Source organism: Paenibacillus chartarius (assembly GCF_042432825.1).
Taxonomy (GTDB): domain Bacteria; phylum Bacillota; class Bacilli; order Paenibacillales; family NBRC-103111; genus Gordoniibacillus; species Gordoniibacillus chartarius.
In genome coordinates, this window is the sequence record NZ_JBHLWN010000077.1 from 344,267 (window position 1) to 389,299 (window position 45,033).

Consider the following 45,033-nt stretch of genomic DNA (forward strand, 5'->3'; position numbering starts at 1 on the left):
TTGAAAAAGCGGTTTGAAGCGATGTCCGCCAATCCGTTGTTCAAAGGAATGGAATATTCCGACGATCCGGCGAAGCTGAAGGAATGGATTCCGCTGATGATGAAGGACCGGACCGTGAACAAGCCGATTGCGGCAACGAGAATCGAATCCGGTACCGATGTGAATTTCGGCGCATTAACGCGCATTTTGTTCGCCCATTTGAAAAATCAGAACGTCGATATCCGTTACAATCAAAATGTCGATGATATTAAACGTACCGGAGACGGCCTGTGGGAATTGAAGGTACGCAATATTGGCACCGGTAACGTGGAGCGCCATACGGCCAAATTCGTCTTTATCGGCGGCGGCGGCGGCAGCCTCCATTTGCTGCAAAAGTCCGGTATCCAGGAAGGCAAAGGAATCGGCGGCTTCCCGGTCAGCGGACTGTTCATGGTGTGCAAGAACCCGGAGGTCGTAGCGCAGCATCGTGCCAAAGTATACGGCAAGGCTTCGGTCGGCGCCCCTCCGATGTCCGTACCGCACCTTGACACAAGGGTGATCGACAAGCAGGAATCGTTGTTCTTCGGTCCGTTTGCGGGCTTCTCGCCCAAGTTTTTGAAGTTCGGCTCCATGTTCGATCTGATCACTTCCGTGAAGCCGCACAATCTGTTAACGATGCTGGCGGCCGGCGTGAAGAACGTCCCGCTGACCACATACTTGATCAAGCAAGTCATGCTGTCGAAGGAACAGCGCATGGAAGCGCTGCGCGAGTTCGTGCCTAACGCCAGAAGCGAAGATTGGGAGCTTGTTGTGGCAGGCCAGCGCGTGCAAATTATTAAAGATACCGCGGCCGGCAAAGGAACGCTACAATTCGGTACGGAAGTCATTAGTGCCGCCGACGGCTCGGTCGCTGCCTTGCTCGGCGCATCTCCGGGTGCTTCCACCGCCGTTTCCGTCATGCTGCAGGTCATTGAACGCTGCTTCCCGCAGCACATCAAAACGTGGGAGCCGAAACTCAGAGAAATGATTCCTTCTTATGGCCTTTCACTGCTCAAACACACGGATCTGATCCGCGACATTCATACGTCGACGGCTCAGACACTCGGCCTAAGCGATGAAGTGCCGGTGCAAATCGGACACCGAACCGTATCGTAATAACTCCATGAGGCTGCTGACATGTGTCGGCGGCCTTTTTTTGCTTTCCGAACGAATCCGGCAGCACATATGACCTTGTTGCTCTTTCCATGCGCGTCACTGCCAGCAACACCGTTTCGGACCTTGTTATCCTCACGGACGCATCTGCTTGCAAGTAAGTTCCCCTCGTTAATCCTCTGTTATCCCTTTCCCTGACTTGGGTGTACCGGCTGCACACTACGATGGCTCCATCAGTTGACTTGCTTCAATTCGTGACTTACTATAAAAAAAGAAGCGACATGGGCAAAGGAGGCTGAAACGCTTGGAAAACGACTTGCTGCGAAGCTGTCAATCCGATTCAACGATGCATTTCTGTCCGGTTTCGTTACGAAAATACGGAGCATGGTTCTGGGGATCCATTTTGGTCCTGTCATTTATTTCCGTCATACTGAACGTTTGGCTTCAGGAGCCTCTTCTTTTGGTGCTGCTGTCGTTTCCGGTCGCGTATTTGGCGATGAGCCTGCTCCCGTTGCAGTGGACGGCATTGGCTGCCGCCGTTCTGATCGGTACGATCCCGTTATACGCCGAACCGTCGCCGCCGCTCTGGATCGCCATGCTTGGACTGGCCGGTCTGTTCGCGGTTATCAAGCGGGTTGTTTACATATCGGGACGCAATTTTAATCAAAAGCAGGCAAACGACGAGCTGCTGCTGAATACGGTGCTTTCATTCGCCAAGACGATTGATGCTCGCGATCCGTACACAGCTTTTCACTCAAACAATGTAGCGAATTATGCAAAATCCATTGCGGAAGAAATGCGGCTGCCCCGGCAGCAAATCCAGTCGATTTATTTGGCCGGCCTCATCCACGACATCGGTAAAATCGGGACGCCCGAGACGATCCTGCAAAAAGAAGGCCGATTGACCGACGAGGAGTTCGAGACGATGAAGAGGCATGCCGAGGACGGCTACGAAATTGTCAAAGGCATGAAGGCATTGCGGGACATCGGGGTTCCCGATATGGTGCGCCATCATCATGAACGAATCGACGGCCGCGGCTACCCGCTTGCTCTGAAGGGAGACGAAATTCCGCTCGGCGCGCGCATTTTGGGTGTGGCTGACGCCTTTGACGCGATGACGACGAACCGTTCGTACCGGGCCAAGCTGTCCGTGGAGACGGCAGCTTCCGAGCTCGAGCGGCACAAAGGCACGCAATTCGATCCTGCGGCAGCGGAGGCGTTCCTCGCCGTGCTTCGCCGCGAGGGCAAGCTGGCCCCTGCGGCAGACGACAGCTACGCGCCTGCGCTGGTTATGGCTGCGTCCCGCTAACTACGATGACGGCAAGTACGGCCGCTTCATTCCCCCGTACTTGCCGATTTTTTTACGTTCAATCAAAGAATCGCTCCATCACGACATAATCGATTCCGCCTTTTGTAAACGTTTGTTCCGTTGCGGTTAGTCCGAATTTCTCATAAAATGGCGCCTTGTCGCGTCTGGCATTGCAAAAGATCCGCTTTACACCCGCCGCCTGAGCAATTCCAAGCGCATATGACAGCAGCATGCTGCCATATCCTTTATTTTGATAAGGGACTGCGGTTGCGAATTTCCGGAACTGTGCCTCCGTGCCTTGTACGAACAGCGATACGACCGAGATAAGCCGCTCTTCCTCCATAAGCCCGTAATGCGTTCCTTCTTCATCGTCGGCCAGCTTGACATAATCCAGTTCCTTATCCGGCCACATCACTTCATGACGCAGCTGCCACGCTTGTTCTTTCGGAATGATGCGAATTTCCTCCACAGCTTCTGCTCCCCCAGTACAAGTATTCTTCCACTGTATGCCCTGTCCTCATTATGACATATCGAACCGGACTCAATCTACGCGCCCTCCCTCCCCTGACATCGAAATTGAATACACTTAGACTGCAGCTGTAGCGCTCCGGGCACCGATATCACGCCCATACCGAATTATGCTACTATGGGAGCAGCACATCGGCACAACCGATAGGGGGATTCTGTTCTATGAGCAAGATCGTTGTTGCAGGCAGCATCAATATGGACATCGTCAATCGTGTCCGCCGTCATCCAAAGCCCGGCGAGACGATTCACGGACTCGGCACCGCCTACCATCCCGGCGGCAAAGGCGCCAATCAGGCTGTTGCCGCCGCACGCGCAGCCGGACATACGGACACCGCGGTTATGATCGGCGCTGTCGGCACGGACGCCTTCGGCAGCGTACTGCTGAACGCGCTGAGAGATAGAGGTGTCCGTACCGAACACGTACGCGCGGTAGACGGCTCTTCCGGACTCGCTTTCATCACGGTGAGCGAAGACGGCGAGAACAATATTATTTTAAACACCGGGGCGAACGGCTTCGTGGCCGCTGAGCAGCTGACCGACGACGTATGGCGCGGCGCTGCTGCAATTTTACTGCAGAACGAAATACCATGGGAAACGAACCGGGCCATCCTGCATCTAGCCGCCGAACGAGGCGTCCCCGTCTATGTCAATCCCGCACCGGCGTTCCGCCTCCCGGACAGCGAGATGACCTACGTTTCTTGTCTGATCCTGAACGAATCGGAAGCGGAGCTTATGACCGGCATTCCCGTAACCGGTCCCGTTCAAGCGGAGGAAGCCGCCGGCGCCCTGCTGGCGCGCGGTGTCCGATCGGTTATCGTGACGCTCGGCCGCCACGGCTCGGTGTACGTAGGACCGGAGGGCAGCATAAGGACTCCGGCATTTCCCGTACAGCCCGTAGATACGACTGCCGCCGGCGACACGTTCATTGGCGCCTACGCCGCCGCCCGCGCCGAGGGCATGCCGCTGCATTCCGCTCTTCGCTTCGCTTCCGCAGCAGCTGCACTGACGGTAACTCGCGAAGGCGCTCAATCATCCATTCCGTCACGCTCCGACATTGACGAGCTGATGAGGGCTTGATACAAGTCCCTCTTCCCCATTGCCAAAATGCCCAAAACGGAGTAAAGTGAACGTATATGCACCATATTTAAACCAATATGAACCCAAAAGGAGCGATTTTGAATGGAGATCCGTTATGCCAACCATCCGAACGAAGTGAAGGGCTTTGACACGACCCGCCTCCGCAGTGAATTCCTGATGGAAAAGCTGTTTGTTCCTAACGAACTGACCATGGTATATACGCACGTAGACCGCTTTATCGTCGGCGCCGCCGTTCCGGTCGGCCAAACGATCAAGCTGGAAGGCGACAAGAAGGAGCTCGGCGCCGACACGTTCTTGGAGCGCCGCGAAATCGGCATTATCAATATCGGCGGCCGCGGTACGGTAACCGTTGACGGCGAAACGTACACCATGGAGTCCAAGGACGGCCTGTACATCGGCCTCGGCGCGAAGGATGTTGCGTTCTCGAGCGAAGATGCGGCGAACCCGGCCAAATTTTACTTCAACTCTTGCCCTGCCCATAAGACATACCCGACGGTCAAGATTGCGATCTCCGAGGCGTCTCCGAACCATCTCGGCTCGATTACGAACTCCAACGAGCGTACGATCTACCGCTATATCCACACCGGCGGCATTCAAAGCTGCCAGCTCGTAATGGGCATGACGCTGCTGAAGCCGGGCAACATGTGGAATACGATGCCTTGCCATACGCATAACCGCCGCTCGGAAATTTACCTGTACTTCGATATGCCGCAAGACGGCGTCGTGTTCCACATGATGGGCGAGCCGACGGAAACCCGCCATCTGGTCGTCCGCAACGAGCAGGCGATCATCTCCCCGAGCTGGTCGATCCACAGCGGTGTAGGCACAAGCAACTATACATTCATCTGGGGCATGGCCGGCGAGAATCAAATCTTCGAAGATATGGACGCCGTTGCAATGACGGAGCTGAAGTAAGGAATCGAACGCCCCTGCAGGAACATCTTTCAATGAAACGGATGCGAGAGCGGTGAACCAACTACGGCGTTACGAAATCATCATGGAGCTGCTGCTCGAGCGCCGGGAAGTATCCGTTGCCGAGCTTAGCGACAGGCTGCAAGTAACCGGGAAGACGATCCGCGAAGACCTCGCCAAGCTGGAAGAGCGGGGTCTGCTCGTTCGTGTTCACGGCGGCGCTATGCTGGCCCAAAGCGACCAGCTCGGCATCTTGAGATCGAACGTATCCGACGGGCTGTACGGCGAGGCCAAAGCCGAAATTGCCGGCATCGTCCAGCGCCATATCGAGCCAGGCGACATCGTTGCGCTCGACGGCGGCAGCACGACGCTGGAGATCGCGAGGCGGCTCGACAATATTCCGATAACCGTCGTGACGAACGATCTGTACATTATTAACGAGCTGACGCGCAAAGATCAGATTCGGCTCGTCGTTCCCGGCGGCTACCGGGTCCGCAACATGCTGACCGGCCCGGAAGCCGTCCATTTTTTGCAATCGCTCAACATACACAAGGCGTTTCTGTCCGCTACCGGAATTCATCTCCAGGACGGACTCTCGATCTACACCAGTGATTTTATCGAATTCAAGATGGCCTTGCTGCGTGTATCGCGCGTCGCATATGCCGTCGCCGATCACCGCAAGTTCGGCCGGACGGCGCTGCGCACGTTCGCCCCGCTTACGGACGTCAAGGCGATCATTACGGACAGCGGACTGTCCCTGGAAACAGCCGCCCATTACCGTGCAGCCGGAGTCGACGTGATCACGCCGTAACGGACATCCCCACAATAAATAACAGGAGGCTCCTTTCTATGAGCTTATTTGACCTTACAGGCAAAACCGCCCTCGTCACCGGCGCATCCGGCGGCATCGGACAAGCGATCGCCATCGGCCTCGCCGAAGCCGGCGCCAACGTCATCGGCGTCGCTTCCTCCAACTGCGACGCAACCGTAGCCGCTATTGAAGCGGCCGGCGGCAAAGCGAAGCAAATCAAAGCCGACCTCAGCGACGAAAGCAAGCTCGAAGCCGTTGCCGCTGAAGCGATCTCCCTCTTCGGCGCCGTCGACATTCTTGTCAACAACGCCGGCACGATCCGCCGTACGCCGGCAGCCGACCACGCCCGGGAAGACTGGCATGCCGTCATCGACCTGAACTTGAACAGCGTGTTCTTCCTGAGCCAGCTGATCGGGCGCCATATGATCGAGCGCGGCAGCGGTAAAATCATCAACATCGCTTCAATGCTCTCCTTCCAGGGCGGCATTAACGTACCGGGCTACACGGCGAGCAAGCACGGCGTAGCAGGCCTGACGAAGGCGTTCGCCAACGAATGGGCGGGCAAGGGCGTTCAGGTCAACGCAATCGCTCCGGGCTACATTGAAACCAACAATACGGCGCCGATCATCTCCGACGAGAAGCGCTACAACTCCATTCTGGAGCGCATCCCTGCAGGGCGCTGGGGCGTTACCCAGGATCTGAAGGGTCCTGCCGTATTCCTCGCTTCGAGCGCTTCGGATTACTTGAGCGGCCACGTGCTTTGCGTGGACGGCGGCTGGATGGCGCGATAAGACGATGAGTCAAGCACAGTCCTCCCTATCCACGGCCAAACCGTTCGACGTCATCACCTTCGGAGAGACGATGGCCTTGATGTATCCCGAAGGAAGCCGCGGGCTCGGTACGACCGGCAAGCTGGAGCAATCGTTCGGGGGCGCCGAGAGCAACGTCGCGATCGGACTGGCCCGTCTCGGCTCCAAGGTCGGCTGGTTTTCCAAGATCGGCGACGACCCGGTCGGCGCCGGTATCGTCAAGACGATCCGCGGCGAAGGCGTCGACGTCTCGCGGGTGCGCACGACGAGTGCCGCTCCGACCGGACTGATGCTGCGCGAAGCGGTGCGCGGCAAGCTGTCCGTGTATTATTACCGCGCCGGATCGGCGGCCAGCAAGCTGACGCCGGACGATCTGGATCACGATTACATCGGCCAGACGTCGATCCTGCACCTGACCGGCATTACGCCGGCGCTAAGCGCTTCGTGCCGGGAAACCGCCATTGCGGCTGTCGCGTCCGCCAAGCGGCAAGGCGTCAAAGTAAGCTTTGACCCGAATCTGCGGCTGAAGCTGTGGTCGATCGACGAAGCCCGTCCCGTATTGCTGGAGCTGGCCGCGCAAGCGGACTACTTCCTGCCCGGCTATGATGAGCTGAAGCTGCTGTACGAAACCGAAGACGAAGCCGTCATTCTCGAGCAGCTGCGCAAGCTGCCCGGCATCTCGATCGTGAAGAGCGTCGGCGAGGAGAATTGGATCGTGAACGGCGGCAGCGTCGTTAAGCTGCCGTTCGTGAAAGCCGACCGCGTCGTCGACACCGTCGGTGCCGGCGACGGCTTCTGCGCCGGCTTCTTGAGCGGTATCAGCCGCGGCTATACGCTGGAGCAAGCCGTCCGGCTCGGCGGTCTGACCGGCTCGCTCGTCGTGCAGGCACCGGGCGACTGGGAAGCGCTGCCGACGTGGGCCGATGCCGAGCGTCTGCTTACCGGCGCGCGGCATATTGAACGGTAACAACTATCAGGAGGCTTCCGATCCCAATGAAAAAAATCCGACTCATCCAGCAAATCCACGAAGCCGGCGTCGTCGCCGTGCTTCGCGGCGATTCCCCGGAGGAGGTCGTCCGCATGGCGGACGCCGCTATCGCCGGCGGCATCCGCATTATCGAAATCACGATGACCGTACCGTTCGCACTGGAGGCGATCTCCGCCCTCGCGAAAAAATATCAGAGCGATCGTCCGGAAGCGGACGATTACGCCGTCATCGGTTCCGGTACGGTGCTCGATCCGGAAACCGCTCGCGCCACGCTGCTGGCCGGTGCCGAATTCGTCGTCGCTCCCAGCTTCAACCGCGATACGATTCTGCTCTGCAACCGGTACCGCGCACCGATCATGCCGGGCTGCATGACCATACAAGATATCACTTCGGCGCTGGAGCTCGGCGTCGATGTCGTGAAGCTGTTCCCGGGCAATCTGTTCTCCCCTTCGATTATCCCGACGATCAAGGGACCGCTGCCGCAGGCGAACCTCATGCCGACAGGCGGCGTTTCACTGGCCAATCTGAAGGAATGGATCGCCGCAGGCGCCTTTGCCGTCGGCATCGGCTCCGACCTGACCAAGGAAGCCGTCCAGAAGAACGACTTCTCGATCGTTACGGCGAAGGCTCAAGCTTACGTGGAAGCGTTCCGTCAAGCGAAACAGCGTTAATGCCCCTGCCCCCGGTTCGGCCTCGAACCGGGGGTTTATTTTTACTCCTTCCTCCCCTTGCGCTTCTCCCGTATCCAGGTGCAGACAGAGCCCGCGAGCGCTATACCAGCCAGGAAAACCTGCATTTTCCACGGACTATGCAGCATTTCCTGGGATTCCCAGGGCCACCCCATCATATCCCGGTTCACCTCCTCGATAGTAAAGCGGAATACCAACGACGAATCAAAGCGACGATGACCAGCAGCGCGGGAGCCACAATGTACAGCGGCACCCAGAAATACGGCGAAAGAATGTTCATATGTACACCAAAGATGTGCTCCTGAATGCTGTCCGACATCGTCAGCCCCATGAACAACACGGCCGCGGCGAACGGAATCGGTAACATTCGTCGGTTCGTCATCAAGAGAAGTCGTTGAATGCCGTACATGGCGGCCAACATATAAATCGCAACCTTGAAAAAAGCCGTGTTAATAAAATAAAGGACAGCAATAGCGTCAAGATGCTCAATAAATTCCGCAATCGAGATGAGCCGGATGACCGTATACATCGGATAAATGCTGGCGGCAAACATTCCTTCGCCAAGAGTCGTAATGCATAACAAATCAACGATAAGAATAAGCAAGCTCGAAGACAGAGTCGCCATTACAACGGTTTTCGAAATTTGACCCTGCTGTTTCACCATCGGCCAAAACATCGCAAATACGATCGTTTCGCCGAATGTTTGGGTTACCCCCGCAGGCCATACCGAGGTCCATACTTCGCCGAATCCTTGCTCCATGATCGGGAACAGATGCTTTAACCGAATGATATCGGAGCCGATGAGAAGAATGACAACGACGACAAAGCTGCCGATGATGATCGGAAACATAATTTCGCAAAGTCTGCCGAAAGACTCCAGACCGTGATACAACGCATAGGCAATGAAACACATAAATACACCGAGAAAAAAATACGGCGGCGTAGAGGGTAAGATCGTCGTCGGTATCAAGTCCCTCAAATCGGCAAGCACCCGGCCGCTGACATACAAGAACATGAGCGGGTACAGCCAGGAAATCGGCACTCCGAACCATTTGCCCAGAACGGCCGGATACCACTCCATCAGCGTTAGCCCCGGCAGCAGCTTCATTAAGGCGAGATATATGCCGATAGCCAGCAGCCCGAGCCCGACAGAAACAAGCACACCGAGCCAAGCATTCCGGCCTGACTGGGCGGAGAATCCGAATATAATCGTCGTGCCGATCTGAAAATACATGATCATAATAAACAATTGTTTCTTCGAGATTCGTTCCATTCCGTCATCCCCTCTTCCGGATCTTACTCGAGGAGCCGTCCAACCGGCCTGAATACGGCTTCGATCCAAGCGGTCGGTCCCGGCATCTCCGGAAAAGCCAGCAGCAGCACGGACAGCGTAAAGCCCGAAATAGCCAGCAGCAAGTAGGCGGCCCGCAGCTTCGCTTGGCGAAGGCGGGGCCACTCCAGCAGCGTCATGAGAACAACCGACGCAGCGATCCCTGCGATATAGCCCCATTTCACTGCTTCTTCACCTCATCCTTCGGCCGGTTCCCTCCTGACGTAATCATTCCGGGTCTGCGGACGATCGGCCTGATATCCAGCTGCACATCCACTTGCGGAAAAATTTCATTCCAGCGGCCTTTCATCGCCTTCCATTCCCGAGGAAACTTCCGGTGGAATATTTCGGAAAAATCGAATATATCCGCTTTCAAGTCCTTCTGAGCTTTGTCCAGAGCCAGCTGTACGCGCGATCGAATAGCGTCCTTGATCTCCTCTTCCAGAGCTTGATTGACATCGGGATTCCCCAAGTCCAGATCGGATGTGTTCTGCAGCACGTTCGCTTCCGCTTCGATCTTGGCCGTCACGCTGTAAGCCCCGTCCTTGATTTGAGGAAACAATTCCGTACGGCTGTTCAGCAAATAAAAGGACACCAGCTCGTCGTCGCTGCCCACCTTGGCGGTAATTACCGCATTTTTAATTTCATTCCTTAGAATCAACATTCCCCGCGTGATCTTATCGTCAATTTGCCCAACGAACCGGTCCTTCTTTAACACTGCCGTTCCAAAAATATAAGGTACCTCCCGATTTCCGGGATTCCGATCGGAGCCAAGCGTTTGCACCATCGGCAGGACGGCGGCACCCGATTCGCCGGACAGCATCTGGGTCAAATCGATGACCGTCACCTGAACGCCCAGCTTCGATTTGGCCATTTCTCTCAGCGCTTCCGAACTCGCGCGTTCCAGCGGCGGCATGAGCTCCAGCACACTCTTGGCACTGCCCTGGCTGACCAATATATCCGCACGCTCGCGGGTTTGCGGAACTCGCAGGATGAAGTCCAAATGGTCGCTTATACCTTCTCTGGCGAGCTTCTCTCCAAATATGAAAATGTCCGTATGTCCCCAAAAAAGCTTGCGCGGCAGTTCCTCCTGAAGCCGAGACATCGCATCGGCAATCGTGATTCCTTTCGCAGCGCGAACGAACGTCTGTCCGCCTCCGGACTGCCCTTTGCCGGCGTTGCTCCCCATCCCTTGGGAACCGCCGCTGGTTTTTGGGATAAATACTTGCACCGAAAGCTCGATGGTCCCATCCTTCTTATCGATTCCCGCCCCGGTAACGAGCGCCAAATCATTCACTTCCGTTCGATCCCAGCATCCGGCAAGAGGCAGGATGGAAGCAAAGAGACAGATGCATGCGATGCTCCTCCCGGCTGTCGAAGCCAGCTTCATTCCGGAACCCCCTTACCGGCTGCGAAATGTTTTCGCAAAAGAGCGATAGCGAGTAAAAGCAACGGAACGAGCACGAGCATCAGCATTACATAGAAAGGTGCGGCAGTCGCCAGGAAAAGGCTGATTTCGCCGAACGATTTCCCGGACCATAGGCTGAACACGACCAGAAGCAGCGCTAACGGCATAACGAGCGGCCGATGGTCGGTCATATCCAGCCACTGGGCGGTGCCCGCCGCAAGAATGTAATAGAAAAAAGTGATTTTGATAAATAGTCCCGCCACCCAAATGGCCATCACGATGGACTCTACATGCGAAAGAAAATCGGCAAGACTGATGTAGCGGGCGAGCAGCAATACAGGATACGGCAGCGCACTCGTGATGCCTCCGAACAGCATGAGAGACGAAGCGGCGGTCAGAATGAATATGAACGATACGGAGACGACGCTGGCGAGCCCCCACTTCCAAGCATGCTGCCGGTCACTGATGTGCGGAAGCAGAAACGAAACGAGCGTAAATTCGCTGAACCAGGCAGCGGGAAAGAGAGCGCCTTTCAAGGAAGGCCATAGGCCGTTCTCCAGCATCGGAAGCAGCTTCGTCACTTTCATATCCGGAATCAGCATAGCGACGATGACGATAAAAAGCAGCCCTACAACGGGAACGATGATTTGGGCGCTTCTGGCGATTGTCTCCAGCCCGCATCTTACGGCATAGGCGCATACGATCATCATGCTGACGATAATAACGACAATGGGCGTTTCCGTAAGAAAAGTACTCACCACGAATTCGCCGTATTGCCTGATGATGATGCCGGTAATGTGCAAAAGAAACATCAGAAACACGAGCCCCAGCAGCTTGCCTGCGAACTTGCCCAATATGCGTTCATAATATTGAATGGCTGTTTCCGACGGATACAGCCGATTTAACCGGCATGCGATGTACACCGACAGCATTCCGATCAAAGAGCCCCAGAGCGGCGACAGCCACATGTCTCTATCCGCATGTCTGGCGATTATCGCGGGTGCGGACAGAAGCGCAGTGGAAGAAATAGCGGGATGCATAATGACCGCCATTTGCGAAGCGTTGATTTTCATGGAAGGCAGCACCGTCGTTAATCACTTCCTTTGCCCGGTCCCGGCTTATTGCCTTGGGATTGCCGATAAGGATCGTACTCGTCCGTCAAATGCGGACGTGTTTTTAACGCCCACCACGGCGCCCTGAGCAGAACGTCCTTCATGTCGCGCGACTTCATCGGGCCCATAGGCGATAAATAAGGAACGCCGAAGGAACGAATCGAGCTGAGATGGATAATGATGCCGATCAATCCCAGCATAATGCCAAGCAGTCCGAGCGTACCGGCAAGCAGCATGATCGGAAACCGCAGCATGCGAAGCGCCATGCCGGTCGCATAGCGGGGAATCGTGAAGGATGCGATCCCCGTCAAGGCGACGACCATCACCATCGGCGACGATACGAGTCCGGCCGACGTGGCGGCTTCTCCGATGACTAAAGCGCCGACGATACTGACCGCGGCGCCTACCTGTTTGGGAAGCCTGATGCCCGCCTCACGCAAACCTTCAAAAGCGATTTCCATCAACAGCGCTTCCACTAGTGCCGGGAAAGGAATTTCTTCCCTTGACTTCGCTATGCTCAGCAGCAGCGTCGTAGGGATCATCTCCTGATGAAACGTTAAGATTGCGATATAGATGGACGGCAGCAGCAGGGCGATCAAGAAAAACGTATAGCGCAGCCAGCGGATCAAAGTCGAAATTATGTATCTTTCGTAGTAATCCTCCGAAGACTGAAGCATCGAGTACATCGTCGCCGGGGCGATTAATACGAACGGAGTTCCATCCACCAATATCGCGACACGGCCTTCGAGCAGATTGGCCACAACGACATCCGGTCGTTCCGTGTTGAGAATTTGAGGAAACGGAGAAAAAGGAGCGTCCTCGATCATTTCCTCGATATATCCGCTTTCCAGCACGCCGTCGATGTCGATGCGCTGCAGACGCGCCTGCGCTTCTTCGATCAGCGTGTCTGCTGCAATCCCTTCGATATAGGCGAGAATAATTTGCGTCTGGGTGAACCGTCCTATAGACAACGCTTGCATCTTCAGCTTCGGGCTTCGGACTCGTCTGCGAATCAGGGAGCAGTTGACCGCGATGGATTCCGTAAACCCTTCCCTTGGACCGCGAATAACCGATTCGGCGGCAGGCTCTTCGATCGACCGCTTCTCCCACTTGGGAAGACCGATGATGAAGCCGCGCGGTTCACCGTCGATAAGAATTAACGAGGCTCCCCCCGATATTTGCTTAATGACATCGGTAAAGGTCGTAACCTCCGACACCTTCGAAACGGCGACTTTCTCCCGAACCAAAGCGCTTATGTCTGCGCATTGCGGCGTATGCGCCTCCATTAGCTTCTCGAGCACATGCCCGTTAATTTCTGCCGTGTTGGACAAGCCTTCGATATACAAAAGCAGAGCGGCTGTCCCCTGTCCTATCGTAAAATCGTGAAAAACGACGTCGGAGCAATTGGCATAGATGGTGCGCAGTTCATTTTCGTTCACCGCCAATGCGGATGAGAGCTGATCCTGTTCGATCCGTACATCTTCCTGAATCACGGCGTTCATGGGAAGCTTTGACATCAATAATTGTTTCAACAGCCGGTCAAAGCCTCTCATTCGCGCTTCACCTCTGAACGATCATGATGCGCATAGGGTGAACGAGAATATACCGATTTATTCCTCATTCACCTGAACGGAACCGCCGGGCAAGCTCACGCCAATCCTCCATATATACGTTCCGCAGAGAGGGTCTGCGGCGAACCGCAAGCGGATGATACGTGACGATGGTCGGTATCCCCCGTACTTCATGCCAAGCTCCCCGAAGCCGCTTTACCTCCGCTTCCTCATCCCCGAAGAACGACTGCACGGCTATATTTCCGAAGCAGATGGCCAGTCTGGGCCGGACATCCTCCAGCTGCTTCTGCAAATGACTCATGCAAGCGTCTCTGCATACCTGCTTGTCGTAGGCACGGATCGGCCGGCATTTCAATACATACGTCACGTACAAGTCAGCTTCGCCTAAACCGACCTCGGCGGCGGCCTCCTGAAGCGTTATTCTTGTTCCGCAGACGAACGGCACTCCATTCGCATCCTCTCTGGCGCCGGGATTGTCGAGCAAAGCGAGGATTGCCGCATGCGGATTGCCTTCTCCCCATATGACGCGTCTGCGCTGCTTGGCCAGCTCGCATAGCTGGCACGATTCCAAGCCTTCGGGCACTTCATGCTCGTTCCATATACGCGTACTCATGAACCTGCACTCCTTCCGCTTTCACCTGAAAGTCGTATCTTTAACATGTCCATTCGCACAATTGTAAGTATTGGGGAGCAAATTCCGGTTTACTTGCGAATACATATAATGTCGTTCACAATAAAGAGAGGAAAGGCGGGGGTAGTGAATGGATTCCAACTTCGGCAGCCGTTATACCATGAATGGCGCTGTCAAGGAGCTGACATACGGCCGTTTGCACGAAGCCGACGATCAAGCGCTGAGCAGGCGTGTTTATCTTTATGAACTACGGGGCGGGCAAACCGGTCCCGAGCGGCGCGATGCGCTGCTGCGCGGGGCCTCTTTCAATCACGACGCCTTCATGCACATATTGGACGTAGGGTTTGTAGGGAACAGCAGCTTTGCCGTATTCAAAGCGGATGGAGGCGCACCGCTGCTCGAGGTGCTGCGCAGACACGGCCTTGATGCGGAAGACGTCGTCAAGCAAGTCTACGAGCTTGGACTGGCGATGCTGGAAGCTGCGGAGGAAGGCGTCTTCGGTTACGGAGTATTGGCCGATAACATTTGGCTGGGCAGCGGCGGTCGTCTTATGCCGATTCATTATTGGGAGCCGGGCGAGGAACGCGCCAAAGGTGCAGCCGGCTTATGCGGCTTGCTGCGCCAGCTCCTCCTTAAGGATGCTGCGGCAGCAAACTGGAGAACCGTATCGGAGCCGCGTCTGCGCATTGCGCTGCACAGGCTGCAGCTAGACCGCATGGAGGCGCTGCTCAGCGTCATGGACCGCGTTCATCGGGAGAAGCTCGCGCTGGCGAACTTCCTCGTACTGCTTCAAGGCTGCCTGCCGGATACAGCCCCTAAGGAGGAGCTTGCGGCACAGCCTCCAATTGAAGACCATGCCGCCGCTCAGCCGGACGTACTGCCGTCGCTTTCCGCACGACCCTTTGCGGAGCCCGTCCGGCCAACTCAATCGGAGCCTGGTGAGGATACGAGCGTGCTTCGCCCGCCAGCGCTGCCTGTCGTGCGTGTTGCGAGCCATATCCCGGGCGAGCCGGAAGTGAAGGATGAGGACGCTCGCGACGACGAGCCGTCCGGGGAAGAGGAAGAGCCCCGCCGGCCGCTGTGGCTCCGTCTAACGGTCGTGGCCGGAGCGGCCTGCATCTTCGTCGTCGTCTTCATCGGCTGCTTGGCGATGTTCTTCAGCTCGGGCGGCGAGCGCGCCGATACCGCCTCCGCGCCGTCATCCGGCGAACCGGCGGCGCAAGCGTCGCCGCCGACTGCTGCTGCGGCACCTGTCCGGCAAGAAGCCGCTCCAACGCAGCCGCCGAAGACTTCCGAGCCAAACCCTGCCCCGAACCAGCCGGCAGCCAACAATGGACCGACGTCGGTTCCTAAGCTGATCGGGCTTACCCGCGCCGAGGCCGAGAAAACGGCTCTCGCCGCAGGATTGCGCTATTCGTTTTCGATTATTCACAGCGATGCGCCGCAGGGCACCGTGTTTGAGCAGGAGCCTGCGGCGGGGACGGCGGCGGCCCGCGGCGACAGCGTCAAGTTTAGCGTCAGCAGAGGAAGCCAGTAGAAAGGGTGCTTTTCGTTGAGTCAAGACGAACGATTTGATGTGTTGGATGAAGGCGGTCAAGTGATCGGAACGGCAACACGCGCGGAGGTGCATGCCCAAGGCTTGTGGCATCGCACCTTCCAATGCTGGATCTGGGGCCGCGACGCCGGGGGCGTATTCGTATTGTTTCAGCTCCGCCACCCGGAGAAGGACACCTTCCCGGGACTGCTCGACATTACATGCGCCGGACATTTGCTGTCCGGCGAGACACCCGAGGACGGCGTGCGCGAGCTGCAGGAGGAGCTGGGCGTCGACGTCCCCTTCCACAGCTTGACGCCATGCGGCGTATATGCGGAAGAAGACCGTCTTTCCGGCGGCGTCATCGACCGGGAGCAGTGCCATCTGTTTGCGCTCGAGCGCGCCGAGCCGCTCTCCTCCTACCGGCTCCAGCCGGAGGAAGTGAGCGGCTTGTATCGGGTCATGCTGCACGATGTTCATCGCATGCTGGAAGGCGAAAGCGTCCCGGCAGCCGGCGTTCTGCTGCAGCCGGACGGAACGCTGCTCGCATGTGAACGCCTTCTGCGGCCCGCCGACTTCGTCCCCCATGCGGCGGATTGCTACAGCCTGCTGTTCCAAGCGGTCGGCGCCGCCGTTACGGAAGCAGCACCTGCACCGCATAAATGACGAACGTGACCGTAAATATGGAGAAGATCGTCGAGGAGAATACGGCCTGCGAAGCGAATTCCGGTTCATTGTCGAATTCGACGGCGAGCAGCACCGAGCTTAACGAGGTCGGCACGGCGCAGGACAGGACAAGCGCCTGCGCAAGCGGACCGGTGAAGCCGAACAGCAGCACGACGCCGAATCCGAGCGCAGGGCCGACGAGCAGGCGCAGCACGTTGGAGACGAGCACGTCGGACAGCTTCAGCTTCCATGCCATGCTGCCGAGCTGTACGCCAAGCGTCAGGAGCGCGGTTGCGATGAACGCATTGGCTACATAATTAATCGGTGTATAGATCGCGGGCGGGATCGTAACTTCAAAGCCCCGCAAAGCGAAAGCGAGCGGAATGACATAAATGACGGGCATGGACAAGATGGTGCGCCACAGCTTCTTGGCGTCCATTTTGCCGGCGTTGACGCTGTAGATCCCGTACGTGTTCGGAATAAGGCTCTGCATCATCATAATGATAATTTGTACGGACAGTGTGAACGGATCGCCGACGAAGACGAGCTGATTGAGCGGAATCGCGTAATTGGCGCTATTGTAGAAAATAACACTGTTGCGCATTGAGCTGCGCATGCCGGCCTTATACCGCCGCAAGCGCATCACGACCTCGACGATCAAGCACAGCAGCGCGAAGTAGACCGCAAAGTACAGCAGCACCTGTCCGAGCACGACGAACGAGATCGTCGATTCATACAGCATCTTGAGCATGACCGCCGGCGAGAACAAGTAAAAATTCAGCTTCGACAGCGTCTTGATATCGAGCTGAAACAGCCGGTACAGTAATGCTCCGATCGCGATCATAATCGAAAGCGGAATAACGTTGTTCAGTAAAATATGTCCGAAATAAGCCATCGCTGTCTACCTTCCCATCCGTTATTTGACGAACCCCCTTATTATAGCAGAATAGAAAGCGGTTGCGGGGCTGCAGAATCATTTTTCCTTTGCGTCCGTTCGTGGTATGATGGTGCTATATAAGGAGGAGCTCATCTATGTCCGATAAAGATACCGAACAACTGAACCAAGACGAAACCGAAGCTTCATCCGGCCCGAGTGAAGGCGAGATTATTATGAACTGGTTCCAGCTCATCCACAACGTACTAAAGGAACAGTTTTCCGAATACGAAGTGGAAGGCCAAGTCGGACAGCACCAGCTGCACGGCCCGATGATGGCGTTTACGCTGAAGAAGGATGACAAATCGTACACATGCGGCTTCTTCCTTGCGGAGCTGGCGCGCCAATTCCAGAACAATCCGAATGCCGTGCTGTGGCTTACGTCTTATTTTGTCGACCTGGCCAAGAGCCCGGAGAGCCGGCCGCTGCCGACTCCTCCGCAATCCGAGGACGACGCCAAGCACTTGTTCGACGATATTATTGTTCCGCACTGCGCCAAGACCGTGCGTGAAGAATTTGAGCCCGAGCCCGTTTATATCGACCTAGAGCTGCACCCGGATCACGGTCCCGTCCTCGAAGCCGGATTTCCCAGCATTGTGGAGGGCAGCAACACCTGTGCGATCCCGCTGCATTATTTGCTGACGCTGCACTTGATGAACCGTGACCCGGCGGATGCGATCATTCAGGCACTTAATAATTTGAAAGAGCTGCACCGCCAGCAGCAGGCTCAGGCCTGATTCAATTCGAATAAGCGTAGGATCAACGGCTTCATATCGCAAATCATCATTGCGTGTGAAGCCTTCTTCATTTTCCTTGCAATTTCCTTAACTTGACATTTCAATCTATAACAATTATCATTACAGATGGAAAATAATTTACTTATTGGAGGTAAGCTGCTTATGAGTCAACAAGCTGTTTATAACGATGTATTCACCGTATTGAGCGAACGTCATGCGGTAAAGCAGTACCAAGCCGGGCACCAAATGCCGCAAGCCGACCTTGAGCAGCTGCTGCTTTCGACCTCGCAGGCGCCGTCCGCGTGGAACCTCCAGCATTGGAAGCTGCTCGTGATCGAAGACCAGGCACAGAAGGAAAAGCTGCTGCCGATCGCCTACGGCCAGAAGCAAATTGTGGAAAGCTCCGTCGTTATCGCCGTTCTGGGAGATCTGGAAGCAAACAAGAATGCCCCGCTCGTATTTGGTCCGGGTGTCGAGGCCGGAGTTCTTTCTAAGGAGATTTACGACAATCTTATCGGTCAAATTGAAGGAGCTTACCAGAACCCGCAAATCGCCCGCGACGAAGCGATCCGCAACGCTTCCCTCGCCGCCATGCAGCTGATGATCGCGGCGAAAGCGATGGGCTATGACACGTGTCCGATGGGCGGCTTCGACAAGGAGAAATTTGTAGAAGCGTTCAACGTTCCTGCCCGTTATATTCCGAACATGCTGATTACCGTCGGCTTGGCAGCGCAGCCGGCCCGTCCGTCCGGCCGTTTCCCGATCGATCAAATTACGCAAAAAAACACGTTCTAAAGATCATCGGCTTACGCCGAATTACGAACTGTGCGATTACAGCCCTAATACCCCCAAACGCTTGCCTGCAAAGCAACCGGATGGGGGTATAAGTTTCTATTAGATATGTTTGCCCGGCCGCCGCTCCATCTCTACGTCCCGCTCGCCAACCCCAATTCGGTCTGCAGGCTTGCCGTCAGCTCACGCTTCCTCTCCGTCTCAAGAAAAGAGACATTGGCTGCATTCAATATCAACTGCTTCATCTCCCCTATCGTAAATCGGTACAGCTTCATAATTTTCTCATATTCTTGGGTCATCGTCGTATTGGAAACCGTCGTATTGTCCGTGTTCACCGTCACCAGGATCCCTTGCTCGAAGTATTCTTTAATCGGGTGCTCCTCCCAACAGCGGACCGCTTTCGTTTGGATGTTGCTCGTCACGCACATCTCCAATGCAATGTTCCGTTCTTTAATCCACTGCACAAGCGGCTCGCTCTCCTTTAACCGCACCCCATGTCCGATTCGCACTGCGTGCATATGGGAGACGCATTCCCTAATATTTTCCGCACCGGCGGCTTCGCCGGCATGGAGTGTAACGGGAAAGCCGTACCGGTCCGCCAGACGAAACACATCGCGGTGCAGCTGAGGAGGAAAGCGCGCTTCGTCTCCCGCCAAATCGACGCCGACGACACCGCGACCTTGAAAGGAATGCGCTGCGTGAATGACACGGATGTTCTCAGCCGGATCGTGACTCCGCAAGCAAATGACGATCGCTCGCGCGAGCGTACCCGACTCCCGCTCTCCCCGTTCTAATCCGTGCAGAACTTCAGCAATCACCTCTTCCGCAGACAGTCTCCCTGCCGTATGCAGCAGCGGAGCAAACCTGACTTCGATATATTTAACCCGGTCGGCGTGAGCGTCCATAACGAGTTCATAGGCAGCGCGACGCAGCCCTTCGGAAGTTTGCAGGCAACGAAGGGGAAGATCGAATTTGGCTAAGTAATCGCCTAAGCTGCCGCACATTTCGCTTGCCTGCAAGTGAGCCGCCAATCGCGCCGGGTCCGTATCCGGCAAACGGATCCCCTCCTCCGCTGCAAGCTCGATAACGGTGGCCGGCCTCATGCTCCCATCCAAATGAATATGCAAATCCACTTTCGGCAATAATCGGACGTGGTCCATACCGCCATCTCCCTTCTCGCTCGAACATTACGAATGTGGATCTTCGTTGGCTTTCAGCATAGGCTCCGCATACAGATCCGGCTGAATCACAATATCGTCGGCTAACTCCAGGATCGCCCCATGCTTTCGCATACGCTTCAACGATTCGATCAGCTCCGCTTTATGCGATGACTCCGTCTCCTTCACCAATTGGAAGAGCAGTCCCATGTCATGACCTCCCCAAGAGTCGCATGTCAATTAAACGTTATTTTATATTACGTATATTAATGATATTTGAATTCAATCATACTCATCAACCTTAAATAAGTCAATTAATATATCATTAAATTAACAAGCAATTGAGCATCCAACAGATGTTTGCGAATAAGATCAAAGTATGTGTTACTTATATGTAATATTCAATTACATTAATATGATGTTTATAACCGTTAACTGCTCCATCCACTATCCCCACCGCTCCATCAACGAATACAATTCAAGATATGCACAAGAATAACCGGGGGGGTACCCCCCCCGGTCCACTTTAGGTTAGTGCTCTTATTCCCGCTTATTTTGACACTTCCATCGGTTGAAGAGGATGATCCTTTACTATGCTTTCCACTTCCTCATATCCTGGCGGGAAGGCGAAATTGTAACGCGCCGGAAGCGCAAAAACATATCGCGAATTGCGGCCAAGCTCTCTCGGCCCTATAGGAGCCGCTCCTATGTGAAATTCTCCCTGCTGCAGCGAGCTCCACTGAGCTTGCGTGAATATCATAATAGGAATGTCCTGCCTCGGGGACTCCTTAGTCCATTTAGGATGCCTGATGCTGAGCAAAGGTCCTTTTTCAACAATCTTCTCACCCTCCGGACCTCCCGGCGCCAAGCCGTTCCACTCGTCCGTGACCATCGCGAACCCTTTCCAGCTTTCCGGCAACGGGAAACGAAAACCGTATTCTGTATTCGAATACACAACAGCATTTTCTTCCTCATATGCGCCTAGCTCAACATTGTCGATCAACCAGCGGTTGTTTATCTTTTTCACCTCGGCAACTATAGCCCGCTTCGCTGCAATCCCGTTCTTGCTCGTGATTTCAATGACCAGGCCTTTCACCCGATACACGTCTTCCGAAACTTTTTGGGTGCTTTGCACATCAATACGGTCAGGCCACGGACTGGATACCATTCTGCCGGGAGCCTGCTCGGGATCGCTCTGCCACTGGGTAAGAAGCTCTTGGGAAACCAGGTCTCCGTAGTGCTCCTGCATACTTTTGCTAACGACGTCCTTTGGAGCCAGAAGCGATACCCGTTGAAGCTTTCCGCCGAAGCTTTCGACCAAACTGCGAACCGCTTCCTCAGCCGTCGTTTCGGATTGTGGAGCCTCCGCCTGCACCGGTGCCGGAGTTTCTTTGATCGTACACCCGGTCAGAGCAATACTGAACGATAATAGGATTACGAGCCACTTTGCTTGTTTCATGATGTACTTCACTCCTTTCCCTTCCTGACGAAAGAAACACCCGATTTGTTTTGGCTCAAGGGACCCAAATTCCAGAAATCCTGATTCCGGATGTTAGACCGGCACAAAAAAAATCGCCCTCACACGCCGATAAGGCGTGCTAAGAGCGACACTGCTTGTACACCATACGAAGCTATCTTTTGTTGAAGTCCTGCTTACGCTTCTTCCACGGACAGCTTGTCCAGCGCCTTCTTCGCGCGTTCGCGGGCGGCTTCGACGGTATCCGCTGCCGATAGCGCAACGGCAACGCGGCGGCCGGCCTTCGTCACCGGCTTGCCGAACAGACGCAGCTGGGTCTGCGGCACGGCGAGCGCCTCTTCCGCCCCGGCGATCCGGTAATGCTCCAGCTTTTGGGGCGCTTTGAGCGGTCGGCTTGCCCCCGGCGTCATCAGCACGATTTCCGGAATCGGATAGCCGAGAATGGCGCGTACATGGAGCGCGAACTCGGACAAATTTTGCGTCACGAGTGTGACGAGGCCCGTATCGTGCGGACGCGGCGACACTTCGCTGAAGTAAACTTGATCGCCGGAAAGGAACAGCTCGACGCCGAACAAGCCATATCCGCCCAGCGCGTCCGTAATCGTCCGGGCGATATCCTGCGCCCGCTGCAGCTGGGTGTCCGTCATCGGATGCGGCTGCCACGACTCGATGTAATCGCCGTCCTCCTGGACATGACCGATCGGAGCGCAGAACGTCGTCCCGCCGACAGAGCGGACGGTCAGCAGCGTAATTTCCGATTCAAACCGGATAAATTCCTCGACAATCACGCGGCCGTTCTGGACGCGTCCCCCCTCCATAGCGATCGACCAGCTCCGGTCGATGTCCTGCTCGGAGCGGCATACGCTCTGCCCTTTGCCCGACGAGCTCATGAGCGGCTTAATGACACATGGATATCCGGTTGCCTTGACCGCTTGCACGAATTCCTCGTACGTATCGGCAAACCGGTAGCCGGCCGTCGGCAGCTTGAGCGTTTCCGCCGCCAGACGCCGAATGCCTTCGCGGTCCATGGTCAGCTTTGCCGCCGTCGCCGTCGGAATGACCCGGAAGCCCTCCTGCTCAAGCTTCAGCAGCTCGGCCGTAGCGATCGCTTCAATCTCCGGGACGATCAGATCCGGCTTCTCCGCCTCGATGATCCGGCGCAGCTGCTGCGGATCGAGCATATCGATCACATAACTGCGGTGTGCGACCTGCATCGCCGGAGCATGCTCATAGCGATCGACGGCTACTGTCTCAACGCCGAGCCTTTGCGCCTCGAGCACCACCTCTTTGCCGAGCTCTCCCGAGCCTAACAGCAGCATTTTCTTCGTTTTGTACATGTTCCCCGCCCCCCGTGTTTATGTATGGTAGATTCATCCTTTGTATTATACACGATTCCAAGATTCGACACCTCTATGGACAGAAAAATGCCGCCCGATAATCGATTCACGATATTCCGAATCCGAACCCGGATCAATGCACCATCGATAGCGATCCGCCAACGGTAAAGCCGCCCCCGAAAACCGGGAGCGGCTTTATTAGCCCAAGCTTATCTTGCCGCAATGCTGAGATCCAGCCAGTCGAGCTCCTCGCGTGTCAGCTTCAGCTTCTCGCCTTCTTCGCACGACAGCAGCTCCTCGCGAGATTGGGCGCCGATCAGCGCGCACGCCGGGAATGGCTGATTCAGCACATAAGCCAGCGCAATTTGAATCGTCGTAACGCCTTTTTCCTTCGCCAAGCTTTCCGCTCTGCGGTAGCGCTCCCAGTTGTCGTCGCTGTAGAACACGCGCACTAAGTCGGCGTTATCGCGAACCTCCGGCGAGAACCGTCCGGTGAAAAATCCGCGCGCCTGTGAAGACCACGACAGCAGCGCCATGCCCGTGCGCTCGTGCCAGCGCAGCGTTTCGGCATCGGCCGACACACAGCCGGACCAGAACGGCTCGTTCGCTTTGGCAAGGCTCAAGTTCGGCGACGAGAACGTGAACCCGACCAAGCCGTGCTGCTCCGCATAGCGGTTCGCCTCCTCCAGCCGCTGCCACGTCCAGTTCGAGCCGCCGATTGCGCCGATGCGGCCGGCCTCGATATGCTCGTTCAGCGCCTCGATTATGGCGCCGACCGGCTGCTGCGGATCGTCGCGGTGCAGCGCATACAGCTCGATATGGTCCGTCTGCAGACGCTCAAGGCTTGTCATCAGATCGCTGTTTATCGCTTCCTTGTTCACGCGCGGTCCGTTCTTATCGTGATGCGAGCCTTTCGTCAAAATAACGAGCTGGTCGCGGTTCCCTCTTTCGCTTATATACCGGCCGATTACTTCTTCGCTTTGTCCCCCGCAATAAATATGCGCCGTATCGACGGTATTGCCGCCGATCGCCAGGTACGCGTCCATATTTTCGCATACCTTATCGTAATTGTCGTGCTTGAAATAATCGGTGCCTTTGATCAGACGGGAGATCGGCTTGCGGCAGCCTTGAATTTGAATATAGTCCACGTTGTAGCCCTCCTATTCGGAAATAACGACCCGTGTCCGGCTTCTTGCCGACAGCAGGCACGCGTCGAGCACCCGCATGCCGGCAACCGTATCCTCGACCGGCATTAACGGCGCTTCGCCCTGCAGCACGACGCGGGCGAAGTTATCCGCTTGCAGCGCGTACTGGTTCACTTCAGGCACTTCCACCTCGCGCCGCCCTTCTTTCGTATGCACGAAGAAATTGCCGCCGCCCGCTTCCTTCGGGTAGACGAATGCGCCGGGCACCTCGATTCGCCCGTCCGTGCCGAGCACCTCCAGCGTATTCCGGAAAGCCGCCCACATCGCGCAGTCGAACGTCAGTCCGACGGAACCGGGGAACTCGAGCAGACCGGACGCCATCATGTCGACGTCATCGTGCTCCGGCGAGAACAATGCCTGCACTGTCGCCGCCACCGGCTCCGCTCCAAGCAGCAGGCGGGCGGCACTGATCGGATAGACGCCGACATCGTACAACGCGCCGCCGCCCCAATCCCGGCGGAATCGGACGTTTCCTTTATTTGCCGCGCTGTTGAAGGTGAACGTGCCATGTATGCCCCGCACCTCGCCGATTTCCCCGCTGGCCAGTACGTCCTTGATCATCTTGTATCGCGGATGATGGCGGTACATGAACGCTTCCTCGAAATGGACGCCTGCCTTGCGGCTGGCCGCAACCATCTCGGCAGCTTCCTCGGCGGTCAGAGCGATCGGCTTCTCGCAAAGCACATGCTTGCCCGCTTCCGCCGCGCGGATCGTCCACTCCTTGTGCAAATGGTTCGGCAGCGGTATGTAAACGGCATCAATTTCGGGATCGGCAAGCAGCTCCTCGTAGCTCCCGTATGCTCTGGCGATATCCAGGCTCGCGGCTGTTTCCTTTGCCTTGTCAAGATCGCGGCTCGCAATGGCCGTCACTTCTCCAAGCTCCGATTCGCGAATACCTGGAATAACGGAACGTTTCGCGATGCCGGCACAGCCGAGGATGCCCCAGCGAAGTTTCGATTGCAGACTCATGAATCTCTACTCCTCCTCAAAGTAATATGATATTGTTGATTATATACCCTTTCGACTTCAATGAATATGACATTTTATTGCTTGCGTCTATAACTATTTTGTCATCACTGAACTGGAGGTTAGAGCCGGCAATGAAGCGGCAAACCCATTTTCCAACGCTGCTCGACCAGCCGTATTTCTGCTTTCCCGAGTCGGTCGGGCGATATACGGACTCGCCGGAGCACAGCGTATTTCGCGAAGCCGGAACGCTGAATAACTATAATATTCACTTCGTTTCCGCAGGCAAAGGATTCGTCCAGGCCGAGGGGAAGACGTACGAGCTGCGCCGCGGTGACGCCGTGCTTCATTTTCCGATGAGCCGTCAGCATTATTATAGCTCCCAGGACGAGCCCTGGGATGTGAGATGGCTGCACTTTTACGGCGGGGAGCCGCTTCATGCCTACATGCTGGGGCGGATGATGAACCGTTCCCCGATATGGAGGCTCCGGCAGCCGTCCGCTTGGGAGGAGCGGCACGATGAGCTGCTTCTTGAGGCGGAGCGTAGCAAGCTGCTGTATCCGACCTCGCTGTCGGAACTGACCTACGGCCTGATCGCCGAATTCGTCGCCCAGGCGGAGCCGTCCGGCGGCAGCGGAGCCGCTTCATCCGCCGCTTCCGACGACGCGTTCGAGCGGATTGTCCGCTTACTTCCCGTCATGCAGGCGGAAGCCTGCGAGCCGTTTACGCTGGAAGCTTGGGCTGCACAAGCCGGCGTCAGCACCTATTACTTCTGCAAGCTGTTTCGGAAAGCGACCCAGATGACACCTCTGGAATTTATTACGCGCTGCAGGCTTCAGGCCGCCAAGCAATGGCTTCTGGAACGCAAAGAAGCCGCCATCGGGGCGATTGCCCGCGATGCCGGCTATCCGAGCATCAGCTATTTCAACAAAAAATTTCTGGAATATGAAGGGATGACTCCGTCGCAATACCGCAAGCTGTACGAACGCAGCTCGGACTGACCGAGGGACCGGCTAGCCGCGCGAAATCACATGCACCCCGCGCTATCGTCTTTGCCCGACGACATCCCTTCTGTTGTTTCTCACGGAACTAATGCCCTTTGATCGCCTGATACAGCTGCTCCTGATCCGTAATGCCAAGATTAATGATCGCTTGGCCGATGTCAAAGTTCGTAGAAGCGAGCATATGCATACGCGAATGCGGCAGCAGCGACGACCGGAACTCTCCAAACAGCACCGGCCGGTACGTCTTCAGCACGATCATAAATTCGACTGTCGGCGGTACGTAAGTTCGTATTTCCGAAAGCAGCTCGAAAAATTTGCGTACCTCCAGAATATCGTTCCCGGAACCGTTTAGCTTCCGGATCATCGCGAAATACTTGTCAATGAGCGTCTTTCTGTCCAGTTCCATGCTGAAGCTCCTCCGTTCAAGAATCAGGTAGTTCTATTTTACTATATTCATGGGAAAATGGTAACGCCAATCGTTCGCAGCGAGACCAATGGCTGAACCTCAAGGACAATATGATACCATATACCTAATCACATCTCCAAGGAGGTACAACGCATGAAATGGCAAGGACGTTCGGTGCTGATTACGGGAGGGGCGCGCGGCATCGGCAAAGAGTTGGCGGTCGCCTACGCCGAAGCCGGCGCTTTCGTGACAATCGGCGATATTGAAGTCGAAGAGGGGGAACAAACGGCTGAGCTCATTCGCAGCGGAGGGGGATCGGTCCGCTTTGTGAAAGCGGATATGCGCAATCCGGACGATGTCGCATCGCTTGTGAAGCATGCGGCGGAAGCTTCCGGCGGCGCAGCCGGTATCGATGCCGTAGTAAACAATGCAGGCATCGGACGGTGGAAATCCCCCCTGGAGCTGACGCTTGAGGAATGGGACGACGTAATTCATACGAATCTTAGAGGGAGCTTTCTATGTGCGCGGGAAGCGGCGGCGGTCATGAAGTCCCACGGTACGAAAGGCTCGATTGTCAACATCGCGTCGACGCGGGCTTTCATGTCCGAACCGAATTCCGAAGCGTACGCCGCCTCGAAGGGCGGGCTTGTCGCGCTCACTCACGCGCTGGCCCTGTCCCTCGGTCCATACGGTATTCGCGTCAACGCGATCAGTCCCGGCTGGATTGAAACCGGCGACCGCAGCGCGCTCAGGCCCATCGACCACGTGCAGCATCCGGCCGGCCGCGTCGGAACGCCGCAGGACATCGTAAAGGCCGCCTTCTACTTGACGGATCCGGACAACAGCTTCGTAACCGGAACCAACATGGTCGTAGACGGCGGCATGACGCGCAAGATGATATACGAGGAATAATCTACACCGCGGGGATTATTTCGATTGAATCGCTTCGGCCAGCTTCGCCGCGGCCTGACGCAGCCGCTCCGTGACTTCGTCGTCCAAAGCGAAGCTGCCGTCCTCGCCGCGCTGCACATGGGAATCGGTCGCATATACGCCTTGAAGCTGGTGCTCCGCTCCCAGCGCCGCAAGCACCGGCTTCAGCGCGTAATCGATAATGAGCAAATGGGCCGACGAGCCGCCGATGGCAAGCGGCAAGGTCACTTTGCCGGACAGCGCTTTTTGCGGCAGCAGGTCCAAATACGCTTTCAGCACCCCCGTATATGATGCTTTATAGACCGGCGTTGCGACGATGACGGCATCCGCCGACTCGACGAGGCGGTTTGCCTCGACGATCGCCGGGCTATCGAACCGGGTGTATACAAGATCCTCAGGCGGAATGTCGCGCACGACAATCGCATGCACCTCCGCGCCGCGCTGCTCCAGCTCTCCCTTAATAGTCTGAAGCAACCCGTTCAACCGCGAGGAAGCCGAAGGACTTCCGGAAATGATCGCTACTTTACTCATACTCCTCTTTCTCCTCCTATGTACGTACCGGTTTAGCGAAGCTCGAAGCCTTGACTCTTCAAATAGTCGTACAAATGCTCACGCAATGATCCCCCGCCCACGCGGGCCAGCATCTCCTTTGACCAGACGGTGTCCCTGCCACCCCCGGCCCGCGTGCCGTAATACGTCTGCATGACGTCATCGTATGCTCGAATGCCGGCCAGCTGCTCTGCGTCCGAAGCGTAGCGGCCCTCGTGGTACACCGCATGCTGCGGCAGCCGCGGACGCGGATCCGGCTGCTGGTCGGGAATACCGATGCATAGACCGAACACCGGATACACGAGCTGCGGCAAACCGAGCAGCTTCGACACCCCTGCCGGGTCGTTGCGGATTCCGCCGATATAAACGATGCCGTAGCCTAGAGATTCCGCTGCAACCGCTGCATTCTGAGCGGCCAGCGCAGCGTCGATCGTACCGAGCAGGAACGTCTCTACATTCGTCTCCAAGCGAAAATCGGGATCATGCAGCCGCCCGGCCAGCTCGATCCGGTGCAAATCGGCGCACCAGACCAGGAATAACGGGCACTGCTCCACGTGTCTCTGGCCTCCGGCCAGCTCCGCCAGCTTGCCCTTAACCTCCGGATCCGTCACGCCGATGACGCTGTAAGCCTGCATGTTGGACGACGTCGATGCAGCCTGAGCGGCCGCGACAATCGCTCCGATCTGCTCCGGCGGTACGGCGTCCGGCTTAAACTTCCGAATCGATTTATGATCAAGCAGCAGCGTTACGATATCGTTCAATGTCTTCACCTCCCGCTCCGTGTGAAAAAGGAGACAGCGCAGCACAAAGGCTCCGTGTCTCCAGTTGACTGGCATGACCGATTCGCTATATCCAAGTGATTCACTCGGTAATCGCATCGTATCACCCCAAGCCGAACGCCGTCAACCCCTGAAATCCAACAATTTACTCTTCGAAGCGAATCGCCCAGCTGCCACTCGTGAAAATCGGTTCCTTCGAGCCGTCCTGCAGCTCGCCGGTAATGTTCAGCTCCGCGGATCCGATCATGAAATCCACATGATTCAGGCTGACGTTGCCGCCGCGGGCCAGCAGCTCTTCCTTCGACAAGCCGACGCCGCCTTCGATGTTAACCGGGTACGCGCTGCCGAGGGCAAAATGGCAGGAAGCATTTTCATCGATGCCGGTGTTGTAAAAAATACGCCCCATCTTCGAAATCGGCGAATCGTGCGGCACGAGAGCGACCTCGCCAAGGAATCGCATCCCCTCATCCATATCGAGCAGCCTCGTCAGCGCATCCAGTCCAACCTCTGCCGTATGGCCGACCACCTTGCCGTCCCGGAATGTCAGCGAGAACTTATCGATGATCCGTCCGTTCAAGTTCAGCGGCAGCGTGCTTGATACCGTTCCGTTCACCCCCGTGCGGCACGGCATCGTGAACACTTCCTCCGTCGGCATATTGGGAACGAAATAAATGCCGCTTTCGTTCAAATCGCCGCCGCCGATCCAAATATGCCCGTCCGCAAGCTCCACCTGCAGGTCGGTGCCCGGCGCCTGATAATGCAAGCTTTTGTAGCGTTTCTCGTTCAGGAATGTCTGCAGCTTCGTCAGCTTGTCGATATGCGCCTGCCATGCCGCTATCGGGTCCGCCTCATAGACGCGGTTCATGCGGAAGATCGCATCCCACATCGACGGGAGCCGCTCCGGCTCCGGCACCTCCGGCATCACCTTCGCGGCCCATGCCGCCGTCGGAGCTTTAATTAAACACCAGCTGAATTTGTTCGTTCGCACGTAGGAGGAGTACGTTTGCCGGGCCGTTAAGGCGGCTTTGGAGGCGGCCGTTATTTTCCAGGCGTCGATGCCTTCGAATAAGTTCGGGTCCGGCACCTTAATGTGCAATAGCGCCCCGCCGCTTTCGGCAAGCATCTCCATCGTACGCGCCGTCCACTCCGGATAGTAATCGAACGATTCGTCCGGCGCCGATTCATACCGGATCCGCGTGACCGCCTCGTCGTCCCACAGCACTTGAACGAATTTCGCTCCGGCTTCGTACGCTTTGCGGACGATTCGGCGGGTAAGCGGGGCGTTCTCCAGCGGCGACTCGACGATGAGCAGCTGGCCGGGCTGGACGTTGGCGCCGACTTTCACGACCAGCTCGGCATACCGGTCCAGATGTTGCTCGAATGTTGTCATGAGGATTACGGCTCCTTTTTCCCGTGCTTGGATCATACTCCCCTTTATTATTTCCTAGACCTTCATCAATTGCAAATAAGGCTGTCCGCTCCGCATACAGGCGGGCAAACAGCCATTAACCGGCTATATGTTATTGGCGTCGATAAACGATCGGATTCAAATCCGTGCCCGCCTCTTCACCCGGCTTCTGTCCCGGAAAATAGGCATTCAGATCGTTTCGCTGTGCGCTGCTTTTCGGCTCCGCAACCTTCGTCCCGTCCGCGTAATAAATAATCGTCATCACTTCACGCATCGTATCCGTCGGATTACCGGGCGCCGCGTGCAGCGTCCAGCCGCCATGAAACGTTGCATCGCCCGCCGCCATCCCGCCGTAGTTCACCAGCTTGAAGCCTTTGCCTTCGATATACTGCGCCAGCGTTTTATGCGACTCGTCGGAAATTTCAATCCGGTCGATTAATCCCTTCCGATGCGATTCGGAAGCGAATGTCATCGAACCGACCGCTTCGGTGATTGGCACGAGCGGCATCCAAAGCGTGATTGTCTTATCCGTATCCATCGGCCAGTAAATTTGATCCTGATGCCACGGCGTATGGCCGCCGCCCGGTTCTTTGAACAGCGCTTGATCGTGATAGACGCGTACGGCATCGACGCCCATCAGCTCCGCAGCGATGCGGCCGAACCGCTCGGCAAGCACAAACCTTTTCACGGCCTCGCTCTTCCGCCACAAATTAATGATTTGAATGAATGCCTTGCCGTACGTATCGCGCTCGTGCAGCGGCTTCGTCTGATCGTTCGATTCCCGGACGAGCCCGCTGATGACAGTCCGGTAAGCCTGTACTTCATGATCTGCAGCGACGCCTCGGAGCATCGTGTGGCCGTCGCGCCGGTACGCCTCGATCTGCTCACTCGTAAGCGCATACGGACTGTTCAGCTCCGGCAGCCCGTCAAGCATATCCTTCATCGTCATCGCTCATAGCCCCTTGTCGGTATGTTTGAACTCAGTATACCCGAACCGGGCCGTGTTGACTTTATTTGAATGCGCTTTCCGGATGTCAATTTCAACTGTTCAGCGAACCCTGCTTACTGGTATGATGGATGTAAGACCTTTTTATTCATTCATTAGGAGCGCAGGAGGAAAATAATGAAACGATGGTTCATGCGCACCCTGCTCGTCCTGATCGCCGCGGCCGGCTCAAGCATGTTCAGCCCGCGCTTGAGCGCCCCGACACAGGGCGGCTCGACGCAGGAGCCCATGCCGCAGCTGCCGGTTTTATCGTTTCCGTACAGCGCCGCGACAGCATCAAGCTTTACTTCCGTCAAGCTGTATAACCCGGTCACCGAAGCCGCTCCCGCTTTCGCTTCCGATGCCGCTGCTGCGGACGGGGCGCTGGCCAAGCACGAGCCGTTGTCGGGCGCATACTTAGGAATGCTCGGTGCGGATAAGCGGGTGGGCTTCCAGTTTGAGCGGATTGAATCCGTCTACGGCCGCAAGCATGCGATCTATTTAACTTATGTTGGCTGGCGTAAGTTACAAACGGATACGAATACGTATTTTCCAAAACGGGTCGCCGATCGGGTAAAAGCACTCGGCGGTGCGCTCCAGATCGGCTGGGAGCCCCGGTACGGACTGAACGACGTGCAGGACGACGAGTACGTACGGAGGTTCGCGCGCGAGGCGAAGGAGTCCGGCATTCCGATCTTTCTGCGGTACGCTTCGGAAATGAACGGACCTTGGGTGCCGTGGCACGGTGATCCGAAGCTGTTTATCGAGAAATTTCGGCTGATTCACCGGATTATGGCCGAGGAAGCCCCGAATGTCGCCATGGTCTGGGCCCCTAATTCCGTGCCGGCGGCGAATATTGACGAGTATTACCCCGGCGACGACGCCGTCGATTGGGTCGGCTTCTCCTTGTATACCGGGCCGACAACGTTCGAGGACAAGCTTGATCTCGACTCCTCTCTGTTGGACACGTTCGCTCCGTTGTACGCCAAGTACAGCAAGAAACCGATCATGATTTCCGAGGGCGCCGTCGTCCATACACTGCTTCCCGACAACACGTCCTATACGGAGTGGGCCGTCGGGCAGCTGGATGAATTGTATGCGTATTTGCCGCGGCTGTTCCCGCAGGTGAAAGCTTTTACGTATTTTAACAACGCCAGAGCCAGATCCGAGCGAGCCAACAGCAAATATGTGTACGATCTCGGCGAGAATGCCGCAATGGACGCCGCCTACCAGCAGCATATCCAAAGTCCGTTGTTTCTAAGTCAAGTCCGCCAAGGCATGGCAGCCCCCGGCGCCGTCCGTTACGAGCCGCTGGAAGCCGGCAGCGGACTGCCTGCAGGCCGTCATGAGCTGCTGGCGTATACGAGGCTGAAGGATGGGGCTATGCCGCATGCTTTCGCGCTGTATCGAAGCGACGGCCAACTGCTCGATGTCAGCTACGAGCGGCCATGGCGGCTGCAAGTCGACATAAGCGCCGATGAAGCGCTAAGGCCGGTCTATGCCGTAGCGTTCGACAATACGCTGGCGCCGATGGCGGTCCAGGAGATTAGCGCGAAGTAACGGAAGAAAAATCAACCCGCCTTGCGTTAAGCGCAGACGGGTTGATTCAATTGGGGGGGACGGATTTCGATGCCTGCACGCAGCGACGAAGACTTTCAGCGGACTGGCCAAACAACGTGCTCGTTCGTCCACCGGCTCAAATCCGACCTTATTCCTTCACCATGCGGTTCGTGATAGAGCCCAGCTTCTCGATCTCGATCGTCACAACGTCCCCATCCTTCAAGTACACCTGCTTCTCCGGCGGATAGCCAAGCACCACTCCGGCCGGCGTTCCCGTCAAGATCAGGTCGCCCGGAACGAGCGTCATATGCTGCGATATGTAGCTGACGATCTCGTCGCAATAAAAAATCATATCCGACGTATGGGAATGCTGCCGCACTTCGCCGTTGACGATGCACTTGATATCGAGATCGTTCGGATTGCCGACTTCGTCCGCCGTCACCAGATATGGGCCCAGCGGCGAAAACTTGTCGCAAGTTTTGCCGAGCAGCCACTGTTGCGTGCGCATTTGCAAATCGCGGGCTGACAAATCGTTGACATTACAGTAGCCGAACACATGCTCAAGGGCCGACGCTTTATCTACATATTTGGCTTGCTTGCCGATGACGATCGCGAGCTCCGCCTCGTAATCGACCTTCTGCGACATTCTTGGCAGCGGAATGTCTTCGCCGTGGCCGGCCAACGTATTGTTGAACTTATTGAACAAGATCGGGTATTCCGGAATCGGCGCATTCGTCTCTTCCGCATGCTTGCGGTAGTTCAGTCCGACGCAAATGATTTTGTTCGGATGTGTCACACATGGAGCGAGGGTGAGCGAAGCCTCGTCGAGAAGCGGCGCACCGGCGGCCAGCGCACGGTCGGCTGCAGCCTGCAGTTTGGCGACCGCTTCCTCCCCGCCTTTGATGACGTCATGAACGCCGAGCGGACCGGGCTCTTCATTCAAAGCAGCAGCTGCGTCTACGACACCGCGTTCGGTCTTAACGCCGAGACGGTAATTCCCATTATCTAAGTAGGTTAATAGTTTCATACGATATCCCTCCTAGGCATTTTTACCGAATACGACTCCGCCGTCGATATACAGCGGCGAGCCCATCATAAACTTCGATTCGTCGGAAGCAAGGAACACCGCCGCCTGCGCAACGTCGTCCGGCCGCCCCAGTTCGCCGCTAAGCTGGCGCTTCTTCAGCCCCTCGATCGCTTCCTCCGGATTGTCATACGACGTTCGTAAATATTGCTCGACGAACGGCGTCATAATCGTGCCCGGCAGCAGCGCATTGACGCGGATATTGTAAGGAGCATAGTCCACCTGCATCGATTTGGTCAGCGCCAGTACGGCTCCCTTCGTCGCCGAATACGATGCGCGCCGCGCCAGGCCGATCTCGGCGATACAAGACGACATATTGATGATGCTTCCGCTTCTGCGGTCCATCATATGCGGCAGTACGTATTTGCTCGGCAAGTACACACCGCGGATATTGACTTGCATGACGCGGTCCCATGCTTCCGGCTCCACCTCATGTATGGCGCCGACTCCGGATATGCCCGCATTGTTGAACAAGACGTCGATGCGGCCATACCGGGCGATTGCGCCGTCAACGAGACTGCGAACCGATTCGGGGTTCGTGACGTCGGCTTGCAGGAACACTGCTTCCCCGCCTGCCGAGCGAATTTCCTGCACCGTCTCTTCGCCCTTGGCGAGATCAAGATCGTTAACGATCACCGCCGCCCCTTCCCGGGCAAACCGCAGCGCCGAGCTCTTGCCAATCCCCGAGCCCGAGCCGGTAATCAGCGTAACCTTATCCTTCAATCTCATGCCAGGTACCTCCCTCAGCTTTAAGAATAAACCGTCATTCGCGCTGCAAGCTTAACGATTTCCCGGGTCGCCGTGTCCTGCTTATGCTCCCAAACGTGTGCAGGCATCGAACAGCTGACCGCCGCCACCACTTGACCCCGGTCGCTTCGAACCGGCGCCGCTACGCAATAGAAGCCGACGACGGCCTCCTGTCTGTCGTAAGCGCAGCCTGCAGCCTCGGCTTCCGCCACCTCGGCGAGCAAGGCCTCTCTCGTCGTCAAGCTGTACGGCGTCAAGCGCGGCTCAAGCTCGTGCGACGGGTACAGCGCCCGGCGCTGCTCCTCCGGCAAGCCGGCAAGCAGCACCTTGCCAAGCGCCGTAACATGCGCCGGGAATTTCATGCCGGGATCGGAGGCAAGCCGAATCGGGGACGGGACCTCGTGTTTAGCAACATACAGCACTTCATTGCCCGCAAGCGTAGCGAGTTGAACCGTCTCGCCGATGGCGGCAGCCGCCCCGGGAGCCTCGCGCTGGAAGGCGCGAAACACGTCGTTACCTCCGCTGTAAGCGGTGCCAAAACGACCGATTACGGAACCGAGCGCATATGTATCGGCAGCGTCCTTCACAATCCAGCCCAGCTCCTCTAACGTGTGCAGCAGCGAGAACATGGTGCTCTTGTTGATGCCGAGCCGGTTTGACAAATCGATCAGCCTTAGCTTCCGCTGCTGCTCGGCAATCAGCCGCAGCACAAGATCGGCTTTCTCCAATGCCGGAACCCAATATTTCCTATCCATCCGATTCTCCTATAGTTTTGTATATTAAACTAGGTTTTCTATATTAATATCATAACACCGATAGCAAAAATTAACAACAAAAAATGCTCCACCCGCGGTAAGCCGCCTAAGATGAAGCATTCCGGCCCTACTTCTTCGTCTTTATTTGAGACACGGCATTTCGGATCTCCTTGTTCAGCATGGCCGGATCGGCAGCCCTCGTCGCTGCGTCATTGAGCTTGGCGTCGGCCTTCAACTTGGCAATCCGGTAAACGCTCCGGTCCACCGCTTCGCTGGATATCGTGCCGGCCCTGGCCGCTTCCACCAGCGCATCAAGCACCGTGTCCACATTCCTCGTTTGATGTCCGACGAGCACGATATCGGCACCGGCATTCACGGATCGTACCGCCGCCGCTCCAAGCTCCGCCGTATTCCGGACCGCGGCCATCGTCATATCGTCTGTTATCACAACCCCTTCGAATTGAAGCTCTCCCCTTAAATAACCTGTAATCAATTGTTTGGACATCGATGCGGGAGCGCCGGCATCCAATTTCTTCATGAGCAAATGGCCTACCATCACTGCTTGTACGCCTTGACGAATCGCGGCTGCGAACGGAACGAATTCCACCTTGCGCAGACGCTCAATGTCATGCTCAACGACAGGCAGCCCCTTATGCGAGTCGACCGATGTATCGCCATGCCCCGGAAAATGCTTGACAACCCCGATCACCCCTTCCGAACGCAGACCTTGAAGCTCTTGCAAACCGATTCGGCTCACGGTGTCGGCCGTAGTTCCGAAGGCTCGCGGTCCGATGACCGGATTGCTCGGATTCGTATGAATATCGAGTACGGGGGCATAAGCCGTATTCCACCCGACCGCTTTCATCGTTCTGCCTGTTGCTGCCCCGATCGCATAAGCATACTGTTCGTCTCCCGAGCTCCCAACGTCCCTTGCGGACGGAAATGCCGCCAGCTCCTTCGGCAGGCGCGATACGCGGCCTCCCTCTTGGTCTGCGCTCAGCAGCAGCGGCAGCTTAGCGGCGGCGTTGGCCGCTTTAAGCTCGTTGGAGAGTGCGGTCGTCGTGCTCACGGAGCCTACATTGTTTTCATACAGAATGACACCTCCGACATGCCGCTGCGCAATAAGCCGTCTGATATCGGTGCCTGCCGACGTACCGTTCATCCCGGCAACGACCATCTGGCCGATCTTCTCCTCCAGCGACATTGAATCGACAAGCTGCTTCAGCGAAACTTCCGAAGCATCTCCCCCTGCTGCATGCCCTTGCGATGTACCGTCGGAACCCGGCTCCGGAGCCGGCGGCTTCGAATCGCTGCGCAGCTCACAGCCGCCGGCAGCCGTCAGTAGTGCGGCGAGAAGTACCAGCAGCTTGGCAGATGGAACCCGTTTCACCATGCCACCTCCTTATTTTCTCTGACGATAAACGGCTTGGAAAGTTGCCCTTTGCTTGAACCTATATCACATTGCGGCGATAATGGATTCGTAGTGTAACAACATTAGCTCAAAGGAGCAAGCACCAATGGCAAACCGCAAACTTCTTATTGACCGCGATTTTCAAGAGGCGCTGGACCGTCAAACCGCCATTCGCGTATTTCAGAACGACCATGTCATTTCTTCGGGCGGAATCATTATCCGTTTCGACGACCGTCTCGTCGTCATTCAAAGCGGTGTCAGCGACATATCGTATTTGGACCGGGACTCCTGTGAATTTTTCGAAATGAAACGGCGTTAACCCCTACCTATTCTTAACGGTTAGCGAACGAGCAAACCTGTCATGATTGAAATCGCAGCGGACAGCGAGGGGGATTATGCATGGAAACAGGACTGGCGCTGGCGGGAGGCGGCGTACCCGGAGCCGCAGCTGTCGGTGTATTGATGGCCCTGGAGGAAGCCGGCATTACCGTCACCCATATTACAGGAACTAGCTCTGGCGCTATGGTTGCCGCTTTATATGCTTATGGTTATGCGCCGCAGCAGCTGCTCGGCATCGTTCCGATGCTGAACCGGCGTTATTTGGATTTCGATTGGAGAGGCATTTTGTACAAGGCGCTGTTTCGCCGTCCTAGCCTGGATGGCTGGCTCAAAGGCGAACGATTGTATAAGCTGATGGCCGAACTGACCCACTACCGCGATTTGTCCGCACTGCGTATTCCTTGCGGCATTGTCGCCACGGACTTGGCGGATGGAAAGCCGTTCGTATTCGCTAACGCGGAAGTGCCCGGGTACAGCTGGGATTACAGCTTTCATATCGCAGAGGCGGTCCGCGCCAGCTTCGCGATCCCGGTGCTGTTTCGGCCGTTTCGCCGCGACGCGAAGCTGCTGGTTGACGGCGGGGTAAGCACGAACTGTCCCGTACGAATATGCCGTGCAATGGGCGCATCCAAGGTGATTGCCGTCGATTCGGTCACGCTGCCCGCTGCCGCGCCGTCGCTGCTGGACGGCTCTTTTTCCATTCTATACAAAGTGATTCAGCTTACATTAAAGCAGCAAATGGAAAACGAGCACGCCTGCGCCGATATGGGACTATTGATTGATGTCGGAACGGTCGGAGCGTTTGATTTTCATAAAGTCGGGGACTGCATCGAGGCCGGTTACCGTACTGCGGCTGCACACCTGGATGACATTAAGGCTGCATTAGGCGAAGGCTGAAGATGCCAAACTGTACCGCGTAGGGAATTTCGTCCCGATTGGGTAAGCTAAGTTTCGTTGGGGGCTTGCCTCTTGACGAATACGAACTCTACAACCGAAGGGACGACATGTACAGTGAAGAAAACGGTAGCAGCTGGCATTTCCTCTATCGTGCTTTTGACTGCCCTAAGTACTCCGGCTTTGGCGGAAACCACGACGTCTAGCGGCAGTACCACAGGAACCGGAACGATGAGCACAGGTACTTATGGTACGACAAACACGACAACGGGTACGGGGTACGGCACGACGGGCACTGGCATGACAGGGACAAGCACGACGGGAACCGGCGCGTCGGGGACCGGAACGACCGGTACAGGCACAACAGGGACCGGCACAACGACAGGAACCGGTACGTCTGGTTATGGCACTACAGGAACGGGTACTTCGGGAACCGGCACAACGGGCTACGGCACTACGACGGGCTACGGCACTACGTCGGGCTATGGCACGACCGGTACCGGCACTACAGGGACTGGAACAACCGGTACGTCGACGTACGGCACGAATACGACCGGAACCGGTAACTACTCCACTTACGGTACGGACCGCTACGGATCGACCACAAACACGGGCAACAACTACACGGCAACTGCCGCCACGGATGCCAACGGTACGGACTGGGGCTGGCTCGGTCTGCTCGGCTTAGTCGGACTTGCCGGCATATTCGGCCGCGGCCGTGCCGGTGATCGATAATATCCATACGGAGGAGGGGATACAATGGCTGACGCAAACAGAGAACAACAAGCGCTGAACTCGGTCGAAAAAGCGCTGAACGCCACGGGTCAAGTAGGAGACAATCCTTCCGAGCAATTGGTCGAGCAGGCGAATAACTCGCTTATTCATGCCAATGTTGCCGTAGGCCAGGCGCTGCAAAGCGGCGAACCGTCCGAAGCGCTGCGCTCGGCACAAGAGCAGCTGCAAGAAGCCGAATCCGAACTGAACGGATAAAATGAAAAGGACCTCCTTCCCTGCCTTGCAGTGGAAATTGAGGTCCTTTATTTATCGGTGAGACATCCTATGCCTCTTTGTCATACTCATACTTGCAAAACGTGTTTCCTCCCTGTCCTTTGGCCCGGTACATCGCTTTATCAGCAGAGCGGAGCAAATCCTTGGCTGCTGCCTTTGTCTCCTCCGACATCGCAAAGCCGATGCTGACTCCTACCGAGAAGCGCTGGCCGTCAATCTGGAACGGCTCGATGGTCGCCTCGATGATGCGTCCGGCCGTCGCCTCCAGATGCCCTTCATCCGAACAGTCGAACCATAGAAAAACGAACTCGTCCCCGCCCATTCTGGCGAACACGTCGTAGCGAAGACCTGCTTGACGAATGCGTGCAACCCAAAGCTTCAGCAGCTCGTCCCCCGCGGCATGCCCGAGCGTATCGTTTACATTCTTGAAATCGTCCATGTCAAGCAGCATGACCGCTGCCGACCGTTCCGCTCCTTGCTCCGCGATCTTCTTCATCTGATCTTTAAAATACGTCCTGTTGGATATCCCCGTCAGCATATCCGTATAGGCGAGCGTCGTCAGCCGTTCTTCCGACAACGTCAGTCTGGCAACCGCTTCCTTCAGCTCTTCGTTCGCCGCATGCAAATCTTCCGTCCGTTTGCGCACCGTCGCCTTCAATCGCTGTCTGGAGCCGACCATATGCTGAAACAGCACGAACAGCAGCAAGAAAAATATTCCGACCGCAAGCTTCTGAAACATAATGCTTCGTTCGATTCCCTGAAGAATGTCGCTCTTCGGCTTGGCGGCCAATTCCCACAAGCCTTCGGGCAAATAAACGACGGAACGCACGCTCCGTCCAGAGAACAGCTCATGATCCCCATAAAAAGCCGGTTCTCCCGGCTTACGAATGGCAATATCGATCGGCTTCAAATGGTTGAAGCCCGCTTCGTCAAGCATGTCGCGAATCTTCACAACGATGCTGACGAATCCCGCAAAATTGCCGTTTTCGAATACCGCTCTCCGCCCGATCAAGCCTTGACCGCCCTGAACAAGCTCTAACGGGCCGCTGACGATAACTTTGCGGAGCTCCTTCATGCGTATCGCATCCATCCGTACGTCCAAGCGAGGGTCTTCGAACATATTGTATCCGATGACTTTTTCATTTCCTTCGCGGGGATAAATAAATTGAACTTCCTCCCCGACGGACAGCGCAGCATTAACGATTCCATTCGTATTCAAGAACAGCTGCTCCAAGTAAAGCTCAAGCTGAACGGGATCTGTATGAATGCCTTGATTTTTGATATATGCGTAAAATCCGTCCAGCATTGCATACTTCCGGTTGATTGCGGAGGTGAGCGCGGCTGCATTGGTCGTAAGCTCCGCCTGTGCCGATGTATACACGATATCCAGCTGTCTGTTCCGGTACTCGTTCAGAAAGCTGCACGCTAGAAGTGCGGCTGCAATCAGAATGACGGCGATGAAGGCCGTTATTTGATTGATTCTTATCGTCATCGCCCTCCCTGTTTTGCGTATTTAGTGTTTATTCAACATCGAAACCAAATTTCCTCCCCATATAACGACACGTTCCGACAATAAATATCGTACGGCATCATCTAGCGCGGGGATTGGTTGAATAAAGCGAAGTCATAACCGACACACTATGCCGAGTTAGCAGGAACAGGGAGTTAAGGGAGAGAGGATATGGCACGACGCGAGTGGATGTATTCAGCGCTTTGGGCCGCAGCAACGGGGTTGGTGCTGTTCAGCATTACGAAGGTGGAGCATTGGGGGCTTCCCTGCCTGATGGTGCTGCTGCTTTGCTTGGCAGGAGTACAGCGAGACGCAGCTGAGACACCTTGGGTCATCTTTATGCCGGCCGGATGTGCGATGCTTTCCTTATTTTATTTGATTTATAGTCATGCCGGCGGGTTTTGGTATCAAGTCGTCGCATGGCAGACGAAATCGATTCACCATTGGTTTCACTGGAACGAGTTTTTTAATGCCATCCCCGGCAACGACGCCGCCTGGTTTCGCATTTGGCAGCCCGAATGGCTGACACAATACATGAAGGCCGTCTACAGCTACGGTTTTACATTGTCGTATTGGGTCTGTGTCATCAGGGCATTTTTTACGAAAGACATCAGCAAATTCGCTCGTTACTCGCTGGCGGGCTATTTGCTTCAAGTACCGCTGATCTTACCGTTTTATAACACGGTTCTGCTGCAAGAGGTTTGGTACGTTCAAGGCACGCCGGATGTGATGGGACGCGGCTGGACGCCGGAGGAGCAAGGAGCGAATTCCGTCAACTGTTTTCCGAGCATGCACACGTCCATTGCTTTCGCCGCTCTCCTTCTCGCTAAACGGGAAAACAGTACCATATATCGAATTGTCATGACCTTGTTCACCTGTTCGATTATCGCCAGCACCATGTATTTGAAAATCCACTGGGTAATCGACGTGATCGCCGGAATGCTGTTTGCTTATTTCTGTGTCAAGCTGGCTGACCGTATCGTCGACAGCCGGCCGTTTCAATCGTTCGCAGCGCTCTGGGAGCGCATCGGAACGTCGTTATATCGGACGATCGCCGTGAAACGCTCTGCCGACGCGGTGGAACCGTCTAATCCCGAAACCGGAGGAACCGCCTGATGTCCACGTATCCGTCACCGCTGCTGTTTATGCAAAAATTTTTAAGCAACCCTTTGCAGGTCGGCAGCATCATCCCCAGCTCCCGTTTCCTCGGACAAAAAATGGCCGGAGCCGTTCCATGGCGCGAAACGCGTACCGTTGTTGAACTTGGTGCCGGGACGGGGGCGATAACGAAGCATTTGCTTGCACAGATGCACGAGGATTGCCGGGTTTGGCTGTTTGAGAAAGATAATCTGATGCGCAAACGTCTGGAGGAGCAGTTTTCCGGGTTTACCTGCCATTCTCACGCGGAAAGCCTGACTCTCGTAATTCGCCAATCAGGCTTTGAGCACGTGGATTGCATTGTGAGCGGATTGCCGTTTTTCAACTTTCCGCCAGCCCTGCGGGAAACCATCTTGAGCCAAGTATACCAGGCGCTGAAGCCCGGCGGACGGTTTATCGCTTTCCAATACTCGCTTCAGATGAAGCCGAAGCTGGCCGAGAGGTTTGAACTGGAGCAGCTTGCGTTTGTTCCGCTTAATTTTCCACCTGCATTTGTCTACATCTGCCGTAAGAAAGGGGGAACATCCAAATGAATCGTGGAAGTGACGAACGTGAGCAGTCGTCCGCGGCCGACGGTCAAGCGTTGCACACCGACGACCGGGCGGAAATAGTGGAAGCACTGCTGACCCAGCCGGTATCCAAGGAAGAGCAGCAGCAGATGAATAATAACTAAGCTTTACACCTTGCCCAAGGAGCACTTCGAATGTCAGCCATTTACGGAAAATGAGCAGGAAAATGACGAAATATCGGTAACGTTACTTTGTACCGCATCTTGTGAATAGTCTGCAGCATGCTCCTCTCTCCGGCTTATGGTACAATAAGCTAGAATTCGGCGAAGGAGCTGGAACGATGCGCAAACTAGTGTTTTTTGTGGGGCCGGCCGGCGCCGGCAAGACGACGCTGGCACAAGCGCTGTGCCGTAAGCGGCGCGGCGCTTTATTTGATATGGACATCCTGCTGCGTCCTGCAGCGGAAGCGATCATGAAGATGCTGGAACTTGATCCGCTTGATCGGGATTCGCCGGAGTACAAGACGCACTGCCGCGATCTCGGATATCGGATCACAATGGATGCCGCACTCGATAATATCGCTCAAGGCATCGATGCCTACGTCGTCGGCCCGTTTACGAAAGAGCTTGAAGATCCGAAGTGGCTCGTTCAAGAGCTGGCAAAAATCGGAGCGACGCTGTCCGACGTTGAGGTCAAGGCGATCTATGTATATTTGCCCGAGGAGGAGCAGTATCGGATGCGGCTGAAGGAGCGCGGCTCCGTATTGGACGATTGGAAGCTGGAGCATTGGCCGCAATTCCGTTCCTCGCTGACACCTAAGCGTATCGCATGGGACCTTCCTGCAAACAGCATCCTATACTGGAACAATTCCTCTCCTCCATCAACGGAGACTATCTCCGAAATCGAACGCTTCGTTTATCCCGACTGAACAATTCGTTCATGCAAAACGTGTCGCATACTGCGCTTACCCGGGAAATAGGTGCTAATAAGAAAACTCCTTTCCGAGTACTTTCGAAGATAATCGACCGAGTAATTGGAAGTTTTTATCTCCAACCGGAAAGCTCAATTCGCATTGCGAAATACAAAGAAGAGGAACTGCATTCTCGCAGTTCCTCTTCTTTGTTTATTGCGCTACGTGCCCTAAGAGATTCGAACTCCTGACCTTTTGATTCGTAGTCAAACGCTCTATCCGGCTGAGCTAAGGGCACATATGGAGCGGAAGACGGGAATCGAACCCGCGACCCTCGCCTTGGCAAGGCGATGCTCTACCGCTGAGCCACTTCCGCATATGATGCAGTCGAGAGGACTCGAACCTCCACGGCTGTTACACCACTAGAACCTGAATCTAGCGCGTCTGCCAATTCCGCCACGACTGCAAAGCTGCTCAATGCGGTCGGTGGGATTTGAACCCACACGGGTATACACCCGCCACCCCCTCAAGATGGTGTGTCTGCCGTTCCACCACGACCGCGTATGCAATTAGAGTGAGCCATGTAGGACTCGAACCTACGACACCCTGATTAAAAGTCAGGTGCTCTACCGACTGAGCTAATGGCTCATTTGAAGGCTGGCTGGGGATCAAGGATTCGAACCTTGGCATGACGGAGTCAAAGTCCGTTGCCTTACCGCTTGGCTAATCCCCAATAAGACACGTATAAACTAAGTAAGGGCGATCGAGGGGAATTGAACCCCCGAATGTCGGAGCCACAATCCGATGCGTTAGCCACTTCGCCACGACCGCCATACTGGAGGCTGATGGATTCGAACCACCGAACTCGTCAGAGAACAGATTTACAGTCTGCTGCGTTTGGCCACTTCGCTAAGCCTCCATGTGGTGCCGCCGAGAGGAATTGAACCCCCAACCTACTGATTACAAGTCAGTTGCTCTGCCAATTGAGCTACAGCGGCATAAGAAAAAACAATGGCGGAGCCGACGGGATTCGAACCCGCGGTCTCCTGCGTGACAGGCAGGCATGTTAGGCCTCTACACCACGGCTCCGCGTTACAAGGTGTTACGTGCCCCGAAAAAGTATTGTCATAAGCTTGAGCGCTTATGTCACTTTTTTAGGTAAAGGTGGTGGGCGCTGACGGGATCGAACCGCCGACCCTCTGCTTGTAAGGCAGATGCTCTCCCAGCTGAGCTAAGCGCCCTTATTGATTGGGTTCCCCACAAAGCAATCGAATTATGCTCGTAAGCATGTCGTCGCCTTGTGGAGCGTAGTGACCCGTAGGGGATTCGAACCCCTGTTACCTCCGTGAAAGGGAGGTGTCTTAACCCCTTGACCAACGGGCCATGCTAAATGATTATGTGGCGGAGAGGGTGGGATTCGAACCCACGCACGGGAGTTACCCGCCTAGCTGATTTCGAGTCAGCCCCCTTGGGCCACTTGGGTACCTCTCCATGTATTAACATTGCTTGCAACTACGGAGAAAGAGGGATTCGAACCCTCGAGACGCTTGTGACGTCTACACGATTTCCAATCGTGCTCCTTCGGCCAGCTCGGACACTTCTCCAAGTATGGTGGAGCCAAGCGGGATCGAACCGCTGACCTCCTGCTTGCAAGGCAGGCGCTCTCCCAGCTGAGCTATGGCCCCATGGGTTAGTTGCAATGCGCTTGACGGCGTCCTACTCTCCCAAGACCCGCGGTCTAAGTACCATCGGCGCTGGAAGGCTTAACGGCCGTGTTCGGGATGGGTACGCGTGGTTCCCTTCCGCCATTGCCACCAAACGGATTGCTATTCAGGCGTGCGTTGCACCCTGAAAACTAGATACGAAACATTGCGCGTAGTGTTCTTTCGGTTGTTTATTTGGATAAGCCCTCGACCGATTAGTATTCGTCAGCTCCACGCATTGCTGCGCTTCCA

47 protein-coding genes, 15 tRNA genes and 1 rRNA gene (1 of these 63 running past the window's edge) are annotated in these 45,033 nt (G+C 55.9%); 23 read left to right on the plus strand and 40 right to left on the minus strand.

Annotated features, from left to right (window positions below; translation table 11 throughout):
* A protein-coding gene (locus ACFFK0_RS21260) for a malate:quinone oxidoreductase (RefSeq protein ID WP_377472366.1) crosses the window boundary here: on the plus strand, nt 1-1,134 show its 3' portion. Its footprint begins 381 nt before the window's first position; the window shows 1,134 of its 1,515 coding nt (coding positions 382-1,515); its start codon lies off the left edge, out of view; its stop codon occupies nt 1,132-1,134.
* Nucleotides 1,135-1,594: 460 nt separating this feature from the next.
* Nucleotides 1,595-2,440, plus strand: a complete 846-nt coding sequence (locus ACFFK0_RS21265; RefSeq protein WP_377472437.1) for an HD-GYP domain-containing protein — start codon at nt 1,595-1,597, stop codon at nt 2,438-2,440.
* Between the two features lie 58 nt (nt 2,441-2,498).
* Here the strand turns inward: ACFFK0_RS21265 and ACFFK0_RS21270 are convergent, their stop codons facing one another.
* Nucleotides 2,499-2,909 carry a GNAT family N-acetyltransferase gene (locus ACFFK0_RS21270; protein ID WP_377472367.1) on the minus strand — a complete coding sequence of 137 codons (411 nt, stop codon included), beginning with the start codon at nt 2,907-2,909 and terminating at the stop codon, nt 2,499-2,501.
* Nucleotides 2,910-3,130: 221 nt separating this feature from the next.
* On the opposite strand from ACFFK0_RS21270, the gene rbsK reads away from it, so the two are divergent.
* From rbsK to ACFFK0_RS21300, 6 genes are all read left to right on the plus strand, one after another.
* On the plus strand, nt 3,131-4,045 hold the full coding sequence (gene rbsK, locus ACFFK0_RS21275) for a ribokinase (protein ID WP_377472369.1): 915 nt from the start codon (nt 3,131-3,133) through the stop codon (nt 4,043-4,045).
* Nucleotides 4,046-4,147: 102 nt separating this feature from the next.
* Complete coding sequence (gene kduI / locus ACFFK0_RS21280) at nt 4,148-4,981, plus strand: 5-dehydro-4-deoxy-D-glucuronate isomerase (protein ID WP_377472370.1); 834 nt, start codon at nt 4,148-4,150, stop codon at nt 4,979-4,981.
* Between the two features lie 52 nt (nt 4,982-5,033).
* Nucleotides 5,034-5,789: a DeoR/GlpR family DNA-binding transcription regulator gene (locus ACFFK0_RS21285; protein ID WP_377472372.1), complete on the plus strand. Its 756-nt coding sequence runs from the start codon at nt 5,034-5,036 to the stop codon at nt 5,787-5,789.
* 38 nt (nt 5,790-5,827) lie between these two features.
* Entirely contained in the window at nt 5,828-6,580 is a 753-nt protein-coding gene (gene kduD, locus ACFFK0_RS21290) for a 2-dehydro-3-deoxy-D-gluconate 5-dehydrogenase KduD (protein ID WP_377472374.1), read from the plus strand.
* 4 nt (nt 6,581-6,584) lie between these two features.
* Nucleotides 6,585-7,565, plus strand: a complete 981-nt coding sequence (locus ACFFK0_RS21295) for a sugar kinase (protein WP_377472376.1) — start codon at nt 6,585-6,587, stop codon at nt 7,563-7,565.
* Nucleotides 7,566-7,591: 26 nt separating this feature from the next.
* Nucleotides 7,592-8,257 (plus strand): bifunctional 2-keto-4-hydroxyglutarate aldolase/2-keto-3-deoxy-6-phosphogluconate aldolase, encoded by a 666-nt coding sequence (locus ACFFK0_RS21300; protein WP_377472378.1) that lies wholly within the window; start codon nt 7,592-7,594, stop codon nt 8,255-8,257.
* Between the two features lie 184 nt (nt 8,258-8,441).
* Here the strand turns inward: ACFFK0_RS21300 and ACFFK0_RS21305 are convergent, their stop codons facing one another.
* From ACFFK0_RS21305 to ACFFK0_RS21330, 6 genes are all read right to left on the minus strand, one after another.
* Complete coding sequence (locus ACFFK0_RS21305; protein WP_377472380.1) at nt 8,442-9,548, minus strand: GerAB/ArcD/ProY family transporter; 1,107 nt, start codon at nt 9,546-9,548, stop codon at nt 8,442-8,444.
* Between the two features lie 23 nt (nt 9,549-9,571).
* Nucleotides 9,572-9,790, minus strand: a complete 219-nt coding sequence (locus ACFFK0_RS21310; protein WP_377472383.1) for a hypothetical protein — start codon at nt 9,788-9,790, stop codon at nt 9,572-9,574.
* Nucleotides 9,787-10,995 carry a Ger(x)C family spore germination protein gene (locus tag ACFFK0_RS21315; protein WP_377472385.1) on the minus strand — a complete coding sequence of 403 codons (1,209 nt, stop codon included), beginning with the start codon at nt 10,993-10,995 and terminating at the stop codon, nt 9,787-9,789. Before ACFFK0_RS21315 ends, ACFFK0_RS21310 begins: the two co-directional genes overlap by 4 nt.
* Nucleotides 10,992-12,086 carry a GerAB/ArcD/ProY family transporter gene (locus ACFFK0_RS21320; RefSeq protein WP_377472387.1) on the minus strand — a complete coding sequence of 365 codons (1,095 nt, stop codon included), beginning with the start codon at nt 12,084-12,086 and terminating at the stop codon, nt 10,992-10,994. Before ACFFK0_RS21320 ends, ACFFK0_RS21315 begins: the two co-directional genes overlap by 4 nt.
* Before the next feature lie 17 nt (nt 12,087-12,103).
* On the minus strand, nt 12,104-13,642 hold the full coding sequence (locus ACFFK0_RS21325; RefSeq protein WP_377472438.1) for a spore germination protein: 1,539 nt from the start codon (nt 13,640-13,642) through the stop codon (nt 12,104-12,106).
* 100 nt (nt 13,643-13,742) lie between these two features.
* Nucleotides 13,743-14,309, minus strand: coding sequence for a uracil-DNA glycosylase (locus ACFFK0_RS21330; RefSeq protein WP_377472389.1), 567 nt, complete (start codon nt 14,307-14,309; stop codon nt 13,743-13,745).
* Between the two features lie 148 nt (nt 14,310-14,457).
* Between ACFFK0_RS21330 and ACFFK0_RS21335 the strand changes: the two genes are divergently transcribed.
* Complete coding sequence (locus ACFFK0_RS21335; protein ID WP_377472391.1) at nt 14,458-15,864, plus strand: PASTA domain-containing protein; 1,407 nt, start codon at nt 14,458-14,460, stop codon at nt 15,862-15,864.
* Nucleotides 15,865-15,879: 15 nt separating this feature from the next.
* Nucleotides 15,880-16,527, plus strand: coding sequence for an NUDIX hydrolase (locus ACFFK0_RS21340; RefSeq protein WP_377472393.1), 648 nt, complete (start codon nt 15,880-15,882; stop codon nt 16,525-16,527).
* Here ACFFK0_RS21340 and ACFFK0_RS21345 read toward each other — a convergent pair.
* On the minus strand, nt 16,496-17,422 hold the full coding sequence (locus ACFFK0_RS21345; RefSeq protein ID WP_377472394.1) for an AEC family transporter: 927 nt from the start codon (nt 17,420-17,422) through the stop codon (nt 16,496-16,498). The two genes, ACFFK0_RS21340 and ACFFK0_RS21345, sit on opposite strands and share 32 nt — an antisense overlap.
* A gap of 137 nt (nt 17,423-17,559) precedes the next feature.
* Between ACFFK0_RS21345 and ACFFK0_RS21350 the strand changes: the two genes are divergently transcribed.
* Nucleotides 17,560-18,198 (plus strand): hypothetical protein, encoded by a 639-nt coding sequence (locus ACFFK0_RS21350; RefSeq protein ID WP_377472395.1) that lies wholly within the window; start codon nt 17,560-17,562, stop codon nt 18,196-18,198.
* Nucleotides 18,199-18,360: 162 nt separating this feature from the next.
* On the plus strand, nt 18,361-18,993 hold the full coding sequence (locus tag ACFFK0_RS21355; protein WP_377472396.1) for a nitroreductase family protein: 633 nt from the start codon (nt 18,361-18,363) through the stop codon (nt 18,991-18,993).
* Nucleotides 18,994-19,124: 131 nt separating this feature from the next.
* On the opposite strand, the gene add is transcribed toward ACFFK0_RS21355, so the two are convergent.
* From add to ACFFK0_RS21385, 6 genes are all read right to left on the minus strand, one after another.
* Nucleotides 19,125-20,150 carry an adenosine deaminase gene (gene add / locus ACFFK0_RS21360; protein WP_377472397.1) on the minus strand — a complete coding sequence of 342 codons (1,026 nt, stop codon included), beginning with the start codon at nt 20,148-20,150 and terminating at the stop codon, nt 19,125-19,127.
* Nucleotides 20,151-20,177: 27 nt separating this feature from the next.
* Nucleotides 20,178-20,357 carry a hypothetical protein gene (locus tag ACFFK0_RS21365; RefSeq protein ID WP_377472398.1) on the minus strand — a complete coding sequence of 60 codons (180 nt, stop codon included), beginning with the start codon at nt 20,355-20,357 and terminating at the stop codon, nt 20,178-20,180.
* Between the two features lie 340 nt (nt 20,358-20,697).
* On the minus strand, nt 20,698-21,606 hold the full coding sequence (locus ACFFK0_RS21370; RefSeq protein WP_377472399.1) for a hypothetical protein: 909 nt from the start codon (nt 21,604-21,606) through the stop codon (nt 20,698-20,700).
* Nucleotides 21,607-21,800: 194 nt separating this feature from the next.
* Nucleotides 21,801-22,961 (minus strand): phosphoribosylglycinamide formyltransferase 2, encoded by a 1,161-nt coding sequence (purT, locus tag ACFFK0_RS21375; RefSeq protein ID WP_377472400.1) that lies wholly within the window; start codon nt 22,959-22,961, stop codon nt 21,801-21,803.
* 209 nt (nt 22,962-23,170) lie between these two features.
* Entirely contained in the window at nt 23,171-24,109 is a 939-nt protein-coding gene (locus ACFFK0_RS21380; RefSeq protein ID WP_377472401.1) for an aldo/keto reductase, read from the minus strand.
* Between the two features lie 12 nt (nt 24,110-24,121).
* Entirely contained in the window at nt 24,122-25,135 is a 1,014-nt protein-coding gene (locus ACFFK0_RS21385) for a Gfo/Idh/MocA family protein (protein WP_377472402.1), read from the minus strand.
* Nucleotides 25,136-25,266: 131 nt separating this feature from the next.
* On the opposite strand from ACFFK0_RS21385, the gene ACFFK0_RS21390 reads away from it, so the two are divergent.
* The gene (locus ACFFK0_RS21390) at nt 25,267-26,133 is read left to right on the plus strand and encodes a helix-turn-helix transcriptional regulator (RefSeq protein ID WP_377472404.1); all 867 of its coding nucleotides are present in this window, start codon (nt 25,267-25,269) and stop codon (nt 26,131-26,133) included.
* Nucleotides 26,134-26,221: 88 nt separating this feature from the next.
* On the opposite strand, the gene ACFFK0_RS21395 is transcribed toward ACFFK0_RS21390, so the two are convergent.
* A complete protein-coding gene (locus ACFFK0_RS21395; RefSeq protein WP_377472405.1) occupies nt 26,222-26,542 on the minus strand; it encodes a hypothetical protein in 321 nt (106 codons plus the stop codon).
* Between the two features lie 153 nt (nt 26,543-26,695).
* On the opposite strand from ACFFK0_RS21395, the gene ACFFK0_RS21400 reads away from it, so the two are divergent.
* Nucleotides 26,696-27,454: an SDR family NAD(P)-dependent oxidoreductase gene (locus ACFFK0_RS21400; RefSeq protein ID WP_377472406.1), complete on the plus strand. Its 759-nt coding sequence runs from the start codon at nt 26,696-26,698 to the stop codon at nt 27,452-27,454.
* Between the two features lie 15 nt (nt 27,455-27,469).
* Here the strand turns inward: ACFFK0_RS21400 and ssuE are convergent, their stop codons facing one another.
* The 4 genes from ssuE to ACFFK0_RS21420 all read right to left on the minus strand — a co-directional run bounded on the left by ssuE (nt 27,470) and on the right by ACFFK0_RS21420 (nt 31,157).
* Nucleotides 27,470-28,003: an NADPH-dependent FMN reductase gene (ssuE, locus tag ACFFK0_RS21405; RefSeq protein WP_377472407.1), complete on the minus strand. Its 534-nt coding sequence runs from the start codon at nt 28,001-28,003 to the stop codon at nt 27,470-27,472.
* A gap of 32 nt (nt 28,004-28,035) precedes the next feature.
* A complete protein-coding gene (nfsA, locus tag ACFFK0_RS21410; protein ID WP_377472408.1) occupies nt 28,036-28,782 on the minus strand; it encodes an oxygen-insensitive NADPH nitroreductase in 747 nt (248 codons plus the stop codon).
* Nucleotides 28,783-28,945: 163 nt separating this feature from the next.
* Nucleotides 28,946-30,190: an aminopeptidase gene (locus tag ACFFK0_RS21415; RefSeq protein WP_377472410.1), complete on the minus strand. Its 1,245-nt coding sequence runs from the start codon at nt 30,188-30,190 to the stop codon at nt 28,946-28,948.
* A gap of 130 nt (nt 30,191-30,320) precedes the next feature.
* Nucleotides 30,321-31,157: a phytanoyl-CoA dioxygenase family protein gene (locus tag ACFFK0_RS21420; RefSeq protein WP_377472411.1), complete on the minus strand. Its 837-nt coding sequence runs from the start codon at nt 31,155-31,157 to the stop codon at nt 30,321-30,323.
* 174 nt (nt 31,158-31,331) lie between these two features.
* Here ACFFK0_RS21420 and ACFFK0_RS21425 point away from each other — a divergent pair, with 174 nt between their 5' ends.
* Nucleotides 31,332-32,753, plus strand: coding sequence for a glycoside hydrolase family 26 protein (locus tag ACFFK0_RS21425; protein ID WP_377472412.1), 1,422 nt, complete (start codon nt 31,332-31,334; stop codon nt 32,751-32,753).
* Nucleotides 32,754-32,901: 148 nt separating this feature from the next.
* On the opposite strand, the gene ACFFK0_RS21430 is transcribed toward ACFFK0_RS21425, so the two are convergent.
* The 4 genes from ACFFK0_RS21430 to nagZ all read right to left on the minus strand — a co-directional run bounded on the left by ACFFK0_RS21430 (nt 32,902) and on the right by nagZ (nt 36,732).
* Entirely contained in the window at nt 32,902-33,780 is an 879-nt protein-coding gene (locus ACFFK0_RS21430) for a fumarylacetoacetate hydrolase family protein (RefSeq protein WP_377472413.1), read from the minus strand.
* A gap of 12 nt (nt 33,781-33,792) precedes the next feature.
* On the minus strand, nt 33,793-34,566 hold the full coding sequence (locus tag ACFFK0_RS21435; protein ID WP_377472414.1) for an SDR family NAD(P)-dependent oxidoreductase: 774 nt from the start codon (nt 34,564-34,566) through the stop codon (nt 33,793-33,795).
* A gap of 20 nt (nt 34,567-34,586) precedes the next feature.
* Nucleotides 34,587-35,339, minus strand: a complete 753-nt coding sequence (locus ACFFK0_RS21440; RefSeq protein WP_377472415.1) for an IclR family transcriptional regulator — start codon at nt 35,337-35,339, stop codon at nt 34,587-34,589.
* 127 nt (nt 35,340-35,466) lie between these two features.
* A complete protein-coding gene (gene nagZ / locus ACFFK0_RS21445) occupies nt 35,467-36,732 on the minus strand; it encodes a beta-N-acetylhexosaminidase (protein ID WP_377472417.1) in 1,266 nt (421 codons plus the stop codon).
* 124 nt (nt 36,733-36,856) lie between these two features.
* Here nagZ and ACFFK0_RS21450 point away from each other — a divergent pair, with 124 nt between their 5' ends.
* The 4 genes from ACFFK0_RS21450 to ACFFK0_RS21465 all read left to right on the plus strand — a co-directional run bounded on the left by ACFFK0_RS21450 (nt 36,857) and on the right by ACFFK0_RS21465 (nt 38,973).
* Complete coding sequence (locus ACFFK0_RS21450) at nt 36,857-37,069, plus strand: hypothetical protein (protein WP_377472418.1); 213 nt, start codon at nt 36,857-36,859, stop codon at nt 37,067-37,069.
* Between the two features lie 80 nt (nt 37,070-37,149).
* Nucleotides 37,150-37,986, plus strand: a complete 837-nt coding sequence (locus tag ACFFK0_RS21455) for a patatin-like phospholipase family protein (RefSeq protein ID WP_377472419.1) — start codon at nt 37,150-37,152, stop codon at nt 37,984-37,986.
* A gap of 228 nt (nt 37,987-38,214) precedes the next feature.
* Nucleotides 38,215-38,718, plus strand: a complete 504-nt coding sequence (locus ACFFK0_RS21460; RefSeq protein WP_377472420.1) for a WGxxGxxG-CTERM domain-containing protein — start codon at nt 38,215-38,217, stop codon at nt 38,716-38,718.
* Between the two features lie 24 nt (nt 38,719-38,742).
* Nucleotides 38,743-38,973, plus strand: a complete 231-nt coding sequence (locus ACFFK0_RS21465) for a hypothetical protein (RefSeq protein WP_377472421.1) — start codon at nt 38,743-38,745, stop codon at nt 38,971-38,973.
* Between the two features lie 67 nt (nt 38,974-39,040).
* On the opposite strand, the gene ACFFK0_RS21470 is transcribed toward ACFFK0_RS21465, so the two are convergent.
* A complete protein-coding gene (locus ACFFK0_RS21470) occupies nt 39,041-40,483 on the minus strand; it encodes a sensor domain-containing diguanylate cyclase (protein ID WP_377472422.1) in 1,443 nt (480 codons plus the stop codon).
* Between the two features lie 189 nt (nt 40,484-40,672).
* Here ACFFK0_RS21470 and ACFFK0_RS21475 point away from each other — a divergent pair, with 189 nt between their 5' ends.
* From ACFFK0_RS21475 to ACFFK0_RS21490, 4 genes are all read left to right on the plus strand, one after another.
* Nucleotides 40,673-41,617: a phosphatase PAP2 family protein gene (locus tag ACFFK0_RS21475; protein WP_377472423.1), complete on the plus strand. Its 945-nt coding sequence runs from the start codon at nt 40,673-40,675 to the stop codon at nt 41,615-41,617.
* Nucleotides 41,617-42,192, plus strand: a complete 576-nt coding sequence (locus ACFFK0_RS21480; RefSeq protein WP_377472425.1) for a class I SAM-dependent methyltransferase — start codon at nt 41,617-41,619, stop codon at nt 42,190-42,192. The genes ACFFK0_RS21475 and ACFFK0_RS21480 overlap by 1 nt, the downstream gene beginning before the upstream one ends.
* Nucleotides 42,189-42,332, plus strand: a complete 144-nt coding sequence (locus ACFFK0_RS21485) for a hypothetical protein (protein WP_377472426.1) — start codon at nt 42,189-42,191, stop codon at nt 42,330-42,332. Before ACFFK0_RS21480 ends, ACFFK0_RS21485 begins: the two co-directional genes overlap by 4 nt.
* Before the next feature lie 176 nt (nt 42,333-42,508).
* Nucleotides 42,509-43,096: a P-loop nucleotide/nucleoside kinase family protein gene (locus tag ACFFK0_RS21490; protein WP_377472427.1), complete on the plus strand. Its 588-nt coding sequence runs from the start codon at nt 42,509-42,511 to the stop codon at nt 43,094-43,096.
* A gap of 206 nt (nt 43,097-43,302) precedes the next feature.
* On the opposite strand, the gene ACFFK0_RS21495 is transcribed toward ACFFK0_RS21490, so the two are convergent.
* The 16 genes from ACFFK0_RS21495 to rrf form a co-directional block, all read right to left on the minus strand.
* Nucleotides 43,303-43,376 (minus strand) — tRNA-Arg (locus ACFFK0_RS21495).
* A 3-nt stretch (nt 43,377-43,379) separates the two neighbouring features.
* Nucleotides 43,380-43,454 (minus strand) — tRNA-Gly (locus ACFFK0_RS21500).
* A gap of 6 nt (nt 43,455-43,460) precedes the next feature.
* A tRNA-Leu gene (locus ACFFK0_RS21505) sits at nt 43,461-43,544 on the minus strand.
* Between the two features lie 12 nt (nt 43,545-43,556).
* Nucleotides 43,557-43,639: transfer RNA gene (locus tag ACFFK0_RS21510), tRNA-Leu, on the minus strand.
* Between the two features lie 14 nt (nt 43,640-43,653).
* A tRNA-Lys gene (locus tag ACFFK0_RS21515) sits at nt 43,654-43,726 on the minus strand.
* Between the two features lie 10 nt (nt 43,727-43,736).
* A tRNA-Gln gene (locus tag ACFFK0_RS21520) sits at nt 43,737-43,811 on the minus strand.
* 25 nt (nt 43,812-43,836) lie between these two features.
* Nucleotides 43,837-43,909, minus strand: a tRNA-His gene (locus ACFFK0_RS21525).
* Nucleotides 43,910-43,914: 5 nt separating this feature from the next.
* Nucleotides 43,915-43,997, minus strand: a tRNA-Tyr gene (locus ACFFK0_RS21530).
* A gap of 3 nt (nt 43,998-44,000) precedes the next feature.
* A tRNA-Thr gene (locus tag ACFFK0_RS21535) sits at nt 44,001-44,076 on the minus strand.
* A gap of 14 nt (nt 44,077-44,090) precedes the next feature.
* Nucleotides 44,091-44,167 (minus strand) — tRNA-Asp (locus tag ACFFK0_RS21540).
* A 76-nt stretch (nt 44,168-44,243) separates the two neighbouring features.
* Nucleotides 44,244-44,319, minus strand: a tRNA-Val gene (locus ACFFK0_RS21545).
* 70 nt (nt 44,320-44,389) lie between these two features.
* Nucleotides 44,390-44,461, minus strand: a tRNA-Glu gene (locus ACFFK0_RS21550).
* 16 nt (nt 44,462-44,477) lie between these two features.
* Nucleotides 44,478-44,569: transfer RNA gene (locus ACFFK0_RS21555), tRNA-Ser, on the minus strand.
* A gap of 24 nt (nt 44,570-44,593) precedes the next feature.
* A tRNA-Ser gene (locus tag ACFFK0_RS21560) sits at nt 44,594-44,682 on the minus strand.
* Between the two features lie 5 nt (nt 44,683-44,687).
* Nucleotides 44,688-44,763 (minus strand) — tRNA-Ala (locus ACFFK0_RS21565).
* An 18-nt stretch (nt 44,764-44,781) separates the two neighbouring features.
* A 5S ribosomal RNA gene (rrf, locus tag ACFFK0_RS21570) occupies nt 44,782-44,897 on the minus strand.
* Nucleotides 44,898-45,033: the final 136 nt, after the last annotated feature.

Excerpts from the sequence above, each read along its gene's own strand:
- ACFFK0_RS21330 (WP_377472389.1), bottom strand. The coding sequence starts at position 14,309 with ATGAGTACGCGTATATGGAACGAGCATGAAGTGCCCGAAGGCTTGGAA.
- ACFFK0_RS21335 (WP_377472391.1), top strand. The coding sequence starts at position 14,458 with ATGGATTCCAACTTCGGCAGCCGTTATACCATGAATGGCGCTGTCAAG.
- ACFFK0_RS21440 (WP_377472415.1), bottom strand. The coding sequence starts at position 35,339 with ATGGATAGGAAATATTGGGTTCCGGCATTGGAGAAAGCCGATCTTGTG.
- ACFFK0_RS21465 (WP_377472421.1), top strand. The coding sequence starts at position 38,743 with ATGGCTGACGCAAACAGAGAACAACAAGCGCTGAACTCGGTCGAAAAA.
- ACFFK0_RS21400 (WP_377472406.1), top strand. The coding sequence starts at position 26,696 with ATGAAATGGCAAGGACGTTCGGTGCTGATTACGGGAGGGGCGCGCGGC.
- ACFFK0_RS21420 (WP_377472411.1), bottom strand. The coding sequence starts at position 31,157 with ATGACGATGAAGGATATGCTTGACGGGCTGCCGGAGCTGAACAGTCCG.
- kduD (WP_377472374.1), top strand. The coding sequence starts at position 5,828 with ATGAGCTTATTTGACCTTACAGGCAAAACCGCCCTCGTCACCGGCGCA.
- purT (WP_377472400.1), bottom strand. The coding sequence starts at position 22,961 with ATGTACAAAACGAAGAAAATGCTGCTGTTAGGCTCGGGAGAGCTCGGC.
- ACFFK0_RS21450 (WP_377472418.1), top strand. The coding sequence starts at position 36,857 with ATGGCAAACCGCAAACTTCTTATTGACCGCGATTTTCAAGAGGCGCTG.
- nagZ (WP_377472417.1), bottom strand. The coding sequence starts at position 36,732 with ATGGTGAAACGGGTTCCATCTGCCAAGCTGCTGGTACTTCTCGCCGCA.
- ACFFK0_RS21315 (WP_377472385.1), bottom strand. The coding sequence starts at position 10,995 with ATGAAGCTGGCTTCGACAGCCGGGAGGAGCATCGCATGCATCTGTCTC.
- ACFFK0_RS21300 (WP_377472378.1), top strand. The coding sequence starts at position 7,592 with ATGAAAAAAATCCGACTCATCCAGCAAATCCACGAAGCCGGCGTCGTC.
- ACFFK0_RS21320 (WP_377472387.1), bottom strand. The coding sequence starts at position 12,086 with ATGAAAATCAACGCTTCGCAAATGGCGGTCATTATGCATCCCGCTATT.
- ACFFK0_RS21415 (WP_377472410.1), bottom strand. The coding sequence starts at position 30,190 with ATGACAACATTCGAGCAACATCTGGACCGGTATGCCGAGCTGGTCGTG.
- ACFFK0_RS21480 (WP_377472425.1), top strand. The coding sequence starts at position 41,617 with ATGTCCACGTATCCGTCACCGCTGCTGTTTATGCAAAAATTTTTAAGC.
- ACFFK0_RS21350 (WP_377472395.1), top strand. The coding sequence starts at position 17,560 with ATGTCCGATAAAGATACCGAACAACTGAACCAAGACGAAACCGAAGCT.
- ACFFK0_RS21295 (WP_377472376.1), top strand. The coding sequence starts at position 6,585 with ATGAGTCAAGCACAGTCCTCCCTATCCACGGCCAAACCGTTCGACGTC.
- rbsK (WP_377472369.1), top strand. The coding sequence starts at position 3,131 with ATGAGCAAGATCGTTGTTGCAGGCAGCATCAATATGGACATCGTCAAT.
- ACFFK0_RS21355 (WP_377472396.1), top strand. The coding sequence starts at position 18,361 with ATGAGTCAACAAGCTGTTTATAACGATGTATTCACCGTATTGAGCGAA.
- add (WP_377472397.1), bottom strand. The coding sequence starts at position 20,150 with ATGGACCACGTCCGATTATTGCCGAAAGTGGATTTGCATATTCATTTG.
- ssuE (WP_377472407.1), bottom strand. The coding sequence starts at position 28,003 with ATGAGTAAAGTAGCGATCATTTCCGGAAGTCCTTCGGCTTCCTCGCGG.
- ACFFK0_RS21475 (WP_377472423.1), top strand. The coding sequence starts at position 40,673 with ATGGCACGACGCGAGTGGATGTATTCAGCGCTTTGGGCCGCAGCAACG.
- ACFFK0_RS21385 (WP_377472402.1), bottom strand. The coding sequence starts at position 25,135 with ATGAGTCTGCAATCGAAACTTCGCTGGGGCATCCTCGGCTGTGCCGGC.
- ACFFK0_RS21370 (WP_377472399.1), bottom strand. The coding sequence starts at position 21,606 with ATGAAACAAGCAAAGTGGCTCGTAATCCTATTATCGTTCAGTATTGCT.
- ACFFK0_RS21305 (WP_377472380.1), bottom strand. The coding sequence starts at position 9,548 with ATGGAACGAATCTCGAAGAAACAATTGTTTATTATGATCATGTATTTT.
- kduI (WP_377472370.1), top strand. The coding sequence starts at position 4,148 with ATGGAGATCCGTTATGCCAACCATCCGAACGAAGTGAAGGGCTTTGAC.
- ACFFK0_RS21425 (WP_377472412.1), top strand. The coding sequence starts at position 31,332 with ATGAAACGATGGTTCATGCGCACCCTGCTCGTCCTGATCGCCGCGGCC.
- ACFFK0_RS21470 (WP_377472422.1), bottom strand. The coding sequence starts at position 40,483 with ATGACGATAAGAATCAATCAAATAACGGCCTTCATCGCCGTCATTCTG.
- ACFFK0_RS21460 (WP_377472420.1), top strand. The coding sequence starts at position 38,215 with ATGAGCACAGGTACTTATGGTACGACAAACACGACAACGGGTACGGGG.
- ACFFK0_RS21485 (WP_377472426.1), top strand. The coding sequence starts at position 42,189 with ATGAATCGTGGAAGTGACGAACGTGAGCAGTCGTCCGCGGCCGACGGT.
- ACFFK0_RS21435 (WP_377472414.1), bottom strand. The coding sequence starts at position 34,566 with ATGAGATTGAAGGATAAGGTTACGCTGATTACCGGCTCGGGCTCGGGG.
- ACFFK0_RS21325 (WP_377472438.1), bottom strand. The coding sequence starts at position 13,642 with ATGTCAAAGCTTCCCATGAACGCCGTGATTCAGGAAGATGTACGGATC.
- ACFFK0_RS21390 (WP_377472404.1), top strand. The coding sequence starts at position 25,267 with ATGAAGCGGCAAACCCATTTTCCAACGCTGCTCGACCAGCCGTATTTC.
- ACFFK0_RS21455 (WP_377472419.1), top strand. The coding sequence starts at position 37,150 with ATGGAAACAGGACTGGCGCTGGCGGGAGGCGGCGTACCCGGAGCCGCA.
- ACFFK0_RS21345 (WP_377472394.1), bottom strand. The coding sequence starts at position 17,422 with ATGGCTTATTTCGGACATATTTTACTGAACAACGTTATTCCGCTTTCG.
- ACFFK0_RS21430 (WP_377472413.1), bottom strand. The coding sequence starts at position 33,780 with ATGAAACTATTAACCTACTTAGATAATGGGAATTACCGTCTCGGCGTT.
- ACFFK0_RS21365 (WP_377472398.1), bottom strand. The coding sequence starts at position 20,357 with ATGGGACTGCTCTTCCAATTGGTGAAGGAGACGGAGTCATCGCATAAA.
- ACFFK0_RS21395 (WP_377472405.1), bottom strand. The coding sequence starts at position 26,542 with ATGGAACTGGACAGAAAGACGCTCATTGACAAGTATTTCGCGATGATC.
- ACFFK0_RS21490 (WP_377472427.1), top strand. The coding sequence starts at position 42,509 with ATGCGCAAACTAGTGTTTTTTGTGGGGCCGGCCGGCGCCGGCAAGACG.